Source organism: Shouchella oshimensis, assembly GCF_004375095.1.
In the GTDB taxonomy this organism is placed as follows: Bacteria; Bacillota; Bacilli; order Bacillales; family Bacillaceae_D; genus Shouchella; species Shouchella oshimensis.
On the sequence record NZ_SNUX01000005.1, the window covers coordinates 1 to 40976 of the forward strand.

Genomic DNA, 40976 nt, shown 5'->3' on the forward strand with positions numbered 1-40976 from the left:
AGAAATAAAAATTCGGGTTAGAAAGTATGTCAAAAGTATGTCATATCATACAATTAACTATACCAACTAACCCGAAACGCTTAAAGCATTAAGGGGTTAGAGAGGCATGTTACATCATGCCGCCCATCACCGAACATTAAGAATTAGCTTATAAAGGGTAGTCATTAGACAAAGGAGAGCTTATATTCTTATATAATTTCAACCTAAGTGTACGTGGAGTTATATTGAGTTATGTAAAATTGTATGTCATATGTATGTCATTACTTGCTTTAGTATGTCATATATATCTATATTCATTTTCTTCTTTTAAAAGGTTTAATAATTTTTTTTGATCTTCGACCCATCCATTAAATTCACTAATATTCTTTGTAGGAGATTTAAACGACTCATATACCGTTGCTTTGTCATGAATAATAATAGTGCCAAAATTATTTTCAAAATCCCAATGTGCTGAAACTCTCTTTGTCATAACTACACCCCGCCTTTTTTATTTTCATGCACGAATCTAGGTTATCTTAATTCTTATGATACACACATTTTTTCACTCAATGTAGTCTATTAAGTATAAAACCTTACTAATAGTTTACCTTTATAGAGGGTCAAGTTCCTGGTCTAGTTGGACCTTCTAATAATTGACTTGTAAGCTCAATTAAAACATGATTAGTATCTGGTCTAGTTGATTCACTGTAATCATTGAACATCTTCACCGAAACAATAAGTTTAGTAATGATTAATAGTAATAATAACTTTTTCAATCTTCCACCACCTTTTCAAAGTTCAATTTATCGTAAACACTTCTTATGTAGTTAGCAAAGAACAATTGACCGGAGCTTCGTAACATGCCATAACTTTCAAATATCAAGCTTAAGTCATTCTCTACGATTCCTTTAAACAAGTAATCAAAGGGTGAATTTGTTGTTTTTAATAACAATCTAGCAGTTTCATAGTCTTTTCTTACTATTAACTGGTGTATTAATTCTTCACCTTGTAATTCTTCAAGATCAATTAATTGACCGTTAGCGTTCAGCGTAAAATAAATATCTTCCTTTATTGATTCTGCTTTTACTTTATCTGTTTGAGCATAGTACAACATAGCGTTGTCTAAGCAGTCTATCGATTCTTTTAGATCTGTGAACATATAAGCTTGCCCTTTTATATGAAACGCCGAACCTATTATATAGGAGGCACTTAACGGGCTACAAATTATTTCGTTAGCTAGTTTAATTGAATGTTCAATATCACTATATTCGTATAGACTCACGAATGATTTGAATAATTTATAGCGAATTTCTAAGGAATCTTTCAAAAAACCACTTCTTAGCGTTTTGATTTTTTCTTCAAAACTACTTATGTAAAATTTTATATCACTTTGAAATAGAGAATATTTTATATCAAATTCTATTAATTCCAGTTTCAGTTTTGCCTCTGGAAGGCTAACTCTACCATATAATTCTCTACATTTTTGAATGGCTTCGTTATAAGAGTATTCTTTAAAATCTCTGCTTAATCGATAAATTTGTACCCAATCCTTTATTTCACCCTTTTGATCACGATTTTCAGCAATAAGATCATCTAATAATTCATATTTGCGGAAATTTGAAGCGTATTCAAGAGCATTTAATATTCCAGATGGTTTCGTTTGGCTCCTACAATACTCTTCCATAGTGTTATCAAAATCGCTATCTATTGAGCGTATGATTCTTAGTACATTGGAGAAAGTAAAATCCTTTTTACCTTTTTGTTCTAAAACTTTGTTTACTAATTGCTTCGATACCCCTGATTTTCTAGAAATATCTATTTGCTTATTACCTGGATATGATAGCCATTTGCACATGCAATCATATAAGACTTTAGACACATTAATTCCCCCTAAAAGTAAAACTTTCTGAAAAAAACAATTATAGTTGACTTTTCTAATATAACACATTAATCAGACAACTATTATTGGGAAATAAAAGTTTCTTTTTTAACTTTTTAGAAGCTAACGTCACAATTTCAAAAGTGGAATTACTATTTTATACATTAATATAAGGTCTTTAGTATTGGGAAATGTTTACCTTTTTATATTAACACAAACATAAGTTCTTATAAAGGGGGTTTAACACATTGAATACTTTCTTAATATTCTGCAATAAACACACTATACTAATGTTTATTTATCGTAAAAATTTCTAAAATAATAAAAGAATTGTTTTAAAATTCGTATTTATTAATTTTAATTTTATTTGAATGATAAGAGTTAATACCTTACATATACAATAAAAAGGAAAATAATTCTTATTTATTTCCAATATTTATTGACAATACGTACTACATGTAGTATAATTAAGGTAGTTCTTAAAGAGGGGAGGTTAACACTTTGCTTGATCCTATAGAAAGAGTCATAGCCATCATAGCACTTCTACTCGGTGGCTACGCTTCATCCGTAGGGGCGACAATCAAGATACTTGAATATCGCAACCAACGCAAAAAAGAACGCTTGGCACAGCGTTCTGATGATGAAGCAAAAGGATAATCGGGAAGGGCGAAAGCCCCTCCCACTCTTCTCTATAGTATAGGCTTAGACGTCATGAATAATACATTAAATTTACTTTCAGCTATCGTTTACGCTACTTTATTCATTGGTTTAGTTACTTCTTTTTTCCTTGAATCCTGGACAGTTTTCTCTATAATTATTTTCACAATCTTTATCATATCAACTATTTCTCTTTTCAAAAGGAGGAAAAATAAATGAGTTCACAGCAAGAACGAAACGCTAGATGGGCAAAAAAAAATAAAGAGCAAAGAAAATATCTATCTTATCGCTCTACAACTCGTACTTTCATAAGGAATCACGCTAGTTTAGAGGATATTGAGGAAATGCGTAAATTACTAGCGGAACGCGAAGAATTGCTCAGAAAAGCATAAAAAAAGGTACCTGGCACGGTACCTTTTTCGTTCTTAAAGAAAGAACTTTGCTTGATCCTAATGTAATTTTATCACGAATGAATAATAACGTAAAGCTTAGTAAGTGAACTATTTGCTCTTAGACAACTGATTAACTCGAGCGCGAACTTTTTCATATTGTGCTTGCGATATACCCAATGATTTCCTCCTGTTTTCGTGACCATCCCCATGTATTCCGGCTCTAACCTCACGTGCCATTACATCAATAGAATTTTCAGCTTTGCTATTTATTATAGCTTGTACGGCTTCATAACGATTCCCCAATGATACTTTTCGTGCTTCACCATTTCCATGTAAGCCGGCTCGAACTTCATTTGCTAACTGCTGATCTGTTTTTTTAGTTGGAGTTGATGCTATTACACCATCAAATTCAACAAATTGTGTATTAGCTGTAATGTATAGACCACTTTTTAATTCATACATCTTGGAGCCATTTACAATAAGCACTCTTTTAACAGTAAAGGCTTCACCTTTTGATACTTGGAAAGTACGCGCATTCCAATCTGGCTTATTGTATACCCAAAGCTTTTCAGCCTTGACACGTAATAATTCACTTCCAATATCATCAGATTTTGGCTCTGTTGGCTTACTTGGTGCAGGTGCGCTACCTCCTGTCGGTGGTACAGAAACACCGTAATGAGCACAAATCCCACGTAGTAATGCGTTTGAATAAGCTTCATCGAAACCAGGTGTAAGCATCCACGCTCTAGCTTGCGGGTTTGTAAAGAAGTCTGCTTCCGTTAGAATGGAAAGCATATTCTGATAGGTCGCGCGAAGCACACCAAAGTTTGCACGTTTCACGCCACGGTTTTGCTGTTTAAATTCAGCTATCATTGCCGTCTGAACAGCTTGGGCAACAGATAAAGAAGCCTGACTGTTAGTGTGAATAAACGTTTCAGTTCCTCTCACATTTGGATCTGCATGGGCATTCGTATGAATTGAAACAAATAGATCAGCATTTGCATTCACTGCATTTTGACCTCGTTGCGATAAACTTAGATCGACAGCACTATCTAAATTACATGAATATATGGTGCGAAATCCTGCTGATTTTAATTTAGCTGCTAATAGCCTAGCTACTCGTCGATTACTTGCATACTCATAAAAGACCGGGTTACTTCCCGCTCGTTTACCAGGTGTGTTCTTTGCGTGCCCCGGATCAAGACAAATCAATTTACTCATAATTATTTACCCTCCTTAGTTTGTCCATCACGATGTTTCACAAGCTCGAATAACCCTGTTGCTGATAGACCTGCAAAACCACCAGCCCATAATCTCAAAATTAGCTCGAACTCAGTAAATGGTGTTGCCGCTGCACCAACTAATAATCCAATTAAAAGTGCAATAAGCGGGATAAGACCTGCTTGTACCTTTACTGTTTTTTTCACTAGTTCTACCAACGCTAAAATAATTGGTGCTAATACTGTTGCAAAAAATAAAACCTCTTGCATTTCATTCACTTTTATTTCACTCCTTCGTACAATAAATAGCCCTCCCAATTCTCACGGAAGGCCTATTCATCATTCTTCTTTTTTTCCTTGATCGTGCCATCTTTTACAACCTGCAACTTATCAAGCAAAAACTTTGGAGATTTTGCTCCCAAAATCTTAGCATTTTCTAATATTGATAAGCCTTCGTTGGCAATATAAAAAAGGACTGTTCCCATCGTAACCGCCCCGCTCAAGTTAAGAATGATATCTATAACGTTAGCTAAAATTATAATGCCGAAAACAGCAATTTTACGTGCATATCCATATAGAGCCGTTCGACTTCTTAATCGCCTCTCTTTTATTGCAGAAAGAATTCCCGTAACAATGTCTATAAACATTAGTAACATTAATAAATCTAAATACTTTACGTTCCCAAATAAATAGGTTTTCGCTATGCCTAGCGTCTCACCATTAAAAAATACAGCTATTTGTTCCATTCATTAAGCCTGATCCATATCTTCTGCCTCTCGGGCTTGATTTTTCACTATGTTGTCTTTCAGCGGTTCACCTGTTATACGTTCATACTCTTCTTGATCAATTGCGCCAAGCGAAACAAAGCGTTTCAGCTGATCCTTACGACACCAATTCTTCTCATATCTTTCCTTTAAGCTCTCAAACATTTAACTTCGCCTCCAATTCTAATAGGCGCAAATCCTGTTCGGTCTGCGCCTGCCCTTGTATCATTTGTTCAATTTGCATGTCCGTAATCTGTTGCCCTTGTTCCATCGCTTGTAACTCTAATTCTGTTACATTGTGCCACTGTTCAATGTCGCTTATTTCCTGTTCTGTGACCTGTTGCCCTAATAATTCGAGGGGTGATAATTGAACCTCTTTTTCCTTGTTGTGTTCTTCCAGTTCCTCTTTAGAGGCACCCTCTACCCATTCTCCATCCATATATCTTGCTTTTAGTAGACTAGGTATTTCTTCTTCTACACAATCGTCAGGCATTTCCTGTCCCTCATACAAAAGCACAGATTCTTTAAAGAATCCGTTCTCGTCAATCCTAAAAACGACTCTCATTTTTAATCAAACACCTCCTCAAAATGTGCCAACAGCCCAAGAAACATTCATTGGGAACCAATAAGTAGCATTAAGTCCGTCGTTTCCATTGCTGCTTCGATTATAATAAACGTTCCCATTACCTTGATGAATCGACCATCTTGCAAATTGAGCTACTCCACCAGTAATTGTTGTGCTCATAACAACTTGAGTATCTACATCAGGTCTAAACTCTACTGGTAAATTAGTTGCCACCGTTGCTTGTGAAGTAATACCTTCCCATACCGCTCTCAAGTATACAATATTACCAATTTTCCGCACTTGGGGCCTATTAATAATGTTGTTTTGATAGTTTCTCACACCGTTAAGATTCGGCAAGTTTACCCAACCTGTGTCCGCCGTTGATGTTAAGATCCACGGTCCATTGCTATTTCTTCGTAAAACTCTTTTATATTCAATATTAATATTAATTGAGTTAGACTTTAACGTTTGAACTATTCCTTCGCCTGCATCAGCGTATGAATTGTGTCCCCACCAGCCCATGTCGTTAGTTGATGTCAGAGTAGGCGTATCGGACATTTTATTATATTCTTCTGTTGTTAAATAAAACTCCCCAGGTACAGTGTAATTAGACAATTGCGTAAGACTAGGATGTAAAGATGCTACTCGATCTGCAGGCATTTTATCCATTCGAATACTTTCGGGAATCCACGCTGTTGACCAAGACCCACTATATCCCCATCTATAGTATTTATTAATAGCACTTATACTATTGGCAGGATTAGCATGGGCGAAAAATTCTTGGTATACTCTCAAACTTCCATTCTTATAAGTGACTACTTGACCATTCCCTGTTGCAGATACCCAAGCCGAACTAGTCACTTGAAATGTAGTAATACCGTCAGGGTAATCATTAGGACTTGCAGTTGGGCTTAAAGCATTGGTTGCTAACATATTCGTATTTGCAGAACTCTGCAAACTATCAATTGCCTGTTTAGTTCTTAAAGGTGTCATATAAACGCTATTATTCGTACCCGCCTCCGCTGTGGCTTGGTTGGCTACACCAAAATTTGAAACATTACTTAAGCCCACTTGAGACTTAGTAACATTATGCGGGTTGTTTGTAGCATTCGAGTGTGCTTTTAATTCTCCATCTGTGGCTTGCTTGTTCCAACCTCTCCACTCCCCAGTTATATTGGATGTCCTGACCCAAATGTCTCCATTAGTAAAGGGAATGAACATTTGCATAGCTTCACGATGTGCTTGTTGATTTACTATAAGGTAGCCCCAGCCTGTAACGGGTGCATTATTTGAACTTGTCCCTTGATGACGGTAAAATCCTGTTTGAAAAATAGTATTTAAGTCGGTACTTTGTCCTAAATGAATACCGAAACCCACATTTTCCGTCACCTTATGAACTTGAGTAGCATTAACTTTTTCTTGTGATCCCTCGGTTGTTTCATAACCATACCAGTCGAACCATCCAGTTGTACTTGTATTCGTGTATCTGAAATGATGAGAATAGTATCTTGTCGAGTCAGTTCTATAATAAATCTGAAAACCTAGTTCACTATTATCAGAATTTGATCTCATTGTGTACAATAAACCATATTGATTTGACCCTGTAGGACCTGCACCATTTATTTTTGTAATACTTAGACCAACTGGAAAAGATGAAATTGGATCATTTAAAGTTGTTCTTGCTGTTGTTGTATTTATATCATTAGAAGTAGCTAGAGCTTTAATAGCTTCATTAACCCGCAGCGGTGTCATTGTAGAACTATTATCAGTACCTGCGCGGGCTTGAGCCTGTGAAGATCCGCCCCAATTCGGAACATTACCTAAACCAACCTGTGATTTCGTTACACTATGCGGGTTATTCTTTAGATTGGCATGATTATCAACCTTTGATTGAGCACCGGTGGTTGTCTCGATTTCAGCAAAGGGCCTCCAACCGTTTTCAAACGTTGCACCTGAATTATCTTGTCTCCATGATCTAAACTGCACACCCGTTGATTGACCACTACAATTATAAGCATACTGCCACAAACGATGATTGCCGTGCTTATAGGTAACTACTAAAACTATATTGTACGGCCACCCCATATTAAGACCATCACCTGTATTAAAAAATGACATCCCATTAGGATAGTCAGCACCGGTGTCGTTTGCAGACCTAAGTCCAATTGCACTTGTTTGTTCAGATGTAACATTATGCGGATTATTCTTTAGATTTGCATGAGCATTAACCTTCGACTGTGCTCCATCAGTTGTTTCAAGTTCGGTCCAATCACTCCAACCATTTGAACCAGATTTATGACGAGTATAAACCGCCTGCCGTGCAGCTGCTCCAATTGGAATTAGAATTTGAGAAGCATGTTCGGCCGTTACATCGTAGTTAAAATGAATTACTGCATGCCATTGATTGGCAGAAGTAAAAGGTGCATTTGTAAAATGTACTCCTCTATAAAAGCCAGTTTCTCTTAAATTGTTTAAATCAGTTTGAGCAGGTAGTTGTTTTGCGTTTGTTCCTAATCCGAAACTTTTCGCATAGTCTATAGCATTTTGTTCTGCAGCATTCCACCTTGCCTTTTCAGCAGCGCTTGCATGAGGCGTTCCATTATTCACATGAGAATCAAATTCCGTTTTTGTCGCTTGTTTAACATTATCGACATTGCTTAACCCTACTTGCGCCTTTGTAGTACCGTGGGGATTGCTTCTATCATTTATATGAGCATCTACATAAGATTTCAAGGTGTCAAAAGAGGCTTTCACTTTTGCTGCTGATCCATCTGTAGTCTCTAATTGAATAAAAGATCTCCATCCACCATCTGTTCTCCATGTACGAGTATATATGCCATCAGTTCCTGCATTACCGTCGTAAACAAATTGAATACAACGACTGTTGTTTAATTTCTCTGTATGAACAATGGCTTGATTTATTGGATATCCAAGGTCTATTCCGTTTGCAGATGTCGCAAAAACGGAAATACCTATAGGATAATTTGTACCTGAAACCGAAGCAGCATTTACTGTAATAACATTTACTTGTTCAGTAGTTACTTGGTGCGGGTTATTTCGTCTGGATACAAAAGCATCAAAGTCAGCTTTCGCAGCTTGTCTAATGTTATCAACGTTACCCAATCCTACTTGTGATTTTGTCGTGTCATGTGGGTTGTTCTTATCATTTTGATGGTCGTCAAACTCGTTTTTAGTTGCTTGTTTTACGTTATCAACATTTCCTAACCCAACTTGCGTTCTTGTAACACTGTGAGGATTACTTTTATTGCTTACATGAGCATCAAAATCTTTCTTGGTAGCTTGCTGTACATCATCTACGTTACCTAATCCAACCTGCGCTTTCGTTGTACTATGTGGGTTGTTTGTATTATTTTTATGATCGTCAAACTCATTCTTTGTTGCCTGTTTTACATTATCAACGTTACCTAAACCAACTTGACCTTTCGTCACCCAATGGGGGTTCTCTTTATTACTTGTATGACCATCAAATTCGTTTTTAGTTGCCTGTTTCACGTTATCAACGGAACCTAAGCCTACTTGCGCTTTCGTTACACCATGAGGATTATTTCTCAGGCTAGCATGGTCGTCTACTTTCTTATTTAAGTCTGTTACTGATTGAGCAGTAGCCGCAATTTCTTGTATTTCTTTAATTGCTTTGTAAACTGTATGCTGATACCAATTGAACCAGTCTGCAGGTGGGTGATCCATCGGCTGATAACCTACTTCAATTTTAGGCTGCGGTGGTTTTTGTCCGGGATTGAGCCATATCGGTAATTCTTCTTTAAAACTCATCTAAAAAACTCTCCTTTCTAAATCGGCAACGGTATTTCTTCTTCTGGTTGGAAAATGCCACCCAACGATCCAAAATCAAACCCATACTCAGACACTTCAATTTCAGTTGGGTGCGTTGAGAATCGAAATGTACCGTTAAGATCCACATAAGCCACGCGTACACCGGCCATGGTTGTTGCTTGAACAATATTTGTAAATTGTGTTGCGGTTAATCCTGCAGCTGCTAGTGCCTCGATCGGCGCCCTTTTAACAACAATGGCTGCAGGCTCTTCCTGGTTGTCTTCAATCATGCTGACAATTTGAATAACTTCATGCGGACAATTTAATGTCTTAGCTAACGCATTCACCATTTTATTAATCGTACCATCACTTACATTACGAGCAATTTTCCCGCGAATTAACACGCGAAAAACAGGGTCATTAGCTCGCCCGCGTAATTGATTCACGTTTACGCCAATTTCATCAAGTGTTGAGCCTTTAGCGTTATTTAGATCACGCCATTCCTCTGTGCGAATAAGCGCCGATTTTACGGATTCAAGTTGTTCATCAATGACCAAAAACAGTTTTCCAATATTGCTTTTTTCACTCTTCGTAAACGCATCGGTAAGCTTACTTAAAAGATCCTTAACCATGATTAAACCACCTCTATATCACTGAATAAGACCTGAGCAACTTGGCGTGGTTGAATCTCAATATTCCCTGTCCCTAGTTCATTTTTCTCCGTGCCGATCTGAATTGAAATATCATCCAAACCCTCTACCTTGTAGACAGCATTGTATAGACGCGATATGATGACGTCTGCACCCATTTGTGAACCAGTATGAACAACACCAAATTGATCTGTTCCGCCAATCGTATAGACAACGTGATTTTTTAATTGTTCCATTCCATTAAGTGGAAAAGCAGCATTGGTACGTATCGTTAATCGCACATAAATTTTTATTTCTTCTGCCATATCAAAAAAGACATCGTGACTTAAGCCACTAATGTCTGTAACTTCTTGTATTTCCTCTCCCACGGTTTCGATTCCAGCACCAACACTATTGAATATAGCCTCGGCTACCATGTCCTTGCTTCCACCCAATACATAGCAATGAACGCTCTTTGGTGGATTTCCATAGTCATCAACTAACATTGTGTTATTAATAATGACGTTAGCCGATCGCACTCCTGGTACTTCTTTTAACGTTGCAACAATACCAGGAATAGTAGATGAGGAACTTCCTTCTACACTTAAAGCTAAACGCTCCTTGAAAGCCTGATCTGTCTCACGATTTTGACCACCATCACTCGACTCTGGATTCGTAAGTGTATGAACATTTTCGTGAGGCTCCGCTTGTACCGTAACGGTTCCAGCCGCTACATTAACAGAAGATCCTTTTTCAACGGAGATAGCACGCCCTTCGCCTAAACCATCTTGATTTAATACCACTTCATCTATCATTCTAAATTCAATACCTGATTCAGTTGCATAGCGTGTAAATTCTTCTATTTTATGATTAGGTTCACCAGTAAACTTGATTGTTACAAACGATTCTGATGCTTGAGCTCGCACAATTCCATAGTTCGCCGCAAGCCTATCTAGCTGAACATCTTCGGACTTACTTATAAATCCACTTTGATAAACACGTTCTGCAATCTCCCATAGACCACTTAGCATAAAAGCTACAATGCGAAGAATGATACCAAGCGGGCTTCTTACTGACGTGTTAACATCTTGTCCAAAAAGCTCCTTTGCTTTATCATCCATTTCATCTAAGAGATCAACATAAGTTTTCTTTTGAAATCCTTTTTCGTTAAGCAAGGTCAACACCTTCTAAACGTAGAGTCTCTTGATCTTCTTTTTGCAATACAAGATTAATCTGCCTCTGCCTTGTTTGTAAGTTATCAACTACAGACATATCTTCTACGGCAGAAATTCGTTCCTCTTGTGCTGTCGCTTCTACAACATCATAGCGTAACAACTCTTCATCAAATGCTTTCCCTAATAGGTTTTCTCTTTCTAGGCCATGGTCACGATCAAGATCAAATTCGCCTTTTCTAGTTTGATAAACCATTTTCAAAGACTGTGCAAGTTCTTGATCTCCTTCAACCATCTGAAATTCATTGTTTTCTAAACATAGATCCCCATCTTTTAACTTAAGTGTCTTCACTTCCACACCCCCATTACTATTGCATCATTTATGCTATGCGTTCTAGTAGAATCAGGATTAAACGTTTGATTGTTAACTAAATTATCTATGGATCTTTCAGCAAACGATACAATAACAACCGACCCCACTTTTATATCAGGTTCGCAATGTTTTAATACAGGTGCTGATAAAATAGGACTGTACTCTTTAGTGGAACCATCATTTCCTTGGCGCTTGAAAAGCACTTTTAAATCAGCCACTTGCTTGCTTGCATCATAGGACAGAACTCTTGCCGGCGCAGTTGTGTGGATCCCTGAGCAGATTGATGCCGCAAACCGTTCAAAAAACTTTGCATCTTGCCCATTCATGAAATCACATCCACTTCTGTTTTGAAATCGGAACCACTACAAATATGCCTTCCTCTTTTAGCTCGATACTTCCCTTTCACACCAATGCTTTTCAGTTCGATGATGCTCGCTGTGCTAATACGATGTTGCAATAAACTTTGTATCTTATAACCCTTGGCATCTTCTTCCTCGAAAGGCTCCGGTGCGCCTAACAACCCTGTTGCTTCTTCCAAAGTAAATCGTTCATCATCGCCCGACTTAATTGAGCGAATAACCATTCTTCCACGTCTGTAGTAGATAGATGCCCCGCAATCTTTCACAACTTCCGACAGAGCCATTTCAAGTTCTCCCGACACCGTATAACCCTTGTTGTAATTTTTATTGCGAGGCAAGCTCATAGACGCGATCTTCAAGCCCATCTTACCGGCAAGCCTATTAATGATAGTTCGTGCATCTGTGTTCGCTTTGAACGTAATATCTCCGCTTTTTTCGCCGTAATCTTCTCCATCAAGCATTGTAATCGTCGTAATATTGTCCACGTTATCTCGAATTGTTGACACGGCTGTAACGCGACCAGTAGCTAAAACACCCACATCCCCTTTATATCCTGCTTGAATGGTTACTTTGCTTTTACGTTTGATTCGGTTAATGGTTGTCTTGTTTAGGTTAAGTAATTCGATTTTACTTTCATTTGGTTTGGGTTCATCCGTAAAAGCTGTGTCGAATCGAATTTCAAACTCCTCAGAAGAAAAAGTGCCCTTATACGTGTCAGATTCAATTGTTACGCGGACAACACGATCAAATAATTGCTGTGTCACCCTCTTCATCCTCTCCTGGTACATCATCTATATAAAGAAATACGGTTTTCATTAAATTGTTTTTGCTAACGCGTTGGGCGGAACCCGATTCATCCAAAGGGATTAAAGAAAGCGCTGGTAAACCCTCTACAGACAAATCATTCCATAACGGTTGATTCAAGATCATCTTTTCACCGATTACAAGAGGCAACATATTCCTGGTATATAAATCAACGGTGAAGAAGTCAGCCGTTTCGTTATAGTTGATTTGAAGCACATACATATCATTTTCCATATCAAACTCGAACTGTTCTGGTAGTTCTTCAACGTCTATCGGTACGTAATCACGGACACTCATTTAACCCCTCATTTCACGCGTAATTTTGCCCCTGTAGGGATTCGCCTATCCGGGTATTTATTCCATGCCCTAAGCTGATTGAGGCTCGTACCATACCACATTCGTAAATGACTGTAGGTCTGTCCCCATTTCATAACATGATATTTTTTTGTATCTTTTTTCGTATTCGACTTTTGTTTATTTCCGTTGTTTTTAACAGCTTTTTTAACAAAAGGCGTTTTAGCTATTCGTACTTCTTTTAATTCCACCGTGATAGAAAAGCCGTTCTGGTATTCTCCAACATCACGACTAATATTGCTAATGAGCACATTTTTAAATACTTTTCTTCCCGTATACGTGATTTGCTTCCCTCTTTGATTTACTAGCCAATTGTAATCAGACACAGCATTAGGACCAAGTAAAAACCCCGAGATTGTCATTGTCTCAGGGTTTTTTCGTACATGATCCGTAAGTGGCGAGCCTTTTTCTACTGGAAAGCTTGTTACATCTAAATCTAATCCATCGCTTTCGCGTTCAATGACCAGTTTTACTCGACCTAACATTGTCATTTAAAACACCTCATCAGGGCTATACCACTGTAGCCACTTAGTCATTGCATCAGTTAAAGCATCGTCAACGACCTGTTTAATCTTGCTTTCCGTAATTTGTTCAGAGGTATTCCCCTTTATTTCTACGTTTATTTGTGGACTGTACGTAATGGATGCCGCTCTCGTTGATCCTGCATTGAAAGATCCTTGTGAATCGCTTTGATAAGAACTGGTTAAGTCTTGTCGGGAACGAATCATCTGTTGGGTTTTTCGTGCATTATGGATTCTTGCACCACCGTGTAATTTCATTATTTCGGGACCTTGTTCGCCGACCATCGCATATTGATTGCCGATGATAGATCCACCACGGAAGTAACCACGATAACCGCCACCATTATTCATGCTTCGGATTCCTGGTGTATTAAATACCGATCCATACCTACGCTGAATGTAGCGTATAGCAGCAACTGCATTGTGTACCGGGTTCCAAATATCGTTCATGCCAGCCATCTTGTTTGCATTAAACGTTGGATCAATGGTCTGCATAAGCCCTTTTGATGGGGTTCCACGCCTCGCGTTGCTATCCCAACCATTGATTGCTCTTGGATTCCCACCTGATTCTTTTTGAGCGATCGTGGTTAAAGGAGCTAGCCAGCTTTTAGGTACTCCTGTAGCAGCAATAGCCTGTTCAATCCACTGCCTAATGTTTCCACTCGCTCCACCTGCTCCACCAGAAGCTGCAACAGAGTTTGGATCTATTGGTCTTCCGTTCTTTCTTACTTCATAATGAACGTGTGGACCCGTTGATTGACCTGTTGATCCTGTTAAACCAATTGTTTGCCCTGCTTGAACTGTATCGCCCTGTTTAACTAAGTTTCGTAAGTTATGAGCATAGTAACGTTCAAACATACCAGAAACAATACGAATTAAGTTTCCATATCCACCCGCTACGCCAGCAAAGGATACTTTACCACCAGCTTGTGCAGGTATTGGTGTACCTGATGGGGCAGCCCAGTCAACACCGTTGTGCATGCTTCTTACGCCTGTAATTGGATGTGTACGCATACCAAAAGGTGACGTCATCCTAAATGGAGGACCCCAACCATAACCATTGTCTCCACCAAAATCTAGTTGTGCAGTTTGCCCTGTTATAAAGGACAATGCTGCGTCTTTTACTTTGTTAAATAAACCGCCGGCTATATCACCAAATGCGCCTCCAAAATTAGGGATTTCAATATTTAGACCCGAAAGGATGGAATCAAGAATCTTAGAGGGATCACTTATCATATCCCATACATTTACAGCGGTCTGTTTTACTGCACCACCAACCTTTTTACCAGTTTCCCAAACCGAAGCACCTGCACCTTTCAAAATGCCGAAAAATCCCTTATTCTCAGTACCATCTTTATATGCTGGCACTTGATTCAAATAAGTTCTTGTTTCCCGATGTGTTAAAACCTGCGTGCCTTTTGGTAGATTCATCAAGGTATCTGTACCAGGCGATAAGCCGGTATAACCAGATGGCGTACGGAATAATTCAGGACCTCCACCATCACCTAAGATTGCAGGACCTCCTGGGTGACTATCCGTACCTTTGGCATAAGCTGGATATGGGATACTTGGTGGATACCATTTGTCAATTTCAACTTCTACTCCTAATTTCCCAAGCACCTTATTAATCCCTGAAATAACACCATTTACAACATCTTTCAGACCGTTCAACATGCTGTTACCTAAATCAATGATTCCGTTTATTGCTTTGTGACCCATTGATTTGATACCCTCAGCTATCTTGCCAGGTAACTCCTTGGCTCCTGTCACCATATCATCAAATCGACCCATAACAATTTCCCAAAGTTCTTTCGCAAGGGTTGAAACATTTGATTTGATTTCATGCCACTTATCGACAATACCGTTTTTCATATTGACAACGAATTGAATGGCATTTTTAACACCAGTGGAGAAGCGATTCTTGATGGATGTCCACATTCCACTTACTACGGTTTGAACTGTAGACTTTAATTCATTCCACTTCGCTACTATATCTGCCACCATATCTAATACAAATTGAATTGCAGCTCGAATACCATTCGAAAATGCAGTTTTAACGTTCTGCCACATTTCAGTGATCTTGTCCCAAACATTAATAGCAAATGCGACAACAGCAGTTATAATTCTGTCAATGAACAGCAGCTTTAAGTTATTCCAAATTATCGCAATCATATTAGAAAACATGTTCTTAACAGCTTCCCACATGCCTTTTAAATCGCCTGTAAACATGGCCGTGAAAAATTTAACCACTTGTATGATTTGATCAATTGCAATTCCGATGATATTAGCAATGATCGGGAACACATGCTGAACAATTTTTAACACTAAAACAATTGCAGGTACAAGAACATTTGTGATGATCCACATTGCTGCTTTTAACACAGTCGTCACAATCGTAAGTGCAATTTCAATGATTTTCGCTATCAATGGAAAAACCATCTGAACAACTGAAAGGATTAACGGCAAAACCTGTTTAACTAATTCCAGTACGACTTTAATGGCAACCATCAGTAAAGTAATTACGATCGGCAACACCGTTTTAATAATATTGAGGATGATAGGAAATATTGTGGTGAAAACGTTCAATAGTAAAGGCAATACTGCAGTCACAATACTTAATACAACTGGAATGAGTGTTGATATTAGATCAATTATGATTGGTATAACAGTCTGAATAACGTTCAAAACCATTGGAAACACCATCATGACAACATCCAAGATCATTGGCAGAACCATCTTCACAACTTCTAAAATTATTGGAATGAGTGTTGATATAATGGAAACAACAAACGGAATGACTGACATTACTACGTCTAACACTAAATTGAGTACCGTTGTAAATACATCTAATAGCATCGGCAGAATAGTTTGAACCAATTCTAAGATTACCGGTATTAAAGTAGCGTAGAATTGAATAATCATTGGAACAATCTCTGCAACGATCCCCACGACTGCTTGAATCACTTCGGCCACAATTGGAATGATTTGCGCAAAGGCATCGACTAATAAAGGAATGATGCTTGAAACAAGTTCACCTACGGCACTCCACAATGTCATTTGCAGCTCCACATAGAGACTTCCAAGCTGTTGAAAAACAGGTAAAAGCTCTTTAAACATCCCAAAGAATGCGGTCCCTAACTCTCCAAACGCTTCTTTTAATTCTGCAAAAACTGGTTGTAATTCAGCCAGACTATCGCTAATAATTTGAGAAGTCTGTTCAAATTCAGGACCTAAAGTCGCTCCTACATCGCTAAACATTTGTCTAAAGATATCAAATACAGGCTCAAACTGCTTGAGAATACCAGCAAAGTGATTTTGAAGCACACCAAAAACCGAAGAAAAAGCGCTCGCAACTCCTTCGTTTGTTTGCGCTAACCTATACATAAATCCAATAACACTAACGATACCGCCAACCATCAAACCAATAGGACCCGTTACGCCTAACATAGATAAGCCTATTGTGGTAAGTGTTGGAGCGATAAGCGTTGCTAGTCCTGTAGCGCTACCAAAGCCACTTGCCAATTGAGAAAAGAAGCTTCTTACAATTTGACCCGCTTTACTAGATACACCCAAACCAATTGAATCAGCTATACGGTTCCCTGCTGCTTCAAGTCGTTGCGATCCCGACGACAGTTGAAATTGAATTCCTTCTGTTAAGCCTCTCGACAGGTAGCCGGCAATACTAGTTCCAACCGACGCAAAACTTCCCCTGACAGCCAATACCGAGTTCTCTACACCAATTTGTACAGATTCCCCTAAAGACGAGAAGAATGCGCCAGTATTTTGTAAGCCTCGTCCAATTCCTACACCTATAGCGGTTGCCATTGCAGCTCCACCAATAACAAGAGCGCTGCCAATATTCTTTAATCCGGGTATAAAGCCGTCTGCAAATGCATCCACAATTGCACGACCCATATTTGAGAAGAACGCTTTTGTGGATTCCCACGCTGACTTAAGCGCGCTAGGTATCGCTTTAACCACATTCGAGATAGAAGAAAACACGTTGTCCATAGCGTTTCTAAATCGTTCAGATCGTTGATACGCAACATATAGACCTACCGCAAGACCTGTCACAAGAGTGGTGAACAAAAACACCGGATTAGTTAAAATGGTGAGATTGAGCGAACGCATAGCCATATTCATAGCGGCAATTACACCTGTTGTACCTTTGCCTGTCATTGAATAAGCGCGTAGAGCCTTAGTTTTTGCAGTGATAAGAGCAGTAGAAATACCTGTTATCACGTTCCAAACTTTTTGCGCGACAGATACGGCTAAGATTACACCTTGATATGCCACTAAGCCAGCCGTAAGTCCAGCCAAAACAGGCACTAAGCCTTTTATTCCTGTGATAAAAGATAACACGGGACCGATTACGTTATTTAGCACAAGTGATAGCGATACAAACGCTCCTACTAACATACCTCCAACAATCTTTACAACTGGTGTAATTACCTCAAATAGCATTTTCATTGTTGGAATAAGTGCAGAATCAATAAAGCTTTTAATATTAGAAAATGCGTATTTCATTGGCTCGACTGCCGGTTGTAAAGCTTTGCCTAGACTAGCAAAAATACTAGGAAGCGTACTAAATGTACTTGCAAACATCATTATTCCAGCTTGTAAATGGGGCTTAATTGGCTCCAAGAGATTCGCCATTGTTGACCGAACGGCAGAACGCATACTGTCAAGTGTGCCTGTCCATGTCTCTTTTGTTTTTTCCATGATACCAGCCATACCTGCAGTCGCACCAGCAACACCATTTGTTCCGTTTTGCATACCATCAACTAGATCATCTATTGCGGTTAGTGAGGACATTGTACCTGATGAGATTTGCTTACGCATTTCATCTGTAGATACACCTGCTTGGTTAGAAAGAATTTTCAATGCTGGAACCCCTGCTGTTTGCAGCCGATTGATTTGATCAAGGCTTAAAGTTCCTGCTATTTGCATATCACCAAAAGCACCTGCTATTTGGTCTAAACCAGCTGCACCTTTTCCGCTTGCTGAAGCAGCATCCCCAATTGCCTTCATTGTAGGAACGATCTTTTCACGATCCATACCAAAAGCATAAAGATTTCTAGAAGTCTCTGATAATTTGTCAAAAGCATAAGGAGTTGTTTTAGCAAAATCTAAAATTTCATCCATGAAATCTTGGGCCTCTTCTTCCCCACCCATCATTACTTCAAGAGAAATCCTCGAGTTTTCAATTGAACTTAAACGATCGAACCCTTCACTAATAAGAGTATTAAAGCTAAGCAACCCTAAATTTGACGCGAAACTCTTAATAACACCAAGTGCATTTTGAAATGGCATCATAATTCCACTTTTTAATTTTGATGCGATTGCCGAAGAAACAGGGGAAAGTTTAGTCGGAATTGAAGCAAATGCAGTATTCATCATGTTTACGTTACGGTATGTTTCGTTTGCTATGCTACGCATACCTCTAGTTACCGTATCACGCGTTGAAGCAAACTTCTGTGTGAAAAAACCACTGCGCTCAGCTGTAGAAGTAAATGAGTTACCAATCTCCCATCCTGAACGTGTAACCGAACGTGCCATAGAAGTTGCACCTCTCGAATTGGCGTCAAACCTTCTAGTAAGCGTGCTTATCACTTCACCGAAACTTCGAAAAGATTGTAAACTTATTTTATTCGTTTGTAGAACTCTTTTCATATTAATGTTCATACTATTACTACTCGTCGTAATCTGTCCAAACTTTTTAGTGATACTAATCAATTGACTACCTAATCCTACAATTGATTGCGATAAAATTTGAGTCCGTGATGAAACATTATTTGTACTAAGGGATAACACTCGTACGGATCTATTAACCTGTTGTAAAGGTTTATTTTGATTAAGCATTGTTTTATTTAATGAAGATGTATTTTTGGTAAGACCTGTTATTGAAATCGTGTAGTTTTGAACCGAGTTCTTTGTTGTAAGTAATGCACGATTTACTGTTGCTATATATTTGGATGCAGCACCTATCGTTTTAGTCATACCTTGCATATCTTTATTAGTGCTTTGATAAGCCTTACGGGATGCATAAGTTGCCTTTGTTACTTGTTGAATCTGTTTGTTAGATGCGACAAACGATTTACTTAGTACTCGGTTACTTTTATTTATATGATCCGTTGCTTTTCTTGCACTTTCTGTTGCTTTCGCTTGTTGGTTCATTGCTTTCTGAGTACTTTGAACACTTTTATTAGCATCCTTACTCTTTTTAATCAATTCGTCAACTTGCTTATTTACATTTTGAAGTGTCTTAACACCTTTAACGACAACATCAACTTCAATTTTTGTTTTACGTGCAGGTTGTTGCTCCATTATCTCCCCCCTTTCTTGCCCTTCTTTGGTTGGTTCGCTTTATTTATCATATCAACAAGCGCACTCGCTTCTTGTAGCTTTTCCTCGTCCATCATGATCGCTTCTGAATAAGTAAGGAGTCCTTCTTTAACAGGTTTCCACACTAACCAGTTATCACGAACTCGCCTTTTTAGAACAGATTGAGAAAATTGTTTAACCGTTAAGAAAGGAAGCGCATTCGCCCATTACCTTCTGCAGCCCCTCATGTTCTTCCCAGTAATCCCAGTTCGTTTTTGGATTAACAATTACGTGCTTCATATATTCGTCGTACATCGTCTTGATTGATGTTTTTCCTGACCCATCAAGAATTGTCGCATCAATGATTTCAGTTGCCTTAAGCACCCCTGGGTGTTGTAATGTATAAACTACTTCTTTTTCGTTTCCTTTTTCATCTACTTCTGTAATTGTAACTTCTTTTGTTTTCCCTAATTTAGCCAATGGTTTTCGCTCCCTTAATGGTAGATTACAACGGGCAAAAGCAGCCTGATTAGACCGCTTTCGTACCGCTGTTGTTTTTTTATGTTTAGACGTTATACCGTGCTTTGACATGATTAACTATCAGTATAATCAAACACCTGAATTTCAAATTCTCGATCGCCAACTTCGTCAGAAAACTCTGCATCAGCAGGTTTCTTTACCATCGCCCTAGAACCACCCTTTTTCTCTTTTACTGGGGCAGAAGCATTTACCCAAGCCGACACCATTGCCTTTGTATTAGCAAGGTTTGATAAACGCTTAACGTGGGGAGAATCAGCGGATAATGTGACCGTGATCGTCCCTAATGGATTGTTGGATAGCGCGACTGAAACTTCTCCTTTAGCCGAGACCTTTGTTTGAAAATTCTCTTCATCTTTTGCAGCTGAAACCATTGTCCCCTCTGCAAAACCAGTCACAAAAACGTTATCAATGATAACTGAAATATTATTCGGATCGTATATCATTTGTTAACCTCCCTTGTTAGATACGGATTAAACCACGAACTGATACTTCGTGGATAGCACCCGCTAAATCAAAATTAAATGATAACCCTTTATAAATACGGTCTGCACGGTCGTTGTCATTAACCTCATCTCGACCTAAAGCATTAACTGTATACATGGCTATACCGTCCGTATCCTTTGCAATAATGCCATTTTCTGTTGCCAGATTTAGTACATCAGTTGCCGTAACCTCAATCAAACTAATACCGTCATTTGTATATGGCACTTTGCTAGATGTTGATAACACTCTCTGAATACGTGTCTCCATGTTCGCTTTAATCCAGTCTTTTCCGTGCAAGACATCAATGTATTCTCCACTTGCAGTCTTTCCTTCTGATGTTTGTGGATCACCTGCTTTGGTTACATACGCAAGCGCTCCTGCATCATGAATTTGATTTAAATCATTTGCATCAAAGTCTTGAGGCGTCAGACCCTGTAACTTCTTAAACTTATACGTTACCGATCCAACAGTTAAGGATCCGACAGAACCAATAAGAGCCGCGCTAGCCGCTTCGTTTTCGACTGGATGATAGAATAAGATTGTTCGATTTTGCCCTTTATGATTCGCAAGTTCCGTAAATTCGGTTGCTTCCACAGCCAAGAACTTAAAATCTTTATTTGCGATGTAATCACCAGCAATCTTTGTTTCGTGCGTAGTAGCGTTCACTAAGTGAAGAAAGTGCCATCCTTTGTAATAAAATGCGTCCAGAGCATCAGAGATTGTTCGAATACTTCTGGCGTTAAACGCTAGTTGCTGTTGCTCTTCCTCTTCTTCCTCGCTACCGTATGAAGCAATCGCTAGCTTATTTGGCGCAGTCGATCCTTGATTAAAAACGAATGATGCTTTCTTATACACCTCTGATGAATCACTATAATCTTTTGCTACCTCTTCCAAACTACCGAATTCTCTATATGGAAAAGCTTGATTCACCGATTTATGCAGAATTAGCGGTGTTCCTAACCCCTCTATAGGCGCCGGTCTTTCAATATCAATTACTACTGTTACGTCGTTAATAGACATGGTCTACCTCCTGTAATTTAAGTTTCAATGTTCTCTATTGTTTCAAAATCACTAGCTGTCGTGTGTTGTATTGTTTCATAGGTTCTAAGCTTCACATCAAAGCCATGACGCCTTTCCATGGAAACAGTAAGAAATGTATCTCTATTTCCGAAACCATCATTACTTACCCATACTATTCCATGCTCTCTAAGAAACTGTTGTGCAGGCTGTGTTTTAAAGTATTGTGCGATTGCTTTGGATAACCCCATCGCTTCAAGTGCATCATTTTTAACATGGAAAAGAAGCGAAACAACGCACTCCCATTGCTCTGAAAACATCCCTTCGTGCTCAACGCCTCTATGAACAGCCAGATAGGGTGAGGTGATAGTGTATGAGACATACGGGTAATCAGGCTTGTCTCCTACAGTGCCTGATGGAACGACAAATAAGCCCGTTCGTTTATAAATGAGCTTGATGATAGCATTTATAATGTCTATGTGCTCCACTAGTGCACCTCCTATTTACTCTGACTACTATATTTTAGCGTGTATCTATAATAATCAGCGTATTCGCTCCAATCGGTTTCCTCTAAAACGGTGTACTTTTTATCCTTCACCATACATATATCACCTTTTTTGAGTTTAAAAAGACAAACCAACTGCCTATCCTCAGTTGTGAGCTTACCACCTGAATCGTATATCAAATTGCTTTTTAAGGGGATAACCATGCCCTCAGCTTGCTGTGATGGACCATCAAGACCAGGTACCCATCTACCACCGTTATGTTGGTCATGATAACCAGTTGACGGTAAGATCACCTTAAAAGATACGCTGTAACTATTAATTAATTCTTCTGTAATAATCATTACCTTTTCCTCGTTATGTTGTAGTCTATTGCCCGAACCATTCTACCAGTGTCAACAAGTGGGTTTGAAGAACCTTTTTGCTCGATTGTGCCTGAAGAGTTAGGGGGCTTATTCAAGTCAAGAGCATACTTGTGCATCTTCCCTTTCGCTTCTAGACCAATTTCATCAGCAAGTTTGTTAAAATTTACACCTCTATGAAACGCTTGAAGGAATAGGTTCTCTAACTTCTCGACAATTTCTTTTCCGTGCTCATTCCAACCACCACGGATAAAAGAGCGTTCAGGGATGTTAATATGTGTTGTCCCCTTTTTCAAGTGAATGCCTTGAGTGTGAAGGTAGTTGCGCATACTTTCTGTTACCTTAATAGATACACCATACTCATGAACCTCAGCCAAACTACCAATTGTTATGGCTGATCCTGAAGCTACTTTATTAGCATTCTCACCAAAAATACCTAGTTCTAGTGTAAGACCATTTCCTAGATTTTTTATGATATGTGGAATGTTGTTTTTGTCATTTATTGACACATCCATTAAAAAAACACCGCCTTAATGTATGGTTTTAAATCGAACTTAACAACATCATAATCACTAGATGAGAAATAAGATTCTGATACAGCACCAGAAATACTTATGGCTTGTACATTAGGCTTTTGTTCAGCTAACTTAACCAACTTCACCACAGCTCGTTTTACCCCTCCAGGAAGGGTAATGATTCCCTCAGAGTTTTTAAAGTCTTGATGACATTTCGTCTGAACATAATCAATTGCATCTTTTAAAGCATATCTATAAAAATCGTCTTTTGAATGTTCTTCTAAAGACTTATTCATTCGTCGCTTTAAATCATTCAGCTCCATCAGCATCACCGATCGCTTTTTCAAGCTGTTGTTTATTCATGGAAGAATAATTCGGGACACCTATTTCTCTCGCTTCTGCTTGGAGCGCTTTTAACGATTTTATAGCAAAGTTACCCTTTTTTACCTGTTCAACCTTTTTTACTTGGCTTGAATCACCAGAACATAACTGAATATGATCTTCCTTTAACCATCTCTCGGCCTGTTCCTCATCAACAAACCAGATCTTATTTGACTTAGTATTGCGAATCCAATTACTCAAACGTAAACACTCCTTTTATTGTTGACGTGAAGGACGCTTGGCACTTAAGACAGCTAATGCTTCAGGACGAATCACTTTTGCACCATACGTATGCAATCCTTTTAAAGCATCAGAAAAGCGATTTTCCGGTCGATATGCTTCTGTTTGATTAATCTGTTCAGCATATGACCAAGCAATTTTGTGACCAGCAATAATTTTTGAATTTGCTTCTACACCATCACTTGCTCCAATAGTAGGTACAGCATTTGATTTTAGAATATTAAAGCCTGCGCCAGAACCAATTTGACCATTCATTAAACGACTTTCAGAGTCTAGTGTTCCACCAGCAACAAACCGATCATCTTTAAGCATCATTCCTTCATACCAAGGCGGAACTACAACAAAACGCCCCTCTTGCGGCACATTATTTTCATCTAAAGCTACGCTAAGATCAACCAACATTTCATAGGCTTCTGCAGCTTGAGAAATTTCCCAAGGACTAGAATCAGAACCTATCGTAATTCCCGCATCAACATAGTGACTAGAGACAAATGTATCAGCTGCTCGAGCAAGCCCATAAGCAGCATTCTGCATCGCTTGTCCCATAATTTTTGGTGTTTGTTGCACTTTATCAATATCATCTACTTGGAAGTTAAAAAACTTTGATTCAGTGATTTTCAACAACCGTGTTTCATCATCTAATTCCTCCGGATCACCCATTGGCCCTTTTGTATAGTCACCAATTGTAACATTGCCAACCGTGTTAATTTTTACAGTATCACCTGCAGCTGTGATTTCACCTTGATAATCTCGATTAATGATATTTGGTTGCGCAAAAACTAATGTTGATTGAAGTGATTGCAATAATCTTGCGCTCCACACAGTCGGAATAAAATTTTGTAAAGACATTAATACGTTTCCTCCTTATTTTTGACTAAGTACCTGATTAACTTCTTCTGGATCAAGCTTCGCTACTTCCCTAGTCGTCATTTGTTTTAATTTTCCTATCGTTAACTTATCCCCTGCTGCTGTTGTATCTTTTGGACTTCGTGCTGCCCCTTTTAAACGTTCGTTTACTTGCGCTTCTACACGAGTTTCAATGACATCATATAATTTCATTAATGCTGCTTTTGTTTCATCTTCCGTTTTTCCAAGAAAATGCTCTACGATATCACCTGATATACCATAATTACCAGCTTCTTTTAGCGCGTAATTAAGCATTTTTTCATGCTTCTTTTCCTTGTCCATGTTATCAAGCTGTTCTTGTAGGGCTCGCATCTTCTTTTGATCTTCTGTTTCAGGTGGATAACGTTTAGCGATCTCTTCATCTAGTTTTTTTGGAAGAGTCTTAGATTCGTAGGTCTTTATTGCGTCCGTCACACGACCATCAGCAAACGATTGAAGCCACGCTTTACCTGATTCTTGCCCATTTAAAAAAGCTTGTACCGCATCCAGTGTGAGCGCTGGTTGTTCATTTCCACCTGCTCCCCCTACTTGCTGTCCTCCACTTCTTCCAGTGCTTGGCTCTATTTCCAAATTGCCACCCTGACTAGCTGGTAAAGCACCTTCATCAGAAAAATATTGAATGTTCATCGGTAAGCGTAATTTTACTGTTTTAGCTTCATTATTCATTTTTTCCTCCTAGCCCTAGTTAGTTGCATAAACGCCCCTAACAAGTTCATGGTATTCTCGTCTTTTAAAGACTTCCGACAGGTCAAATAAAAAACACTCTAATGAGTGTTTTTTATTTATTGAACGCTAGTTTCATTGGCAAGTAAGTTCAACAGTTTTTTTCAAGCATTTCAAAGCTTAGAGCCCCACGGGTAAAGTCTCGATCAGTTTACCTCTTTACTCTTATGAAAGTTGAATTCCTTCATTAGATTCACCATAAGCTGCACCAGTCTTACTTAAATGAACTCGACCATTATATAAATCAGTTGCCTCTTTTTCCATGCGGTCTAATTCAAATTGAACATCATCAATATAAGGAATTTGTTCAAGCATCGTTTTAGTGGAATGAGCACCCTTTGTCTTATTCATGTAATCAGCGATATAAATTAGGTCAATAGGTACACTTCTTTTAAACGTCCAATAGAAGTCAAGATGATTGGCACCAAGCTTCTTTTTAATGTCCCACGCACTACAAATAACTTTAAACTGATAGCGAAAGGCTTTACTCATTTTTCGGATCTTAATACCCGCCTTATCTTCAAGGGATTTTAGTTTCCACTTTCGACTTTCGCCGCTCTGTGATCCACCAGAAAACTTTTCATCAGACATATCAACAGAATGAGAGAACTTATGAATGTCCTCTTTTAAATCCTGTTTGGCATTTCGAATAAAAGTATCATTTATTTGCTTTGTAATGAATTGCGCTTCACTATCACCGTTTCCTTGTATGCCACCAGTTTGACGTAGCTTTTCCATGAATTCCTTATCTATATTCATGTTTTTGAAGAACATATATGCGTTCGCAAATGTCTCAAGTTCATTTACGGTATCAGATTGCATCTTGTCGTAAGCGTCTATTAGGCACTCCACCTTTTCAAAGTCACCGCGTTCCTCTTCATTATTTTTAAAAAGGATTAAAGGCATGCTATCAAAATTATGCGCTCCACTTACTTCTTCTGGGTCTAACACAAAATGATTATCGTTATTGCCTCTAAAGTACGTAACGTTCGTTTCATCATACAATTCTGCATACGTAATCTTTTCACCATTTGAATCTTTCTCTACCATATATCGTAACGAATGAGTAATTTTCCCTCTCCACTGAACAAATAGACATTCCCATGAAGGAATATTAATCAAGCGTATTTTTACGTCATCTTCTGAATTATTTGCATTGTAGTACGCTAATCGACCAGCGTAACCTGTTATAGAAGACATTTTTGCATTCTCCATGTCTAAATCATCCATAGCGTTTAACGTAATAAAGTCGCTCAACTCTTTATTAATATCTATTGCCTTTTTGTCGTCAATTTCTTCGCGCCGGTCATCATACTGATAAGAGATGGGATTACCAAAAAGATAGCCTATAACTTGACTGATAATATAGCCACGATAGTCGTGTGGTAGACGATTATTTGCTTTTCCTTCTGGCTTCTGTCTAGACAAAATCTCTACATTCTCTTGGTCCCATCGCTTATGCAAACCCATCAACACTTGACGTGCTGGACTGTGTTTTTCAACAAGATGTTGCACAGCATCTTCTGGCTTTATATTCTTCATGTTATATACAATAGTTGATCGAACTGCCAAAGGTTTCACTCCTTCCTAATAAATAGATGGAACAGCTTTCGCATCGGTTTGACCGAATAAAATAGTGTTCACAAAATAACGATCAGCATCTAAGTGGTGATCGTTCTCTTTAATCGGTTTCTCTTTCCCTTTATCGCTCGCTTTTTTGTCCCAAGAATAAGAAGAGAATTCGCGAAACGTTTCTTTGCAACAATCGTTATATAGAATGAGCTTTCTTGTTAGTGCATTTGCTACATTTCCAATCCCTTCTGCTACATCGTTTTTACCTAGAATTACGTATAATCCACGGTTCCTTATCTCAGCAATAAAACTAGCTGCTGAAGGATCCACAATTACACCGTTGACTTTACGATTGCCTATAAATTTAATGAGGTCATCAGCATATTGTACATCGGTCTTCTGTTTAAATGCTGTACGTCCTTCGTGGTGATACTCTTTGATTTTGTACCATACACCAGTTGATTTACCCCATAAGCCAAATACTGTTGGGTTTTGTGTACCACGGTCAATGGAAACATAGTATTCACTATACCAACGCTTTTTTGTCGGTACCGAATGGGTTACCTCACTGAACATATCGTATATGACACCCTCTGCCAATACCCATAATCCTAATATGTATCGCTGGTAAAATACACCAGAATACATTCGCCTGTAACGCTCTTTAATTGGCTCAGATAACGAAAGATTATCATCCATCGTAAAGTGCAAGTGCAATAGATTATTTTTGTCCAATTCATCTAATACTTTACGCTTGAACCAATGATGTGGTCCCGCTGGGTTGCAGTTATACCACATCTTTGAACCTTCGATGGAGCAACGAGCGGTTGCCTGGTTAACGAATGATTCGGGCATTAGTACCACTTCATCAAAAAACATACCTGCCAACGTAATACCTTGGATTAGGTCTTGACTACTTTCATCCTTACCACCAAAGATATAAAAGTAGTTCGTCTTGCCTCTGAATGATATGGACAAATAGTTTTCTGCACGATGATCCTTAACGTGGTACTTTCTCGACTTGAGCATACGCTTTAAAGGCGTTATTACGTTCCTTCTAAGCGCTCCTATAGTCTTACCGGACATGCCTAGGTTTTCCTCGTTAAACGTCTCCATAGCCCAAATAATGTAAGAGAGAGACATCACGACCGTTTTGCCAGCTCGGACAGACCCATCGCATATAATGCCATCGTTATCTTTGAAAGGCGAAGCATCTTGCCACCACATTAATACCTTGAGTTGCTTTGTACTGAATGGCTTAAATTCGAATAGCGCAGGCTTATACTTTTTCATCATTCCACACCTGCTCACTTGCACTCTTTATCGCATTAATAAAGCCATCGTCTTCGTACTTTTCGTGCTCATTGGAAAGGAGATTCACTTCGGCTTTCGTCTTGCTAACATTCAATTGCATTTGCTCAAGCTTCAAAAGTCGCTCATCGTTTTCATGAGCCATTTTTGTAAATTGCTTTATCAAATTTCTATATTCAGCCATTGCACGCGTTTGCGCTTTTATATAAGATTCATACTGTTCATGTGCATACATAACTTTAAAGGATGTTGATGAACCACCCTCACTTTCAGAAACTGTCGACTCTTCAATCAAAGTGTCATTCCGACTCTCAACCCACATAATTTTCTGCAATTGAATGATTGCAGAAAAAGTAATCTCTATTTGGATCCACAATTGATCTGATATAGTAAACCCTTCAAAATCCTGCATGATTTCTCTTTGTGATTCGTTAAAATACTTTGATCTCAAGCCGTGTTTCCTAGCTGCCTCGTTCCGTTTGGTAAATTGATTCATTGGGTTCCGGTTTCCACTAGGTTTCTTCTTAGGTGCATTCTTTTTAGTAACGCTCTCTTTTCCATCAGTAACGTTACCATTGCTCCCCCATCTGTCCTGACTCTTCCATTTGCGTATTTGAGAAGGAGAACAATCTAGCTCCTCTGCAATCTCTTTAAGCGGCTTTCCAGTCGCTTTCCATATTTCATACGCCTCTTCTCTTCTAGGATCTCTCTGTCTTGCCATCTACATACACCCCTACCCCCTTATCTAATTTATCTAAAAAGCTAAAGCCACCTAATTAGCATCTTGTTAAACTTGATTTACATACCTCCGACCATGAAAGGAGGTGAAAACTCGCATAACAATGCTAGAGTTACCGGTTACAACCAAATCAAAGTGAGAAGCTTTAAAATCTCTTCGCAGACTTGCAGAGTTAGTAACGGTTAAACGTCAATTAAAAGGCAACAGCTCACAAGTGATACCCAACGAGAATTAGCCCAAATTGGTAGTATGGAAAAATTTGAGTCAACTAAAGAGACCACAGTTACTAGAGTCAAGAGTTGGGTTAATACACTCTATCCAAAAATAGATAAAACCTTGGATTTATTATTTTTTCATCAAGATATTTTAGTAACATACAAAAAGAGAACCGCCTCGTAAGGTAGTCCTCTTTTTATATGTTTATTCTTCAAATGAAGTACTGTTTTAAAATAAAACATCTTAGCTTCATCATTAACAGAATCATTACTTCCACTTGAATCATTTTATTTTATTTAAACGTTCATCTTTTTGTAGACAACATCTACAAAATGTGTTATAATTAAATTAGAAAGGAGGGAGGAAATGTGATAGAAAAGCTGTTAGACACATTAGCAAATTTCCCACTTGGAACCATCACAGGGATTTCCTTAATCGTCCATATAGTAATTGCCATCGACAAACACCGAATGGAACGAAAAAAGGAACGCTCCAGCAAGCGCCCCCTTGATAACCAAGAAGAAGAGGCGAAGGGTTAAACCCTTCCTTCTCATCACCTTATGTCTGATAGTATATCACATTGTAGCCGAAAATATGAAAACCAGCACACTATTTTTAATTGACGCCTTAGTGTTTTTAGTTTTAGGCGTTATCTTAATCATTGCCCTTACTACTGACACACCAATAGTGACTTATTTCATCGCAGGATATCTTATTGTGCGAGCAGCGGTAACTTTAGTTTATAATTTGAATAAGGAGCGCTGATAATGAAGCTCATTTCTTTACCTATATTCTCTAATGCCGATTTAGCTAGGCGTTGGAATGTCACCTCTAAGGTAGTCCATGCTTGGTCTAAAAGACATGAAGATTTCCCGACACCTTCAACATATGTAGATAACGGAAAAACGCCTATATATACGTTACAAGACATTTTAGATTATGAAGAAGGACGGAAGTTACTGGAAAGATATGGTGAATAAGCACCTCTTTTTAGGGGTGCTCTTTTTTATAAAAATTCTATGGTCATTCTTTAGCAGATAAAGTTTGTCCACAAATACGTAAGCAAGACCGCCGGGGTGAGGAGCCATCTTACTTACGGTTTGTGATAATATAATTAACGTATTGGGTATTCTCCCACAATTACATATTATTATGTTTTCAAGCTTTAAAACTGCAATTTTACTGCAGACTTTTTTCTTTTTAGTACTAAAAGAACTTTACATATCATTCATACGTCTATTTGATAGCGCTTCGGTTGTCATGCAGCATACCATTTATAACCTCTTAATACTTCAGACCAGATAATAAGGTGCATGAAAACATACCTCACTTAATAAATTTACCTTGTATTTACGAAACTTCAATTAGAATAATCGTAAAAGAACAACAAAAGTCTGCGATTAACACAGACTCACAACCACCCTATTTTCTCTCCAATCGCTTCAACTATTTTACGCTTATAATTATGCACCGTTCGCTCGCTCACATCCGTTTCCATTGCAATCATCACAGGAGAAGCGTTGTTCCTCCCGCTCCAATACCTCATACGTACAAAGTCCTTTTGCTTGTCGTTTAAATCGCTATATACAGACTCAATGGCTTCTGTAATCTCTTCAAGATTTCTTAGGCGCTTATCTGCTGTTAGTCTTGTAGCCATTCGCTCAGTGGGTCTAGAGATTGCTCTTACACTGTTAACTCCTCCCCCCTGATTCTCGTCCACTTCCTCGAGGTAGGGATGCAGCAGTTCCACTCGTCTCTTTTTAATCTCTTTAACAGTATTAGGATACTGATATAACTCTGCCTCTATATGCTTAAACGTTGCTTTTTGCAATTTTACCGATTCCAAAAAATCGCCCCTCTACCGTCTTTATTTCATTTACTTTCATGGTGTAACACCCTAGTTTCTTGAAATAATAATGCTATGATGGTATTGCCTCTAGAAAATCGTGGTGCTCTCGTTTTCTCACGGCTACAAAACAATTCGTAAGTATTTTTATTTTTCCACAAAGTAAAGGTATCTACTTTCTACTATGCTGACTTACTTTAATTCCAACCTTCTATGGTAATGGCTTTTAACATATCCTTTAAACTGGTCGGGGCTCTTTCATACTACCAGCTATGTCTTTCCAAGTAAGAAACTCACCTTCGTATTCTGCCGCTATCTTGAGTTGTCCTCCTTTAGCGATCCTTGAAAGGTATTGTCGTTCTGCGCTTGTTCCTATGCTTTCATTTCTACCCGCACTTATCTCTTTGTATTCTTGCCCCTGTGCGATTTCTGCCATGCCCTCATGGTATTTTTGTATAGATTTTTAAAATGACCCGATATACGACAAGCATGACGCTCTGCTTGCGAATATAAGTATTCTAAATCGCTATTTCGAATGGTGCTAGTTCGTTATTCGCTCATCCAGTTTCTTAATAGAGTTGATTGACTTTTCATGTGCAATGAAGAGGTATTTTAATTCCTTTTCATTCATTTTCTTACCCATCCCTTTTTATTGTTCTTTTGCCAAACAACCAACTCAAAACCCATTACATTCTCAAACATCTTCTTCACAAGAGGAAAGCGTTCATTTGCATATCCTTTTACGTCAATGACTTCTTCTTTTCCATCTTTATAAGTCACTTTGAAATCTGCTGTGTATTTCCATGGCTGGCGCATCCGCTTGCCTGTGCTACTACACAAAGTGCACTTGTTCATTCTAAGTGTCTTTTGGTTCTCAACCTTTCCTTTACCCTCACATCGGTGACAAGGTACTGAGAAGGCACTCAGAAGCGTGTATTGCGGTTGTAATTCAATATCTAATACGTTCTCATCCGCCCTTAGTAGGAGATAGAATTCACCTTCTGCCTTAGAGTCAAATTCATTTCCGTAATAGCTAGTCTTTCTGCTTTTTATCTTTGCCATCGCGCCGCTCCTCTCTTCCAATTAGAGCAAGAGCAATGGAACAATATACAATCACTGCTACTAGTAAAATAAATGAGCTAATAAATATCTTTGGTAAATGGATCACACTTCTTGCTCCTCTCCGCATCCCTTACAGGTTTTTGTCCACTCGCTTCTCGCTACTCTCAGCTTGAATCTTCCATCACCACATTCACAACGTCCGTGCCTCATTTTGACCTCCGGTTCAGGAGCAGGACCCTCTCTTTGCTCCCTTACTGCATCATTCCATCGCTTTTTGCTCAAAAGGGAAGGTCAAATTTCTGAATATCAATGCTACTGTCGTTACTAAAAGGGTCGTTTTCATAGTTACCGCTATTGTTATTCGTGTTATTGCCTCCATCTTGCCTATTTCGCGGCTCTAGGAACTGCACCGACTCTGCTACTACCTCAGTCACAAAAACACGCTTGCCCTCGTTGTTGTCGTAGCTACGCGTCTGTACTCTGCCATCTACACCTGTTAGGCTTCCTTTCTCTAAAAAATTAGCGACGTTTTCAGCTGGCTTCCTCCAAACCACACAATTTATGAAATCTGCTTCTTGCTCGCCATTTCCGTTTTTAAATGGGCGATTTACCGCAATGGTAAAGTTTGCTACCGCTCTTCCGTCCCCCAAAAATTTAAGCTCAGGATCGCGTGTTAGGCGCCCCACCAAAACTACTCTATTTAGCATCTATACTCGCTCCTTTATAATTAACAGCGCTTTTTGCTCATCGTCTGCCATCTCGTCATGTCCATCTGTAAGTACTTTGACCGCCACTCTTCCATTAGCCTGACGCGCCAATCTAGCTACTATGCATATGCCTTTATATATGTCCGCTGTGTTGTCACCATTATGTTTTATTCTTAACACTTAGCACTCTCCTTGTTGTGGTTTAATAAATCCTCGCTATCCAATGTATTAATACGGTCCGTACATAAACTCCAATTCGCATCACCAATACTTAAACCTCTTCTGACTCAATTCAGCTTGGATTTGCATACTGCAGTCGGTACTAGTAGTAAGCTGTTGGTAAATACGCCTCGTTCACTTCAACTGCTCCTTGGCTTCACATAGCGAATGAGATTGATAGGTTCTGCATCGTTACACCTCTGCGTATTCTTGCCATGTTTTAGCTATTTTTTTTCGTAATATGCGACTTATCTGTATTTGAGACAATCCGAATATTGCTCCGATCTCACTTTGTTTCATATCACCCATATAGAGCTTTAATATCTCTAAGTCTCTTGGCTTTAGCTTTGAAAAGAAGTCTTCAACGATCATATCAGTATCATCTTCAATACTTGGCGCAAGCACTTCCATTAACTCTTGATCCTGATAGAAATCGGATCCTATTTTCTTGTTTCCAGGTACTATGATTTGTTTGATACAGTTCAACGCTTGTTCAATAGTGTAGGCTGTTTCACCAGTGGCATTTTTGAGTTCATCCATATTCATACATTCAAAATTATTTATCTTCTTAATCTTCTGTATGCAATCTTTAACGGTAACTGGCACATGCACATATTGATTCGAGTCCCTAAACGCACGTAAGATCTCAAATTCCGCATTCTTATATACATGTGCCTCAAATGGAGTGCCTTTGGCTTCATCAAAATTTTTATAAGCTCTTACGAATCCTATAGCTCCGATGTTGTAGATATCCTCGTATTCATATCCATGAAACTTAGCAAGCCCTGATCGTTTGTTTACCGCTTTAGCAACATTTGCTTCATATTTAGCAAAGGCTTGATCTATATCGAACCATTTTCCTTGAATTTGTCTCATTGAAAAAACGCTCGCTCTCTCACTTTTAACTCGCCTCGATCAACTAAGTCTGCCGCTAGCACCAATACCTCTTCCCAACGTCGATCAAAGAAGTTAGCTATGAACATTAACCCTTTTTCCGCTTTCCAAAGTCGCTTAAATTCTGCTTTCTCCCAGCTGGTCCAGATATAGTTGAACTGGATACCAGCTACATAAGCGCCCTCTTTTAAGCTAATCTTTTGTTCAGCCCACGTTTTATTAAGCATGTGCGATTCGTTCTTGTTCACAAAGCCTCGCCTCCAATTCTTCTAGTTGTTTGACGCGTCTTGGTCGTGTCACATTCAAATAATGCTGATACCGACATTCTGATTCCTTGCACGTGCAGGGGATTAGTAACCATCCCCCAGGTATGTTTTTACCTAATGGACATTTACACATGGTTTATGCCTCCTTGAATTTTCGTAGTCTATAATCTTCGCCCGTTAGTTTGATAGGGTGAACACCTTCCATGGCCCTTGAATAATTTCTAGGTCCTAAATGTTCCTGTAATTCTTGATTATCTAGGTTTGTTGTGAAAATCGTGTGCTTTCCGATCCTCGCGTCAATTATTTCAAATAGCTTCGTTACACTCCACGGAATATTACCGTTTGGATCACGCTTAGTCTGTTCTGCCCCTAAATCATCTAGGACAAGACAATCAACTGCTTCAAGTGCTGAAAGTATTTCTTCTTCTGTTGTTTCTGATTGCTTGTCCCATGTACTCTTTATCTTCGTGAGCAACTTCGGAACGCTGATGAAAATGGATGTTATGTTTTTCTCGGCCAACTCTTTAACCGCCGCAGCCGCTAGGTGGCTCTTTCCTAAACCGTAGTCGCCTCTTAGCATCAAAGGAACCGGGTTGTCTGTCGAGAAGTTCTCCACATAGCGTTTAACGATTGCTTTCGCTTTCTCTTGACTTTCATTGTTTGGTTCATAGTTTTCAAAAGTTGCTTGTTTTAAACGGTCATTTATGATGCTTTCTTTGTTGAAGATTCGTAAGGCTTTCATGCGCTCTTTCCGCTCTAACGCTTCGCGTGCCTCAATGCCAATTTGTTCATCTTCTTTTTTGATTAACGAGCAGTATCCACATTGTTCTTGGTTATTTATGATTAACAGGTAGCGAGAACACTCGTTACAACGCTTATCAGAAGTTTGGGGTAAATTCCTTATCGAAGTTGTACCCTTCATACTCAGGGTTTCCGCTAGACTTAACATCCTCGCTACCTCCTTTGTATTCTTTAAAACATTCGTTATGAAGGAACGTTTTAGCGTGTTTAATGTACTCTGGTTCTGTTTTCTTCCTCTTAATATCTCTACAGTAGCCGTTTAATCCGAACATAATATCTGTTGGAGAATATTTCTTTGTCACTTCTCTCCACTTTTGATAGGCCATTTTCTTATCTACTTTTCTAGGATAACTCGACCAGAAGTGTTCAAAATCATCAGAGTAAGATTTAAGAGCAAGTTTCTGCTCGGTCTTATCTTTTAGTTCTTTATTACTTAATTCTTTATTACTCAGTTCTTTATTACTTAGTAGTAGTGGATTTTCCACCAATGGTTTATCCACCAATGGTTCTTCCACTGGTGTTTTTCCCACCTCTGGTTGTGGTATTTCATAAACGATTGTTTCCCAAGTGAGTTTACCGTTTTCGTCGTTCTTTCTTACTCGCTTTAAATAACCTTGATCACTTAACTCTTTTAAAGCCGTTTTAACTGTATCCACTCCATCTTTTGCATGTTTAGACAATTCTTCTCTATAGAAACGCCAATCGTCCGGCATTGAAAGCATATACGCGTGTAGACCTTTTGCTTTCCAACTTAACTTTTCATCATGTAAAGCTTTCTTATCCATGACAACATAGTTTGTATTTTTATTAACGCGATAAATTCCCACAGTGTTGTCCCCCCTAATTTAATTGCTGGTATAAATCTGTACTGCTAGTAATTACCTATTACATTTTTTCTGAATAGAGCGTCTTCTTTTAATCGTTATTCTCACAACGCTTTTTTGCTTTCATTTCAAGCCACTTGTTTCTAGGCTGCCAATCATTGAGATAATTAATAGCCTTTTGCAAGTCAGATTGTCTAATATCACGATAACTAGCAACATGGAATGCTTCTTTCAAATCCTTCCATGCATTCGCATGAAGCATCTTTTTAGTTAGTGTTGGTTGTAAGTGAGGATTCAGTTTCCAAAACTTCTCTACGCGAGTATTTTTCATCCTAAGTAGCACTTGTTGTTGCCCGTAGTCGAGAGTCATTTTCTTGTTCACCACCAATTTAAGCTCGTCCACATCTTTTCTTACTGCAGTTACTTCTTTAGAAGTTTCTAATGTTAACTGCATGGATGCTATTAACTGTTCTTTATCGCTCAATACTCTTGGCTCTAATAACTTTCTCTCCATTTCGTTAAACTTAGAAATGAATTTAACTTTGTACTTCATAGCTTCTATAGTCACATAAGCCATCGTCACTAATGAAAATGCTTCTTTAGTCAATAAAATCTTATCGTACCGCTTACCTCGATTAAGATAACTTGACGGCTGAAAGTTTAGCTGCGAAAATTCTGACTCACCAGCCTCCAATAGCTTAGTTAATTGATTTTTTATATGTGCTAAAACGTTTTTATGACTCTTACTAAACATCTCAGCAATGGTTAAGCTGTCCGTTAAAGTTCTACCGTTTTCAATAAATACTAATTCTTTCACTTGCTCACTCCTCCAAATTTGTGCTTCTATTCTTACTCCTCTTTACGTTTGGTAGAGACTATAAGAGTGTACTTTGATTGCTGTATTACCTTTTGCCAGCAACCAATCGCTGATTAAAACACAACTCCTTTTGAAAAGTAGAGAATGGACTTGATTAATAAAATCTGAATTAGCTTTCTTCAGAAGAAATAATTTCTTCCAAATCCTTTATTAAGTCTCTATGCAGACAAAGACTCTCGTCACGAGTTTGTAAGCTTCTTATAGTCTGCTTAATAACCTCATTCCGTTGTTTTATTTTTAAGTACAATCCATACATGTAATGAACTTGATCAACATTTTCCTGCATAGCGTGCTGTAGCAAATCTTTCTCCGTCCAATTGTCTGGATTAAAAGGCAACGGGTATTTCTCCGCACCTTTACGAATTTGTTCCTGTTGAACGGATTGCCAGATCTGATGCGCCTCTTTATAAAATATATGTTCCATGTGTTGTTTAAGATCCAAGGGTTTATCCTCCATTTTCTCTAAAATAGTACGAGACTGTCGTTTAATTACGTTCATATAATTATTAAAATACCCACCACATTATTACGTGGCACAACACTTCTGGTATGGATTCTACTTATTCAAATAGCCTGCTTATATGTATGTTTAGTTCGTCCGATTGCTTTAAAAAAAAGTGTGTTAACAAGGGACAAGGAAGCTTCGTTGTAGAAAGAAATTATTTATGCACCTGTAAATACTCAATGGCTTTGCTCGCATCATGTGAAGTGAATTGATCAAGTGACTTTTGAACTTCTATTCGTTTTTGTAGTGTTTTCCACACAATTTCTGAAGTTGTTCCATTCTTCTTTTGTTTTTCGACTAATAGTTTTTTTAAGTAGTTTTTTTGCTTTTGAGAAGCTAGACCATTATTAAAACTAGAGGATCCTTTAATACGTTTCGTGTTCTCGCCACTATCTGGATCATCAGAATCAGTAGGTACACCGAAGAACTTAAGTAAGAAATACCTTTCAGAATAAGTTAATCCGCTGCCAAATGCTTTTGATATATCGTCTTGCTGACCTAACAATTGCCAAGGTATCTCCAATGTTTGCTGGGGCTCAGACGCATTAATCCATACATAACGCATTGATGCTGTAACGATGAAATCGGTCTTATCCTTTCCTCCTGAAGTCGTATAGTCATAAGTTGAATGACTTTGATCGTTTACTTGGGGCATTAAAATAACTTCCAATTCATCCATTTTTTCTTTAATTGCGGTCAATAATTGCTCGCCTTTTACATAGGTATAACCATGGCTACTACCATCTTTTTTTAATGATGCAATTGATTTCCTAATTTCCACTAATTTCTGATGTAAGTTCTTTTCCATGTTTTGGTCTCCTAATTAAAATTTAGTAACAAGTAAATCCCCTTGTATGCTAAGCGTTTTAAAACCATGCTTGTAAAGTTCTAAAGCTATAACACTTTTTAAGCTTTCAAAGTCACGGAAAAACGAGCGATCAATGAGAGTGTGTGATAATCCGCTTTCATAGTTCTCTTGTACAAGAGCTATGCAGCGCATTTTAATTTCTGCAGTTAATTCCATATTTTAGCCCTGCTTTCTCTTTTGCAAGTTTCTTCTCCTCATAAAATCCGGAATTGTCTTTTGTACTGTATTTCTCTTTATCCACTCCATAACTTCTACATGTGGATACAAAACTCTGTTTCCAATATGAACTTTAGGAAAGTCAGGCTTGCTAACTATGTGTGAGTCAACAGATTGAACACTCACACAAAAAAGTTCAGCTAAATCATTTCTTGTATACATTACTTTAGTTTGCGTATTGAGAACATCCGACAACGTTTCCCTTACCACTTTCTCCACAACGCTTTTAATTTCACTATTCATTACCTCTGAATCAATCTTAAAACTGACGTCCATTTTTTGACCTCCTTATACTACTTTTTCTACTTCTTTAGCTTTGAATTTCACTGATTCAAACAACTTTTCAGCAGGAACATTGAACAAATTAGCTAATTTATTAATTGTGACTAAATCAGCAGTTTGAGTGCCTGTTTCTATTTCGTAATATTTAGTAGACGAAATACCGATTTTCTGAGATGCTATCTTTATCGTGAAACCATTTTGCAATCTGAGAATTTTTAATACGCTCATTTCAAGTTCACACCTAATTTTTCGACTTATTCGAACCTATAATTCTATAATAATTCATAAAACGCGAACAGTCAACGCTTTTCACGAACTTTTTCCGGTTTCTTTCAAAAAAGTTCACTTTATGAGAAAATATAACGGGGTGATAGTTATGTACGATAAAGAAACTTTTGCACAAAATCTGAGACATTATATGAAGAAAAATAACGTGAAGTCGTCCGATTTAGCAGAGTACTTAAATGTAGCGAAATCGACAGTATCGGGTTATACAAAGCTTGAGGATAGTAGGCAACCTGATTTCGAAAAGCTTTTTAAGATCTCTGAATTGCTGAACGTGTCAATTAGTAAACTACTCGGTCAAGAAACAAACGATGAACTCAACACAGAAGAAAAACAACCATCTTTGGTTGAAATCCCGATACTCGGAACCGTAAGAGCCGGTTATAACTTGTTAGCGGATGAAAATATCGTTGGTTATGATTATGCGAGAAAATCAAACATAGGTGATGGTCAATACTTTTACTTAACTATTGAAGGCAGCTCAATGATCGATGCGGGACTAACTCCTGGTACTAGAATTTTGGTTCGTAAACAAGATTATGTAACAGACGGAAGTATTGCCGTAGTTCTTATTAATGGCGAAGAAGCAACCGTCAAGAGAGTTTTCTTTGATAATGACAAAATTATTTTAACGCCAGAAAACAGAAGTCTAAGACCCACATTCCATAATCCAGAAGACATAAATTTTTTAGGGAAAGTTATTAGTTATACGGCAACATTAGATTAAAAGGGGTGAATTACATGGCTTCTTTTCGAAAAAGAGGACAAACTTGGACCTATCAAGTTCTATATAAAAACCCTGTAACCGGAGAACGTGAGTATATTACTAAGGGTGGTTTCAAGAAGAAAAGTGATTGTAAGGAAGCTGCGGCCGAAGTCGAGAAAAAAATCAATAATAATTCATATGCAAAAGAGCGCAAGGTCACCTTTCAAGAATTTGCTTTAGAATGGTTTGAAGAATATGAGAAGCAATCAAATAAACCGAGTACCGCAAGAGCTAGATTTTATGATATTAGGCACTTCATAAATGCTTTTGGAGCAGTTGAGTTGTCTAAGATATCTGCACGGCATTATCAAGACGTTTTATATCAACTTAGGGATCAGGGTTTTGCTCACAACACAATCTCCGGTATCAACGGCGCTGGAAAAATGGTGTTCAAACGAGCAATGGCGCAAAATATATTGCAAAGCGATCCTACCCAATACGTTAAATTGCCTAGGGTTAAGAAAACAATTGAAGAATTGGAATCAGAAAAAGAAGTAGTTAAGTATCTCGAAAAAGATCAATTATCTACTTTTCTTCATGTTGCAGAAGAACAAGGCGTGGATATAGATTATTTTGTGTTCCTGCTGAAAGCATACAGCGGAATGAGGGTCGGAGAATTACTTGCATTAAAATGGACTGACATAGATTTTACAAACGGCGAGATCAATATTACAAAAACCTATTATAATCCGCAGAACCGGATAAAGGAATTTGAATTGCTAACACCTAAGAATTCTTCAAAACGAACAATCCAAATTGATGAGTTTGTTTTAGGGGAACTTAAAACGCTTAAGAAGATGATGAATGAGTACAAGCTTAGAAAAGGTAAAGAGTATAACGATCAAGGGTTTATATTTGTAGACACGAATAGAACTCCCGGTTACCCAATGATTATTAAAACTGTCGGCCGTAGAATGAAACGAATTTTAAAATTAGCACAGTTAGACGAATCACTCACTCCTCATTCCCTAAGACATACCCATACCTCTTTATTAGCTGAGGCTGGTGTTTCTCTTGAAGAGATCATGGAACGATTAGGACATAAGAATGATTCAGTCACAAGAGACGTTTATCTACACGTAACAAAATCACGCAAAAAAGAAGCTGCTGTAAAGTTCAGCAACCTCATGGATAGTGTAAGAAATAAAAATTCGGGTTAGAAAGTATGTCAAAAGTATGTCATATCATACAATTAACTATACCAACTAACCCGAAACGCTTAAAGCATTAAGGGGTTAGAGAGGCATGTTACATCATGCCGCCCAT

Annotated in this window: 50 protein-coding genes; 6 read left to right on the forward strand and 44 right to left on the reverse strand. The window is 38.3% G+C overall.

Annotated elements, in window-relative coordinates:
- Positions 1-277 precede the first annotated feature (277 nt).
- The gene (locus tag E2L03_RS19860) at positions 278-469 is read right to left on the reverse strand and encodes a hypothetical protein (RefSeq protein WP_134260253.1); all 192 of its coding nucleotides are present in this window, start codon (positions 467-469) and stop codon (positions 278-280) included.
- Between the two features lie 282 nt (positions 470-751).
- Positions 752-1858 (reverse strand): AimR family lysis-lysogeny pheromone receptor, encoded by a 1107-nt coding sequence (locus E2L03_RS19865; RefSeq protein WP_134260255.1) that lies wholly within the window; start codon positions 1856-1858, stop codon positions 752-754.
- Between the two features lie 501 nt (positions 1859-2359).
- Between E2L03_RS19865 and E2L03_RS20625 the strand changes: the two genes are divergently transcribed.
- Entirely contained in the window at positions 2360-2515 is a 156-nt protein-coding gene (locus E2L03_RS20625) for a hypothetical protein (RefSeq protein ID WP_166740390.1), read from the forward strand.
- 215 nt (positions 2516-2730) lie between these two features.
- Positions 2731-2907 (forward strand): hypothetical protein, encoded by a 177-nt coding sequence (locus E2L03_RS20630; RefSeq protein WP_166740391.1) that lies wholly within the window; start codon positions 2731-2733, stop codon positions 2905-2907.
- A 108-nt stretch (positions 2908-3015) separates the two neighbouring features.
- Here the strand turns inward: E2L03_RS20630 and E2L03_RS19870 are convergent, their stop codons facing one another.
- The 28 genes from E2L03_RS19870 to terS all read right to left on the reverse strand — a co-directional run bounded on the left by E2L03_RS19870 (position 3016) and on the right by terS (position 29058).
- Positions 3016-4128, reverse strand: a complete 1113-nt coding sequence (locus E2L03_RS19870; RefSeq protein ID WP_134260257.1) for an N-acetylmuramoyl-L-alanine amidase — start codon at positions 4126-4128, stop codon at positions 3016-3018.
- 2 nt (positions 4129-4130) lie between these two features.
- Complete coding sequence (locus E2L03_RS19875) at positions 4131-4397, reverse strand: holin (protein ID WP_206698903.1); 267 nt, start codon at positions 4395-4397, stop codon at positions 4131-4133.
- 62 nt (positions 4398-4459) lie between these two features.
- Positions 4460-4873: a phage holin family protein gene (locus E2L03_RS19880; RefSeq protein ID WP_134260259.1), complete on the reverse strand. Its 414-nt coding sequence runs from the start codon at positions 4871-4873 to the stop codon at positions 4460-4462.
- A gap of 3 nt (positions 4874-4876) precedes the next feature.
- A complete protein-coding gene (locus tag E2L03_RS19885) occupies positions 4877-5056 on the reverse strand; it encodes an XkdX family protein (protein WP_134260261.1) in 180 nt (59 codons plus the stop codon).
- Entirely contained in the window at positions 5049-5456 is a 408-nt protein-coding gene (locus E2L03_RS19890; protein ID WP_134260263.1) for a YomQ N-terminal domain-containing protein, read from the reverse strand. Before E2L03_RS19890 ends, E2L03_RS19885 begins: the two co-directional genes overlap by 8 nt.
- An 18-nt stretch (positions 5457-5474) precedes the next feature.
- Entirely contained in the window at positions 5475-9248 is a 3774-nt protein-coding gene (locus E2L03_RS20985; RefSeq protein WP_197196498.1) for a pyocin knob domain-containing protein, read from the reverse strand.
- A 17-nt stretch (positions 9249-9265) separates the two neighbouring features.
- Complete coding sequence (locus tag E2L03_RS19900) at positions 9266-9880, reverse strand: hypothetical protein (protein ID WP_134260265.1); 615 nt, start codon at positions 9878-9880, stop codon at positions 9266-9268.
- A 2-nt stretch (positions 9881-9882) separates the two neighbouring features.
- Complete coding sequence (locus tag E2L03_RS19905) at positions 9883-11058, reverse strand: baseplate J/gp47 family protein (protein ID WP_243839558.1); 1176 nt, start codon at positions 11056-11058, stop codon at positions 9883-9885.
- Positions 11045-11401 carry a contractile injection system sheath initiator gene (locus E2L03_RS19910; protein WP_134260269.1) on the reverse strand — a complete coding sequence of 119 codons (357 nt, stop codon included), beginning with the start codon at positions 11399-11401 and terminating at the stop codon, positions 11045-11047. Before E2L03_RS19910 ends, E2L03_RS19905 begins: the two co-directional genes overlap by 14 nt.
- Entirely contained in the window at positions 11398-11748 is a 351-nt protein-coding gene (locus E2L03_RS19915) for a Gp138 family membrane-puncturing spike protein (RefSeq protein WP_134260271.1), read from the reverse strand. Before E2L03_RS19915 ends, E2L03_RS19910 begins: the two co-directional genes overlap by 4 nt.
- On the reverse strand, positions 11745-12545 hold the full coding sequence (locus tag E2L03_RS19920; protein ID WP_241741899.1) for a phage protein: 801 nt from the start codon (positions 12543-12545) through the stop codon (positions 11745-11747). The genes E2L03_RS19915 and E2L03_RS19920 overlap by 4 nt, the downstream gene beginning before the upstream one ends.
- Positions 12526-12882 carry a phage baseplate plug family protein gene (locus E2L03_RS19925; protein WP_134260275.1) on the reverse strand — a complete coding sequence of 119 codons (357 nt, stop codon included), beginning with the start codon at positions 12880-12882 and terminating at the stop codon, positions 12526-12528. The genes E2L03_RS19920 and E2L03_RS19925 overlap by 20 nt, the downstream gene beginning before the upstream one ends.
- Positions 12883-12890: 8 nt before the next feature.
- Positions 12891-13430 carry a phage baseplate protein gene (locus tag E2L03_RS19930; RefSeq protein WP_134260277.1) on the reverse strand — a complete coding sequence of 180 codons (540 nt, stop codon included), beginning with the start codon at positions 13428-13430 and terminating at the stop codon, positions 12891-12893.
- A complete protein-coding gene (locus tag E2L03_RS19935; RefSeq protein WP_134260279.1) occupies positions 13431-19787 on the reverse strand; it encodes a peptidoglycan DD-metalloendopeptidase family protein in 6357 nt (2118 codons plus the stop codon).
- Positions 19787-19930 carry a hypothetical protein gene (locus tag E2L03_RS20635; RefSeq protein WP_166740392.1) on the reverse strand — a complete coding sequence of 48 codons (144 nt, stop codon included), beginning with the start codon at positions 19928-19930 and terminating at the stop codon, positions 19787-19789. Before E2L03_RS20635 ends, E2L03_RS19935 begins: the two co-directional genes overlap by 1 nt.
- Positions 19931-19979: 49 nt before the next feature.
- Positions 19980-20375 carry a hypothetical protein gene (locus E2L03_RS19940; protein WP_166740393.1) on the reverse strand — a complete coding sequence of 132 codons (396 nt, stop codon included), beginning with the start codon at positions 20373-20375 and terminating at the stop codon, positions 19980-19982.
- A 2-nt stretch (positions 20376-20377) separates the two neighbouring features.
- Positions 20378-20767 carry a phage structural protein gene (locus E2L03_RS19945; RefSeq protein ID WP_134260282.1) on the reverse strand — a complete coding sequence of 130 codons (390 nt, stop codon included), beginning with the start codon at positions 20765-20767 and terminating at the stop codon, positions 20378-20380.
- Between the two features lie 16 nt (positions 20768-20783).
- Entirely contained in the window at positions 20784-21827 is a 1044-nt protein-coding gene (locus E2L03_RS19950; RefSeq protein ID WP_134260284.1) for a DUF3383 family protein, read from the reverse strand.
- A gap of 17 nt (positions 21828-21844) precedes the next feature.
- Complete coding sequence (locus tag E2L03_RS19955; protein WP_134260286.1) at positions 21845-22312, reverse strand: phage neck terminator protein; 468 nt, start codon at positions 22310-22312, stop codon at positions 21845-21847.
- A gap of 11 nt (positions 22313-22323) precedes the next feature.
- Entirely contained in the window at positions 22324-22671 is a 348-nt protein-coding gene (locus E2L03_RS19960; RefSeq protein ID WP_134260288.1) for a hypothetical protein, read from the reverse strand.
- On the reverse strand, positions 22671-23204 hold the full coding sequence (locus tag E2L03_RS19965; RefSeq protein ID WP_134260290.1) for a hypothetical protein: 534 nt from the start codon (positions 23202-23204) through the stop codon (positions 22671-22673). Before E2L03_RS19965 ends, E2L03_RS19960 begins: the two co-directional genes overlap by 1 nt.
- Positions 23204-23527: a head-tail connector protein gene (locus E2L03_RS19970; protein ID WP_134260292.1), complete on the reverse strand. Its 324-nt coding sequence runs from the start codon at positions 23525-23527 to the stop codon at positions 23204-23206. The genes E2L03_RS19965 and E2L03_RS19970 overlap by 1 nt, the downstream gene beginning before the upstream one ends.
- Positions 23514-23786, reverse strand: coding sequence for a Rho termination factor N-terminal domain-containing protein (locus tag E2L03_RS19975; protein WP_134260294.1), 273 nt, complete (start codon positions 23784-23786; stop codon positions 23514-23516). Before E2L03_RS19975 ends, E2L03_RS19970 begins: the two co-directional genes overlap by 14 nt.
- Positions 23787-23801: 15 nt before the next feature.
- Complete coding sequence (locus tag E2L03_RS19980; protein ID WP_134260296.1) at positions 23802-24674, reverse strand: phage major capsid protein; 873 nt, start codon at positions 24672-24674, stop codon at positions 23802-23804.
- Between the two features lie 15 nt (positions 24675-24689).
- The gene (locus tag E2L03_RS19985) at positions 24690-25397 is read right to left on the reverse strand and encodes a DUF4355 domain-containing protein (protein ID WP_134260298.1); all 708 of its coding nucleotides are present in this window, start codon (positions 25395-25397) and stop codon (positions 24690-24692) included.
- Between the two features lie 222 nt (positions 25398-25619).
- Positions 25620-27026, reverse strand: coding sequence for a phage portal protein (locus E2L03_RS19990; protein WP_134260300.1), 1407 nt, complete (start codon positions 27024-27026; stop codon positions 25620-25622).
- 15 nt (positions 27027-27041) lie between these two features.
- Complete coding sequence (locus tag E2L03_RS19995) at positions 27042-28322, reverse strand: PBSX family phage terminase large subunit (protein ID WP_197196497.1); 1281 nt, start codon at positions 28320-28322, stop codon at positions 27042-27044.
- Positions 28306-29058, reverse strand: coding sequence for a phage terminase small subunit (terS, locus tag E2L03_RS20000; RefSeq protein WP_134260302.1), 753 nt, complete (start codon positions 29056-29058; stop codon positions 28306-28308). Before terS ends, E2L03_RS19995 begins: the two co-directional genes overlap by 17 nt.
- Positions 29059-29660: 602 nt before the next feature.
- On the opposite strand from terS, the gene E2L03_RS20640 reads away from it, so the two are divergent.
- Positions 29661-29831 (forward strand): hypothetical protein, encoded by a 171-nt coding sequence (locus E2L03_RS20640; protein WP_166740394.1) that lies wholly within the window; start codon positions 29661-29663, stop codon positions 29829-29831.
- 228 nt (positions 29832-30059) lie between these two features.
- Positions 30060-30272: a hypothetical protein gene (locus E2L03_RS20005; RefSeq protein WP_134260304.1), complete on the forward strand. Its 213-nt coding sequence runs from the start codon at positions 30060-30062 to the stop codon at positions 30270-30272.
- A 431-nt stretch (positions 30273-30703) separates the two neighbouring features.
- Here the strand turns inward: E2L03_RS20005 and E2L03_RS20010 are convergent, their stop codons facing one another.
- From E2L03_RS20010 to E2L03_RS20075, 14 genes are all read right to left on the reverse strand, one after another.
- The gene (locus E2L03_RS20010; protein ID WP_134260306.1) at positions 30704-31138 is read right to left on the reverse strand and encodes a DUF722 domain-containing protein; all 435 of its coding nucleotides are present in this window, start codon (positions 31136-31138) and stop codon (positions 30704-30706) included.
- Positions 31139-31765: 627 nt separating this feature from the next.
- Positions 31766-32200: a DUF1064 domain-containing protein gene (locus E2L03_RS20015; RefSeq protein ID WP_134260308.1), complete on the reverse strand. Its 435-nt coding sequence runs from the start codon at positions 32198-32200 to the stop codon at positions 31766-31768.
- On the reverse strand, positions 32172-32306 hold the full coding sequence (locus E2L03_RS20895; RefSeq protein ID WP_276338680.1) for a hypothetical protein: 135 nt from the start codon (positions 32304-32306) through the stop codon (positions 32172-32174). Before E2L03_RS20895 ends, E2L03_RS20015 begins: the two co-directional genes overlap by 29 nt.
- A 172-nt stretch (positions 32307-32478) precedes the next feature.
- Positions 32479-32907 carry a single-stranded DNA-binding protein gene (gene ssb / locus E2L03_RS20020; protein ID WP_134260310.1) on the reverse strand — a complete coding sequence of 143 codons (429 nt, stop codon included), beginning with the start codon at positions 32905-32907 and terminating at the stop codon, positions 32479-32481.
- Positions 32908-33318: 411 nt separating this feature from the next.
- Positions 33319-34002 (reverse strand): sigma-70 family RNA polymerase sigma factor, encoded by a 684-nt coding sequence (locus tag E2L03_RS20030; RefSeq protein ID WP_134260314.1) that lies wholly within the window; start codon positions 34000-34002, stop codon positions 33319-33321.
- Positions 33999-34268: a hypothetical protein gene (locus E2L03_RS20035; RefSeq protein WP_134260316.1), complete on the reverse strand. Its 270-nt coding sequence runs from the start codon at positions 34266-34268 to the stop codon at positions 33999-34001. Before E2L03_RS20035 ends, E2L03_RS20030 begins: the two co-directional genes overlap by 4 nt.
- Positions 34269-34422: 154 nt before the next feature.
- Entirely contained in the window at positions 34423-35208 is a 786-nt protein-coding gene (locus E2L03_RS20040; RefSeq protein ID WP_166740395.1) for an ATP-binding protein, read from the reverse strand.
- Positions 35165-35914, reverse strand: coding sequence for an LvrA C-terminal domain-related protein (locus E2L03_RS20045; RefSeq protein WP_134260320.1), 750 nt, complete (start codon positions 35912-35914; stop codon positions 35165-35167). The genes E2L03_RS20040 and E2L03_RS20045 overlap by 44 nt, the downstream gene beginning before the upstream one ends.
- Positions 35915-36002: 88 nt before the next feature.
- Entirely contained in the window at positions 36003-36728 is a 726-nt protein-coding gene (locus tag E2L03_RS20050; protein WP_134260322.1) for a Rha family transcriptional regulator, read from the reverse strand.
- A gap of 169 nt (positions 36729-36897) precedes the next feature.
- A complete protein-coding gene (locus E2L03_RS20055) occupies positions 36898-37230 on the reverse strand; it encodes a hypothetical protein (RefSeq protein WP_134260324.1) in 333 nt (110 codons plus the stop codon).
- 217 nt (positions 37231-37447) lie between these two features.
- Positions 37448-38101 (reverse strand): ERF family protein, encoded by a 654-nt coding sequence (locus E2L03_RS20060; RefSeq protein ID WP_134260326.1) that lies wholly within the window; start codon positions 38099-38101, stop codon positions 37448-37450.
- Between the two features lie 15 nt (positions 38102-38116).
- Positions 38117-38317, reverse strand: a complete 201-nt coding sequence (locus E2L03_RS20065; RefSeq protein WP_134260328.1) for a hypothetical protein — start codon at positions 38315-38317, stop codon at positions 38117-38119.
- A gap of 3 nt (positions 38318-38320) precedes the next feature.
- Positions 38321-38653, reverse strand: a complete 333-nt coding sequence (locus E2L03_RS20070; RefSeq protein WP_134260330.1) for a helix-turn-helix domain-containing protein — start codon at positions 38651-38653, stop codon at positions 38321-38323.
- Positions 38654-38665: 12 nt separating this feature from the next.
- Positions 38666-38887 (reverse strand): helix-turn-helix domain-containing protein, encoded by a 222-nt coding sequence (locus tag E2L03_RS20075; RefSeq protein ID WP_134260332.1) that lies wholly within the window; start codon positions 38885-38887, stop codon positions 38666-38668.
- A 148-nt stretch (positions 38888-39035) separates the two neighbouring features.
- Here E2L03_RS20075 and E2L03_RS20080 point away from each other — a divergent pair, with 148 nt between their 5' ends.
- The gene (locus E2L03_RS20080; RefSeq protein WP_166740397.1) at positions 39036-39671 is read left to right on the forward strand and encodes a LexA family protein; all 636 of its coding nucleotides are present in this window, start codon (positions 39036-39038) and stop codon (positions 39669-39671) included.
- 14 nt (positions 39672-39685) lie between these two features.
- Positions 39686-40870 (forward strand): site-specific integrase, encoded by a 1185-nt coding sequence (locus E2L03_RS20085; protein ID WP_134260336.1) that lies wholly within the window; start codon positions 39686-39688, stop codon positions 40868-40870.
- Positions 40871-40976 lie beyond the last annotated feature (106 nt).

Excerpts from the sequence above, each read along its gene's own strand:
- E2L03_RS19860 (WP_134260253.1), bottom strand. The coding sequence starts at position 469 with ATGACAAAGAGAGTTTCAGCACATTGGGATTTTGAAAATAATTTTGGC.
- E2L03_RS20630 (WP_166740391.1), top strand. The coding sequence starts at position 2,731 with ATGAGTTCACAGCAAGAACGAAACGCTAGATGGGCAAAAAAAAATAAA.
- E2L03_RS19870 (WP_134260257.1), bottom strand. The coding sequence starts at position 4,128 with ATGAGTAAATTGATTTGTCTTGATCCGGGGCACGCAAAGAACACACCT.
- E2L03_RS19875 (WP_206698903.1), bottom strand. The coding sequence starts at position 4,397 with ATGCAAGAGGTTTTATTTTTTGCAACAGTATTAGCACCAATTATTTTA.
- E2L03_RS19880 (WP_134260259.1), bottom strand. The coding sequence starts at position 4,873 with ATGGAACAAATAGCTGTATTTTTTAATGGTGAGACGCTAGGCATAGCG.
- E2L03_RS19885 (WP_134260261.1), bottom strand. The coding sequence starts at position 5,056 with ATGTTTGAGAGCTTAAAGGAAAGATATGAGAAGAATTGGTGTCGTAAG.
- E2L03_RS19890 (WP_134260263.1), bottom strand. The coding sequence starts at position 5,456 with ATGAGAGTCGTTTTTAGGATTGACGAGAACGGATTCTTTAAAGAATCT.
- E2L03_RS20985 (WP_197196498.1), bottom strand. The coding sequence starts at position 9,248 with ATGAGTTTTAAAGAAGAATTACCGATATGGCTCAATCCCGGACAAAAA.
- E2L03_RS19900 (WP_134260265.1), bottom strand. The coding sequence starts at position 9,880 with ATGGTTAAGGATCTTTTAAGTAAGCTTACCGATGCGTTTACGAAGAGT.
- E2L03_RS19915 (WP_134260271.1), bottom strand. The coding sequence starts at position 11,748 with ATGAATGGGCAAGATGCAAAGTTTTTTGAACGGTTTGCGGCATCAATC.
- E2L03_RS19925 (WP_134260275.1), bottom strand. The coding sequence starts at position 12,882 with ATGAGTGTCCGTGATTACGTACCGATAGACGTTGAAGAACTACCAGAA.
- E2L03_RS19930 (WP_134260277.1), bottom strand. The coding sequence starts at position 13,430 with ATGACAATGTTAGGTCGAGTAAAACTGGTCATTGAACGCGAAAGCGAT.
- E2L03_RS19935 (WP_134260279.1), bottom strand. The coding sequence starts at position 19,787 with ATGGAGCAACAACCTGCACGTAAAACAAAAATTGAAGTTGATGTTGTC.
- E2L03_RS19940 (WP_166740393.1), bottom strand. The coding sequence starts at position 20,375 with ATGTCAAAGCACGGTATAACGTCTAAACATAAAAAAACAACAGCGGTA.
- E2L03_RS19945 (WP_134260282.1), bottom strand. The coding sequence starts at position 20,767 with ATGATATACGATCCGAATAATATTTCAGTTATCATTGATAACGTTTTT.
- E2L03_RS19950 (WP_134260284.1), bottom strand. The coding sequence starts at position 21,827 with ATGTCTATTAACGACGTAACAGTAGTAATTGATATTGAAAGACCGGCG.
- E2L03_RS19960 (WP_134260288.1), bottom strand. The coding sequence starts at position 22,671 with ATGATTATTACAGAAGAATTAATTAATAGTTACAGCGTATCTTTTAAG.
- E2L03_RS19965 (WP_134260290.1), bottom strand. The coding sequence starts at position 23,204 with ATGGATGTGTCAATAAATGACAAAAACAACATTCCACATATCATAAAA.
- E2L03_RS19970 (WP_134260292.1), bottom strand. The coding sequence starts at position 23,527 with ATGGAGCTGAATGATTTAAAGCGACGAATGAATAAGTCTTTAGAAGAA.
- E2L03_RS19980 (WP_134260296.1), bottom strand. The coding sequence starts at position 24,674 with ATGTCTTTACAAAATTTTATTCCGACTGTGTGGAGCGCAAGATTATTG.
- E2L03_RS19985 (WP_134260298.1), bottom strand. The coding sequence starts at position 25,397 with ATGAATAATGAAGCTAAAACAGTAAAATTACGCTTACCGATGAACATT.
- E2L03_RS19995 (WP_197196497.1), bottom strand. The coding sequence starts at position 28,322 with ATGATGAAAAAGTATAAGCCTGCGCTATTCGAATTTAAGCCATTCAGT.
- terS (WP_134260302.1), bottom strand. The coding sequence starts at position 29,058 with ATGGCAAGACAGAGAGATCCTAGAAGAGAAGAGGCGTATGAAATATGG.
- E2L03_RS20005 (WP_134260304.1), top strand. The coding sequence starts at position 30,060 with ATGAAGCTCATTTCTTTACCTATATTCTCTAATGCCGATTTAGCTAGG.
- E2L03_RS20015 (WP_134260308.1), bottom strand. The coding sequence starts at position 32,200 with ATGGCAAAGATAAAAAGCAGAAAGACTAGCTATTACGGAAATGAATTT.
- ssb (WP_134260310.1), bottom strand. The coding sequence starts at position 32,907 with ATGCTAAATAGAGTAGTTTTGGTGGGGCGCCTAACACGCGATCCTGAG.
- E2L03_RS20030 (WP_134260314.1), bottom strand. The coding sequence starts at position 34,002 with ATGAGACAAATTCAAGGAAAATGGTTCGATATAGATCAAGCCTTTGCT.
- E2L03_RS20040 (WP_166740395.1), bottom strand. The coding sequence starts at position 35,208 with ATGAAGGGTACAACTTCGATAAGGAATTTACCCCAAACTTCTGATAAG.
- E2L03_RS20060 (WP_134260326.1), bottom strand. The coding sequence starts at position 38,101 with ATGGAAAAGAACTTACATCAGAAATTAGTGGAAATTAGGAAATCAATT.
- E2L03_RS20065 (WP_134260328.1), bottom strand. The coding sequence starts at position 38,317 with ATGGAATTAACTGCAGAAATTAAAATGCGCTGCATAGCTCTTGTACAA.
- E2L03_RS20070 (WP_134260330.1), bottom strand. The coding sequence starts at position 38,653 with ATGGACGTCAGTTTTAAGATTGATTCAGAGGTAATGAATAGTGAAATT.
- E2L03_RS20075 (WP_134260332.1), bottom strand. The coding sequence starts at position 38,887 with ATGAGCGTATTAAAAATTCTCAGATTGCAAAATGGTTTCACGATAAAG.
- E2L03_RS20080 (WP_166740397.1), top strand. The coding sequence starts at position 39,036 with ATGTACGATAAAGAAACTTTTGCACAAAATCTGAGACATTATATGAAG.
- E2L03_RS20085 (WP_134260336.1), top strand. The coding sequence starts at position 39,686 with ATGGCTTCTTTTCGAAAAAGAGGACAAACTTGGACCTATCAAGTTCTA.